Genomic DNA, 57,671 nt, shown 5'->3' with positions numbered 1-57,671 from the left:
AGCGCCAAAAGCAAATGCTGTTGGCGGATCCAGACCAAGACGTTCTAGACGTTAAACAATAATATATTAAGAGGCTATCCTAAGAAAACAGGATAGCCTCTTTGCTTTCAAATTGGCTCTAACAAGGAAAAGCGCTTGTTAATTTTTAGTCAAAATTTTTTGGATGTATCAGTAATATATCTTTAGTTTATTACTTTTATACCTTACAAAGATTGATATGAAATACCTACTTCTACTAATATGTACTTTTTTTATAACCACCTCTGTGGTCTCTCAAGAAGATGACACCAGAGTAAAAGGTATTGTAGTAAGTTCAAGTACAGGAGAAACTTTGGAAAAGGTAAACATTGTCAATCTTAACCAGGTTATTGGAACCTCTACGGATGACAAAGGGGCTTTTGAAATCAAAGCCAAAGCTAACGACACACTGCATTTCTCATATCTTGGATACAAATCCATTAAAGTAAGGGTTACCAACGACTGGATTAAATTTGGGGAAACTCAAATTGAATTGACGGAGTCCGCATTGGCATTGGAAGAAGTTGTAGTAAACCAATTAAGGCTTACCGGATATCTGGAAGTTGACGTAAAGCAGGTACCTATCAAAACCAATTACCGCTACAGTATTTCAGGATTGTCCAACAAAGGGTATGAAGCCGGAAACAACTCTCCTAATGCCGTAAACAAAGTGCTGGGAGCCATTTTTAACCCTGCAGATTTCCTGTATAATGCCTTTGGAAGAAAGCCTAATGAAATGAAAAAACTGCGCCAAATGAAAGAGGATGATGAAATCCGAAACCTTTTGGCCACCAAGTTTGACCGTGAAATGCTTACAGTTCTATTACAGGTTGACCGTTATGATTTGGATGAAATTGTAAGTCACTGCAACTACTCCAAGGACTTCATTGAAACGGCCAATGATCTTCAAATTCTGGATGCTATCAGTGAGTGTTACGAAGAATACAAAGTACTCAACAGAAATAGACCTAGTAGGTTTTAAATATTAAAGAAAAAGTCGAAACTAAGTTTCGACTTTTTTTATGCTCTAGAGTGAAGGGCAATCCTATTCCCTTCCGAATCTATGAATGCTGCCATATACCCGTGTTCCGGTGAAATTTGGGTTTTAGGTTGGTAAATCTGTCCACCAGCTTCCTCTATCCTATCCAATTCGTTTTGCACATTTTTACTTATGAAATAAATCAGGGTCCCCTCCTGACTTGGAATATAAGAATCCTGTTTGATCAAGGTGCCCTGTGCTCCTGGCACTTCCCCTCTGTCTGGAAACCACCCCATTTGCAAACCTCCAAAATCATGAAGGGCAATTTCTACTTGAAAAACAATTTCATAGAATTTTTTGGCCCGAGCCATATCAGACACGGGAATTTCAAACCAACCAACCATATTATGTGCCATAGCCAGAGAATTTATAATTTCATTTAAAGTTACAAATTCTCCTCGTTTTCATGATAATGGGCTACAATTTTATCGTAATTTTTAATGGACTTTTTAACCCAATCCATGCGCTTTTCTAAAATCTCTGCTTCGGTAAGTCTCCAGTCCAAATCACTCAATCTCATTTTTGAAGTCACATGCTGCAATATAATTGCTGCAGAAACTGAGATATTCAAGCTTTCTGTAAAGCCCACCATAGGAATCTTTAAATAGCAATCAGCTTCCTTCAAGACATCTTCAGAAAGGCCCTCGGTCTCTCTTCCAAAGAAGAAACAAGACTTTTTAGTGAAATCGAATTCATGCAATTCGCAGTCGTTGGTATGCGGCGTTGTGGCCACAATTTGATAGCCTTTCTTTTTTAAATCAGCTACACATGATTTTACACTATGATATCGATTTATATCTACCCATTTTTGGGCTCCCATGGCAATTTCCCTATCAATACGTCTGCTATTTCGTTCCTCTACAATATGCACTTCCTGTATGCCAAAAACGTCACAGCTTCTAATAACTGCACTAGTATTATGTAACTGAAAAACGTCCTCTGTAGCAACCGTAAAATGTTTGGTGCGTTGGGCCAATACTTCTTCAAATCGTTGTTTTCTGCTATCGGTAAGATAGCTCTCTAGGTATTCTAAAAGTTTGAGATCTGTCATAGGCCAAATATAATTTATAAATAGTAATTTTGACTCATGAAACACCTCGTAGTACTCACAGGAGCAGGAATGAGCGCCGAAAGCGGCATTAAAACCTTTAGGGACGCAGATGGCCTTTGGGAAGGGCACGATGTTATGGAAGTGACTTCTCCGGAAGGCTTTAGAGCCAACCCCGAATTGGTTTTGGACTTTTACAACCAAAGACGCCGACAGTTATTTGAAGTATCCCCAAATGCCGCACATTTTGCCTTGGCAGAATTGGAAAAAGAATATCAAGTAAGTATCATCACCCAAAATGTTGACGACCTTCATGAACGCGCTGGCAGCACCAACGTGCTTCATTTACATGGGGAATTATTGAAAGCCCGAAGCACCTACGACGATGCTGATATTGTTAATTGCACTACCGACATTGTAATGGGAGATAAGTGCCAAAGAGGATACCAAATGCGTCCACATATTGTATGGTTTGGGGAAGCAGTCCCCATGATAGAACCTGCCATTTCCATTTGCGACACAGCAGACATACTGCTTATAATTGGCACTTCATTACAGGTCTATCCTGCGGCTAGTTTAATGCACTATGCTCCCGAAAACACGCCCACATTTTATATTGACCCAAGACCTGCTGTTTCTAACTCTAGAAACATTACCGTAATTGCCGAAAGCGCTACCCTAGGGATGGAAATTTTCAAACAAAATTTACTTTCATTACTCTAATTCAAGTTTATTAAAATCAACACTTTCAACTTACAAACACCTAATACACAACACTTAAAGAAGTTCACCTAGAGGTTAAATTAAGGTTAATCCACACGGTTTCACAGCTTTAAAACTGAAAAGCTTCCTAATTTTAACTTTCTAGCTGATTAATGATTATGACAAAATTTTTAAGCACAAAAATTCAATTACTCTTTATTTTCATAGGCTTAAGTTACAATACTAATGCTCAAAACGCCCTGCACTTTGACGGTGTGGACGACTATATACAAACAGACTACAAAGGCATTGAAGCAGATGGTGCCAGAACCGTTGAAGCTTGGATAAAAGTGGAACCTAGTGATACCTGGCGATTTATTGTTGATATGGGTATCTCAGGAATTGGACAGCGATTTTCCTTTAAAATAAATAATAATGCCCGCTTCATAAGAGTTGAAATTGGCGGCGGTGGTATTTATGGAAAAACAACCATCACAGACAACAAATGGCATCACGTGGCCGCAACCTATGACCCTGACTTATCAGAAAATCAATTTAAACTTTACGTAGACGGAAATTTGGACGGAGAAGGAGATCTTGATTTAGAAGTTGACACCCACACCGATAAGCCTGTAAGAATAGGCTATAGCAATTACAATCTTGGTCCTTTTGAAGGTTTACTTGACGAAGTTAGGGTTTGGTCTATTGCACGAACTGAGGAGGAGATCAAAAACAATATGAATACCGAAATATGCCAAACTCCCAATTTGGAACTATATTATAAATTCAACCAAGGTATTCCAAATGGCAACAATAAAGACCAAAATATTGTCATGGACTATGCGGGAAATGCTTACAATGCCGCACTTAAAAATTTTAAATTATCAGGGACCAACTCCAACTGGACAGAAGGAAGCCCAATTTCTCAAACAGATTTAGACACTTTTGTTAGTGCTGAAGGCTCTACACTCACAGCAAATTTGCAAAGTGCCAATTACCAATGGATTGATTGTTCTGACCACAATAAAGAAATAAACGGAGCCACATCCCAATCCTTTAGCCCAAAAGTTATTGGTTCATATGCCGTAAAAGTCACCAACGCCGAAGGCTGTATGGAGTTATCAAATTGTATTACTATTTCGTCTCTGGAAACATTTGAGAGTTCTTTTACCAACACTATTGCATTTTCAAAAAATGAGCTTGAAAGAGGTGTGTCAATCGATTTGGGCACTTCATTTACAGAAGTTCAAACAAAACTTACCAATATAGAAGGCCATGTCCTTTCGGAAGACAATTTTAAGGATATTGATAAAATTGATATGGATATAGACCAAATTCCTGGATTGTATTTCCTTCATATTATAACCAATACGGGAGATTCGGGTATTCTTACCATTGTAAAACAGTAACACATAAAAAAGGCGACCATTGTTTGGTCGCCTTTTCTTTCAGATTATAAATTCAAGTTGTTTTTTACAGAGGGTTGCAAGGCATCCTTATGCACCATAATGGAAATAGTTTTCAATTTAAAGTAAGCTTCGCTCATGTATATGAATCCATCGTTAGGCACCTTTTTTGTGTGCTTCCCCCAAGAATTTTTCACTTTGTAATAAATAGTACCATTTTGATCTTCAACCATGCCTACAATATGCATTAAATGATCATCGGTGGTATTAAAATTTTCAAATTCCTGTTGGCGAAATTCTGAAGTTATCTCCTTTTCTTTTGTAATCGCTTTCAATGCTGCCTCCCCTATGTTTCTATCTTCAGGTATTACCGCAAGACCATATTTAGAAGAAAATGTAGTTTCGGTAACATCGCAATCCAATTCAATGGAAAACCCAGCTTTTAGGGCTTCATTTGTAATCTGCACCAATTCATCCAAAGCTACATTATAATAGCTTCCATTTGAGAAATTATCAGGAATCTCCAATATAAAATTGCTGTTATAAGGATGATGTGTAAACGAAGTAATGCTCACATAATCCTGAAATTGCAACCCTGTCATTTCCAAAAATGATTGAGGTGTATAAGTCTCACCTTCATAGATAAAGGTTTCAATTTGTTTTCCCAATGCTGCATCCAATTTGGCTTCAACATCCATTTTCCAATCCCCTTTATAGGCTGTTGGATTTTTAATATAAGCATCCAAAATAGGTTTTAAATCACCTACAATTTCAGAATGATCATGCGTTTTTTCAGTTTCTTGCAATCCTGTATACACCTCATTGGGAACCACTCCAAATTGTGAGATACTATTGACAACATCATGAGCCAAACCACCTTCACTAAATTGTGCCATCCCTTGGCGCATCACATAATTCCACGCCTTTCTAGGGTAGGTCTGCCTCACATTATACATTTCAGATAAATCAATATGTTTTCCTGAAAGGCGCATAATTTCACTTTCCAAAAAAGAAGAGGTAGAAAAACTCCAACAAGTTCCGGTGTTCCCTTGACTGATAACCTCGGTAGTTTCAAGATCTATAAGAGATTTAAATTGGTAGGATTGAGAAAATGCAATGGTTGAAGTTGCCATTAGCATAACATAGAAGAAGGGCTTTTTAAGGTTCATTCTTAACATTTTTAATTCTAGGCCGCTAAAATAATAAAAATGGAAAAGTTCTCTTTAGCAATTCTCATAAGACATGACTCCATGATTCCTTCAAAATCTTAAGCCGCAAAACATAACTTACTCATTGTAAGAACTATCGGAAATATTTGTATATTTAAATACAACTATTCCAATTATGAAAAACCACTTCTTTCTATTAATCTTTCTTTTGTGTATTACCCCTAATTGGGCGCAGCAGGACACCTCTTCTGAAACCAAAGATTCCATAGTCCAAAAACCGCACGAGTTTACGGTTATGCCCTATGTAAGTTACAATAGGAATCTTAAATTTATGTTTGGGGTCACCCCGATGTACATGTTCCGGATGAACAGAAATGATTTAAAATCTCCCAGATCCATGGTAGGACTAGCTGGGGTGTATACTACCAATAAATCCTACTTTATTGCGGTTTTCTCCCAAATGTACTTTAAAGAAGATTCCTGGAGGTTACAAGTTTTTGGCGTTACAGGAGATCACCTTTCTCAATTCTATGCCGGTGATATTGACGAACCTGGGTTTTATGATTATGCCACAAATACCACTATTATAAATGTAGGAATTAAAAGGAAAATTGTGGAGCATTTATACGGTGGGCTTGCCTATACTTACTCTCATTACGAAACAGATTTTTACAATTTACAGCCCGCAACAACCACCACTTCACAAGGCCTTGAAATTAACTTTATGATAGACAAGAGAAGTAACATTTACTATCCCATGAATGGTTACCAAACCAAACTCCGCTTAAAAATGTACCCTTTATGGATGGGCAATGATGAAAGGGCCAACCGCATTTTAACTTCGCACAACCATTACTTCCCATTTAGAAAAGATAAAGATGTGTTGGCTGCCCGTTATTCGGGACAATTTGGTCTTGGCAGCATTCCTTTTGAACAACAGGTTACCGTTGGTGGAAAAGATATCCGAGGATATTCTGAAGGGAAATATCGCGGCGATGGCTTGATTGCTGTACAGAGTGAATACAGATGGAATTTCCATAGAAAAATGGGCCTTGTTGGCTTTGCTGGCCTAGCCACTATTTACGGGTCTGACACCTCTAGTTTTGATTGGAAAATGTATCCAGGGGCTGGCGTCGGGTATCGCTACCAAGCCTTTAAATCCATGAAATTTAATGTAGGGCTGGATGCCGCCGTAGGGAAGGACGATTGGGGAATCTATTTCAGAATTGGTGAGGCATTTTAACAATTTTACTGCTCTTAAATTACCGGATAGCGTTTTTTGTTACAATTAAAAACAATACCTTTAAGGAAACCTTTAACTAGGTTACGCCTAAACGAATACAACACATTAATGCTTACCAAAACAGAAAAGTCCTTTAGCCTCATCTACTTCATTATTGTCCTGGCCGAATTGGTTTTTGGAAATTCTGAACGCCTACATGCATTGCACTATGTAAGCAAACCCGCCATCTTAACCACTTTGATCATTTTTTTTGTGACGCGAAGCAATCATCTCAACAAAACGTTGCGATTAATGACTTTGTTCGCCCTTTTGTTTTCACTTTTGGGAGATATAGAACTTATGTATGCCCAACGCGACGAGCTTTACTTCATCTTTGGTTTAGTGGCCTTCTTAGCCTCCCACGTGATGTACACTTTCGTGTTTTTAAAAAACAGAGATCCCGAAAAAAAACCATTTCCCTTCATTGCAATTCTACTCCTCTTTGCAGTTGGATTGTTATTTACTATTTATGAAGGATTGGGAAATTTAACGGTGGCTGTCATCACTTACATGTTGGTCATTCTAACCATGGTTACAACAGCCTACCTTAGAAAGGAGACAGGGACGCGCAATAGCTATTATTTGATATTTTCTGGCGCTCTGTTATTCATGCTTTCGGATAGTATTTTGGCCATCGACAAGTTTCACGAACCCCTGCCCTTTTCCCACATTAGCATTATGTTCACCTATGCTCTGGCTCAGTACTGCATCGTGATGGGACTTTTAAAATCAAGGGACAAAGTTGAAATTCTTCAAAAAACAACCTAACTTTTAATTCGTTAGTTTTCAGAAGCAAAAACAACACCTATGTTAAAAATTTGAAAATTTACACCATAAAACGCTCCTAAAGTGTAACATCTTCTCTGCAACCTCTACAAATAGTCAGCTAACAACTAAAAATTTGGATAAAGAACTAGAACATAGTTTTGTAAAATTACTTGAAGAGCACCAAAACATTGTGCACAAGGTGTGTAGGCTATATACCAACAACCAAGATGCCCACAATGATTTGTTTCAGGAAATTACCATACAGCTATGGAAAGCCTATCCAAAATTTAGGGGAGATGCTAAGTTTAGTACTTGGATGTACCGAGTAGGCTTAAATACAGCCATTACCCTATACCGGAAGTCTAAACGTAGAATTGACACTCAGGAGTTTGACACTGTACAGTTCAAAATAAAATCGGAAGAGTATGACGACACCGAAGAACAACAACTTAAACTCTTGTACAATGCCGTTTACCAGTTGAATGACATTGAGAAGGCCTTGGTATTTTTATTCCTTGAGGACAAAAACTATAAAGAAATCAGTGAGACCTTAGGGATATCAGAAGTGAATGCTCGAGTGAAAATGAACCGCGTGAAAACGAAATTAAAAACCATCTTAAATCCGTAGCAAATGGATGAATTAGAATTATTAAAAAAAGATTGGAATAAACGTGGGGACAGTTACCCCAAGTTGTCCTATAACGATATTTACAAGATGATTCTTAAAAAATCCTCTTCCATCGTTAAATGGATCTTTATTCTAAGTATGCTGGAATTTGTGTTCTGGCTAAGTATTTCATTTTTGCTGAAAGACTCCAAAAACCTCAAATCCTTCGACCGTTTGGATGGCAGCTACCTCCTAATTCCTTTAACTGTCATTGGGTATGTGGTGTTGGCTTACTTCTTCTTTCTGTTCTACAGAAACTACCGAAAAATATCGGTTACAGATAGTGCCAAACAACTCATGGAAAACATCCTAAAGACTAGAAGAACCGTGAAGCAATATGTAGCCTTCAACTTGTTTTACATGGTATTTTCAAGCTTGGCAGTGCTGTTTATTGAATTTGACCAAAACCAAGATTTAATTGCCAAGGTTCAGGAAGCCTCTGCAAATGGTCATCTTTTAATGTTCTATGCCAAAGTTATCCTAACCTTTACTGTAGTATTCGGTTTGGTAATCTTGATTCTTTTAGGCTTCTATTGGCTAGTCTATGGGATTTTACTCAAAAAACTCAACAGAAATTACCATGAACTTAAAAAATTGGAAATATAAAAACAGCTAGCTTACCACTCACGCTGTTTGTTGAGCTCCTCCAATTCCATAAGTTCCTTTTGGGAAATCACCTTTAAAAAAGAAGGATGTTGCTCTATGGCATATTCTATTTTCTCAACAATATCTGCAACAGAATCATTGTCGTAATCAATCTCTAAAGGCTGTTTAATTTCGAAAGATTGCAGTACGTTTTTCTTCTTTACACGAAGTCCTTTTTTGTCGAAAGAACGTCTAAACCCGTCAATCACAATAGGCACAACCACTGGTCTGTACTTTTTAATGATGTGAGCCGTTCCTTTTCTAATAGGTTTAAAAGGCGTGGTGGTTCCTTGTGGGAAGGTAATTACCCAACCATCATCCAGAGCTTTTCCAATATTGGAAATATCGCTCATTTTCACTTGACGGTTTACATCCTTCCCTTCGGCTCTCCAAGTACGCTCAATACTCACAGATCCTACGTAGGACAAAATCTTAGGCAATAAACCATCTTTCATGGTCTCTTTCGCCGCAACGTAGTACAAGTTTAATTTTGGATGCCACAGGTACCCCACATTTTTGATGGAATCTATTCTTCCACTTAAACTAGCGTTGAATACATGGAACATGGCCACGACATCCGCAAAGTAGGTTTGATGATTGGAAATGAAAAGGACATTTTTGTCCGGAAGATTCTTGATAACCTCAGAGCCTTCAATCTGAAGTTCGTTAAAACCTCTAAAACGTCTGTGGGTAATAACACCCAACACACGGATTAACCATTTCTTTATAAACAATACATGTCCAAAAGGATTTTTCTTAAACAATCCCATACCCTTTAATTTTTACGAAGCTACAAAAGTAACAATTCTATAATTTTAAGTTGCCTGTTTTAACAAGTCTTTTAACTCACTAAGCATCATAGCTGTAGCCCCCCAAACAATGTGATTATTCAATTTAAACGCCGGAACTTCAACATTCTTTTTGTAAGAAGTATTCACAAAAGCACTGGTTAAACTGCCTTCATCAACAAAGTGTCCAAAAGGAACTTCAATTAGGTCTTCTACTTCATCTTCCTGCTTGATAAAACTTGGGGTTTTGTTGGTAACCCCCAAAAATGGGTATACGGTAAAGTTGCTAGGCGGAATATATAAGCGGGTCAATGGTTTTACAATATCAATGTCTGTCATGGGCACCCCTATTTCTTCATGGGTTTCCCTTAAGGCCGTTTCCTCTAAATTTTGATCCTTGTGTTCATAGCGGCCACCAGGAAATCCAACTTGGGCAGAGTGCACTCCTTTGTAGGTTTTCCGGAGAATCAACACCAATTTCGTGTATAATTTTTCATCGGGGTAAAACAAGGCCATAACCCCTGCGTTTTTGGAATGTCTTATGGCCTGCTCCTGCTGTTTCATTAATTCCAAACGAAAAGGCGGAGACATTTTAATCTGCGAGGCTTCTCCTGGAAGTGGCAGATTTTTTATTTTTGAAACCAATTTAGTGAATGCATCAAATTCCATAACCCCATTTTTAATTGCCCAATCACTCAGGAAATTAACAAATCCCTAAATAGATACAGATGTCCAACATTATTAAGACTCTAAAAACACCCTTTCTTTTATTTCTCACCTTTTGTGTTCTAACAAACTGTGAAGGTACGCAATCCAAGAAAAAAAACACAACTTCCAAGGTAGATTCCACTACCGTACCCCAGATACAACCTAAAGAAAAGGACACTATTACTACGCCAAAACGAAAATTCCCACGACTTACAGATGACACCGTGATGGAATTCTTTTTGGAGTACGAAAAACACAACAAGGAAAACAAAGTGCGTATCACAACCGACTTTGGTGAAATTGATATTTTACTGTTTGACGAAACAAAATTTCACCGTGCCAATTTTATATACCTCACCAAGCAGCATTATTTCGATAATACCCAATTTTATAGAGTGGTTAACAATTTCATCATTCAAGGCGGTAGTTCCGATGATTACGAGATCACAAAAAAAAGAAGTAAAATTGGCAAATACCTATTACCACCAGATACAAAAAAAGGTTTTAAACATGACAGAGGCATTGTAAGCATGCCAAGTAGTGAAATTGAAAACGCCTATAAATTAGCTTCCCCTTATGAATTTTTCATTGTCCAAAAACAAGGTGGTGCTCACCATTTAGATGGCGCCTACACAGCCTTTGGAAAAGTAATCAAGGGTATGGATGTGGTGGATAAAATTGCGGCCCAAAAAACGGACAAGGCAGAATGGCCCCTTCATAACATTTATATAAGAAAAGTAGAAATTATCGACTAAAACCTAACTACAAGCTAAGGTTTTAACGAAAAATTCACGCAAAATTTAACTGAGATTTAATACCTTCGAGGCCGTTAATAAAAACTAATTCTAAATGAAACAAAAAAATATCGCTAAACACATCCAAGCCTTTGGATTATGTGCTTTAGTTGCATTTACTTCATGCAAAGATGTCCCTAACCAAACAGAAGACATTGCTATGGCAGACAATACCGAAAACATTTTGCTACAAGAATGGACAGGACCTTACGGAGGGGTTCCTGCCTTTGATAAAATGAAGGTAACCGATATCAAACAAGCCATGGAAACGGCTATGGAATCGCACCTTCTAGAAATTGAAAAAATTGCCAACAATCCAGAACCTGCTACCTTTGAAAACACCATTGTAGCTATGGAAAGCTCTGGAAAAACCTTGGATCGTGTATATGCTTATTACGGCATTATGAGTAGTAACGTATCAACTCCAGAGTTTAGAACCATTCAAGCTGAATTGGCGCCTAAATTATCTGAGTACGGTTCTAAGATTTCACAAAACGAAAAGTTGTTCCAACGTATCAAAACAGTTTACGATGCGTCTCAAACCACGCCTTTGGAAGCAGATCAACAACGTGTAGTTGACTTGACTTATAAGAGTTTTGAAATGAACGGAGCGAATCTTGATGCTGAGAAAAAAGCCCGTTATGCTGAAATCGATAAAGAATTATCAAGTCTTTACAACAAGTTTTCAGATAACTTATTACATGACGAAGAAAACTATGTAACCTACCTTAACAAAGAGCAATTAGGAGGGCTTTCCGAAGGGTTTATCAAATCTGCAGCTAAAATTGCTGCCGATAAAGGTCACGAAGGTGAATATGCTATTACTAACACCCGTTCTTCAATGGATCCGTTCCTTACCTATTCTACCGAGCGCGAATTACGCAAGCAGGTTTGGACCAACTACTACGCTAGAGGAGACAACGGCGATGAGTATGATAACAACGCTTTGATTGCCCAAATCTTGAAGCTTCGTAAAGAGCGTGTTGGATTAATGGGTTACGACAACTATGCGCAATGGCGTTTACAAGACCGTATGGCTAAAAATCCAGAAAATGCAATGGATTTAATGATGGCTGTTTGGCCAGCGGCTATTGGTAGAGTTGCAGAAGAAGTTGCAGACATGCAAGCTATTGCCGATGCTAATGGAGATAACATTACAATCGAGCCATGGGATTACAGATACTACGCAGAAAAAGTACGTCAGAAGAAATATGACTTAGACAGTGACGAAGTAAAACAATACTTGCAATTGGATAAATTAACTCAAGCATTATTCTATGTTGCGGGAGAATTGTTCAACTATGAATTTACACCTGTTAAGGAAGGAAGCGTACCTGTATTCCACGAAGATGTAAAAGTTTGGGAAGTAACCGATAAAGATTCAGGAAAATTAGTAGGACTTTGGTACTTGGATCCTTATGCCCGTGAAGGAAAACGTTCAGGTGCTTGGGCTACTACCTATAGAAGCTATACGTCTTTTGAAGGAGAGAAAACGGTATTGGCTTCTAATAACTCTAACTTTGTAAAACCTGCTCCAGGTGAAGCTGTATTGGTATCTTGGGATGACGCCAACACGTTCTTCCACGAATTTGGTCACGCACTACACTTCTACTCTGCTAATGTAAAATACCCTACTTTAAACAGTGGTGTTAGAGATTATACTGAATTCCAATCACAATTATTAGAGCGTTGGTTATCTACAGATAATGTAATCAATCAATTTTTGGTGCACTACAAAACAGGAGAGCCTATTCCTGCTGAATTGGTAGCTAAAATCAAAAAAGCTGCTACCTTCAACCAAGGATTTGCAACTACAGAATATTTGGCATCTGCGTTAATCGACATGAAATTGCACTTGGCAGATCCAACAAACATCGATATCGACAAATTTGAGCGTGAAACTTTAGCAGAATTGAACATGCCTAAGGAATTGCCAATGCGTCACAGAACACCTCAATTTGGACACGTATTTTCTGGTGAAGGATATGCCACCGCATACTACGGATATATGTGGGCCGATGTATTGACAAGTGATGCTTCTGAAGCCTTTGCTGAAGCTCCAGGAGGATTCTACGATAAAGAAGTTGCCGCTAAATTGGTAAAATACTTATTCGCTCCAAGAAACGCCATGGACCCAGCTGAAGCTTATCGCTTATTTAGAGGTCGTGATGCCAAAATTGAAGCATTGATGAGAGACCGCGGATTTCCAGTTCAATAAGTAAAAACTTCATTATAGAAAAAGAAAACCACGCTAGAAGCGTGGTTTTTTTATGTTAATAATTGAGTTTATTCTCTATATAAACTCGGTAAACTAATCTTAAACCTAACAGCCAAAAGCCTGATGACAATGACCACTACTGCTGCAATAACAAAAATGAAATTCTCAGCAATAGGCAGTTCCCTTAACACAAAATAGGTACTTCCTCCCAAAATACAGGCCGTAGCATAGATTTCTTTTCTAAAAATGACAGGAATCTCATTACACAGAATATCACGAATCACCCCTCCAAAACAAGCGGTCATTGTTCCTAAAGCAATACATATTAAAGGATGTAGAGAAGCTACTAATCCCTTCTCAATGCCAACAACCGTGTAAAGACCAATCCCAATGGTATCGAACAACAGCAAAGAAGTTCTTAGATAGTTGAGTTTACTTTTGAACAAGACAGCAAATAAAGTGGCTCCAAAAATAACATAGACATAGGTCATATTGGTCATCCAAGCAACCGGTGTTTGTCCAATCAACACATCCCGAAGGGTGCCTCCTCCTACCGCCGTTACAAAGGCAATGATAAAAACCCCAAAAGGATCCATCTTTTTGCTCAGTGCCACCAAAACCCCTGAGATGGCAAAAGCAATGGTTCCTAGTATATCAATGATTTGAAAAAACATTACATCTGTTGTGTGTAGTAATTGTAGTCCTTAATCACAGTATCCACAAAATCTATTGGCTTTTCTTTGGGCTCAATGCCAATCACTTTAACAATTTGGTCATGCAACATCACAATAACATTGTGCTGCCCATTTCTCTTGGCGTCTTGATATAAGCCTTTTATGGTTTGCATATCGCTATCCTTAAACAAGGTTACCTGGGTATATGTAGGCACATAATCAGTAGGCAAATCCTTTAGAACCATATCATTTACAGAAACCATATCCTTTTCACTTATTACTGTAGTTCCCGCCGCCATATCACCTAAACGCTGCCCATTTCCTTTGAATAAAATGGTTAATATCGCCACACCACCACTCGAAAGACTTACATCAATAATTCTTAAAATCCACCTCACAAAATAATTGGCAAAAGTTGGCTTAGACCCATCCAATTTTACCACTCTAATTTTTAATGCAGACTTCCCAATGGTTTGCCCATTCCAAAAAGCTTCCAACAATAAATAATACAAAAAAGTAGGTAGCGTAATCAACAAATACAACGCCCATTGATCTCCCATGCCCAAATCCAAAGCCCCCAAAAGCATGAACGACAAGATTAAATAACACCCTACAACCAAAGAGTCCAACAAATATGCCAATATCCTATCTCCAATACCGGCAACATTTTGATGGATGCCTACATTTTGCGCAGTTTCTATTTGAAATTTTTCCATATTTTCTTTTCTTTGAAAGCAAATAGCTACTTATGCGTGAAGCTGCTTTCGCCAAGCAAAATAAAAATAAATGGTTACAATTTGAAAACATTCTTTCAAATAAAACAACGGTAAACCCAAACGAGCTTTCCGATCTCTATATTGAAATTACCGACCATTTAAGCTACGCAAAAACTTTTTATCCCAACAGCAATACCGAACGCTATTTAAACCAACTGGCCTCTAAGGCGCATTTAACAATTTACACCACTAAAAAGGAATCCAAAAACAGACTTATTTCCTTTTTTAAAACTGAATTCCCCACGCAGTTCTATCATCATCAACGGGAATTGCTGATTGCCTTTTTGGTATTTGCCCTTTTTTGTATCGTAGGCGCTTATTCGGCGGCCCATGAAGGTGACTTTGTAAGAGCAATTATGGGCGACGGCTATGTAAATATGACGCTAGAAAACATTGAAAACAACGACCCTATGGCCGTTTACAAAAAGACGGGGGAAGTGAATATGTTTTTAGGCATTACCATCAACAATATCAAGGTAGCATTGATGGCCTTCGTCTACGGAATTCTATTTGGTGTAGGCTCCCTATTCGTGATGATGCAAAATGGCATTATGTTGGGAAGCTTTCAATATTTCTTTTACCAAAAAGGATTACTATGGGAATCGGCTAGAACTATTTGGATCCATGGAACCTTTGAAATTTCGGTCATCATCATTGCCGGCTGTGCAGGCTTGGTGGTTGGAAATGGCATCCTATTCCCCGGCACCTATACCCGTTTGGAATCCTTTAAACGAGGTATTGTCAACGGACTTAAAATTTTACTGAGTACCATTCCATTTTTTGTGGTAGCAGGGTTCCTTGAAGGTTTTGTAACCCGTCACACCGAAATGCCCGATTGGCTAGCCATTTTCATTATTGGCAGCTCTCTATTTTGCATCGTATTTTATTATATTATATATCCTATTCAATTACATAAAAAATCAACCAAAACACTAACCCCAAACTAATGAAATCACACATAGAATTTAAACAACAGCGTGAGCTTGGAGCCATCTTAACGGATACTTTTGCCTTTTTCAGAATGGAATTCAAGCCTCTTTTTAAGGCTATTTTCAAGATTGCAGGTCCTTACATCGTGTTCTTTTTGGTAGCGTTGGTATTTTACGTTTATATTGTGGGCGACAGCTTTAATTTTGATATAGCTAAAGGCTTTCCAAGTACCAGCCCAATGATGTATGCACTTGCTATGGTAATTTATTTTATAGCTGCTATTTTGGCCTACACGGCAACAACATCAACAGTGTTACACTATATCAAATCATACATAAAGCATAATGGAGACACAGATGTTTTAGAGGTCAAACAAAATGTAAAACAAACCTTTTGGGGGTTCCTAGGACTTTCCCTTTTGAAATGGCTCACCTTATTTGTTTCTATGATGCTTTGTTGTTTGCCTGTGTTCTATTTTATTGTGCCAATGGCCATAGTGTTGCCTATTTTGGTATTTAGAGAAATGAATGCTGGCGACTCCTTTGGCTATGGATTTACCTTGACTAAAGATGAATTCTGGATCACACTTGCCACAATCATTGTTTTCTACATCATTATAGCAGTTGCTGCCAGTATCTTTTCTGTACCAACGGTAATTTACACTTGGATTAAAATGGGGGTTTTCAGTGGCGCCGTAGACCCTAGCAATATGAGGTCGTTTGTAGACCCTGTATACATTTTCTTAAACGTACTTAGTTCTCTCTTCCAATACGCCCTTAACGTCTTGGTTACCATCGGGACTGCCTTTTTGTATTTCAATTTAAATGAACGCAAAAACTTTACAGGAACCATGGAACGAATTAAAGCTATTGGAAACACAGAGGACTAAATGCAGTTTCAATATTTCATAGCAACATTCCTATTTTTGATAGCTCATTTGGTCAATGCCCAACAGGATTCTTTGACGGTTCGTAACGACGATAGCCCTGTCGCTATTAAGAAGATCAGCCTTGAAGACTTAGCAAAATATAGTGAAGATAGCGATTTTAGTTATGTTGAAACTCCCGAAGGAGAGAATGCTGTTGGTGACTTTTTACAGGGTATCCAATCATTTTTTATCGACATGCTAAGAACGATCTTGGAAGCCATTTTTGGAGTAGGTCAAGCTACAGGGATTTTAAATTTTATTCTGCAGGCATTTCCTTATCTAATTTTTACCGCGCTAGTTTTTTTATTGTCGAAATTCTTTTTAAAAGTCAAGTCTAAAAACATTATTTCCGGGCAGTCCAACCCGCCTACCGTTAAGTTTTCGGATGATGAACATATCATTAAAAATGAAGATATTCAGGGCTTGATACAAAAAGCCATTTCCCAGAGCAATTATAGATTGGCGATTAGGTACCTCTATTTACAATCCTTAAAAAACCTATCAGAGGAACAAATCATTGATTGGAAACAACAAAAAACCAATGAAGATTATATCAAGGAAATCTCGCAAGACCAACTGAAAACAGAATTCACAACCATTACCCGAATCTATGACTATGTCTGGTATGGAGAATTCCCTATAGATGACATAAAGTTTGGAACCCTAAGTACCGTTTTTGAAAAACTTAACCTAAGCCTCAAAGCCAATTGAATAGAAAAGGAAAAATATATATCGCCTTAGCGGTCTTTACTTTGTTGAGTATTGTGGCGCTAGAAGCTACCAAACCCAAAGAGCTCAATTGGTTCCCATCCTATGCCAAACACCATAAAATCCCGTTGGGCACCTACGTGTTCCAAGAACAATTGGAGAGGTTATTTTCAGAATCCCAACTTATCAATGTCGATAGACCTCCATTTGAATATTTAGAAAACACTCCTGACTCCATTGGCTCCTACGTTTTTATAAACAATGAGATTAATTTTGGCCAAAGTGAGTTGGATAGACTATTGGATTGGACTTCCAAGGGCAACACGCTTTTTGTGGCAGGTTCTGTTTTGGAACAGCAATTATTAGACACCCTAAAACTAGAGACTTCCCATTTAAGCCAATTTGATGGTTTTGGATTTGACTATCAATTACAACTAAAAAATAAAGTACTTGACACGGGCAAAGTAAGCTTCAATAATAAAGACGCCAAAGGACTTTTAGCTTACTTCAGCAGTATTGATTCTATAAACTCGAAGATTGTTGGCGTTATCGAGAAATTGAATAGTTCAGATTCGCTAAACCTTGCCCACCCAAATATCATCAAAACCCCTTTTGGAGAAGGAACCGTTATTGTGAGCTTATTTCCACAGGCCTTTTCCAATTATTTTATGCTTACTCCTCCCAACCAACAATATACCGCCGGTTTGATGTCCTATCTAAATGAGGAGCAGCCCATTTACTTGGATGAATATTATAAATCTGGTAAAATATTTTACAGCTCCCCTTTGTACCTCATGCTTAACAATAAGCATTTAAAATGGGCCTATTACATCATGCTTATCGGTGTTCTATTCTATATCGTTTTTGAAGGTAAACGCAAGCAAAGAGCTATCCCTATAGTAACACCATTACGCAACCAAACCCTTGATTTTACAAGGACAATTGCCAATATGTATTTTGAAAAGGGTAACCATCATGATATTGCGTTGCATAAAATTCAGCATTTTATGGATTACATTCGCACCCAACTTTACTTGTCTACCGAAACCGTCAATACTGAATTCATCAATAACCTGGCGGCAAGAAGCAACAACAGTGTTGAAGCTACCAAAAACTTATTCAACACCATCGAAAGCATATCCAACACTCCTAACATAACCGCCACGGAATTGGAAACACTAAACAACTTAATTGAAACTTTTAAATCCAAACATGCCTAAGGTGCATGCTTAAAATATTGTAATATGGATGAACAGATAACACCACAACAGGACAATTTGGAATTCAATAACCGCATTCCCCTAGAAGACCTTAAAAATGCAGTAGAACAGATTAAAGCGGAGCTACAAAAAGTCATTGTTGGCCAAGACCAATTTGTAGAATTACTTATCGTAGCCCTTTTGGCCGATGGTCATGCCCTTATTGAAGGAGTTCCGGGAATTGCAAAAACGGTTACGGCAAAACTATTTGCCAAGGTGTTGAAAACAGATTTCAGCAGAATTCAGTTCACCCCAGATTTAATGCCGAGTGACGTGTTGGGAACTTCTGTACTCAACATGAAAACCTCCGATTTTGAATTTAAAAAAGGCCCTATTTTTTCAAACATTGTCCTGATAGACGAAATCAACAGAGCCCCAGCCAAAACACAGGCGGCCCTATTTGAAACGATGGAGGAAAGACAGGCGTCCATAGACGGTACCACTTATAAATTTGAAGCCCCTTTTATGGTTTTGGCCACACAGAACCCAATTGAGCAAGAAGGTACCTATGCCCTTCCAGAGGCTCAATTGGACCGTTTTCTATTCAAAATAAAAGTGGATTACCCATCTTTGGAGGAAGAAATTAAAATTTTGGACACCCATCACCAACGTCAGGGAAAACAACCACAAACGTTGATTTCTCCAATTTTGGATGCTGACCAATTGGCCGCCTTTAAAGAAAAAACACAAGCCATTTTGGTAGAGGAAAAAATCATAAAATACATTGCTGAATTGGTGTCTAAAACCAGAAATCATCCACATTTATATTTGGGAGGTTCTCCAAGGGCCTCCATTGCAATTTTGAATACTGCCAAAGCCTTTGCAGCGATTAGTGGTAGAGATTTTGTTATTCCTGAAGACGTTAAAAAGGCCATTGCTCCCGTATTAAACCACAGAATCATTTTAACTCCAGAACGTGAAATGGAAGGCATGACTACAGAACAGGTCATCGATATGGTTGTACAATCTGTTGAAGTGCCTAGATAAGCCATGAAGTTTATTAAATCCCTATACATTCACAGTCGCTTTTTTGTCTACATGGCAATTGTCAGTCTATGTTTCTTGGCATCCTATTGGCTTACTGCTTTATATGCTCTAGCTTGGGCCATGGTTTTGACACTTGGTATTCTGTTTGTCATGGATTTAATATTGCTATATCGCTTTAAAAATGCTATCGAAGGAAGGCGGTTGCTACCCGAAAAATTTTCAAATAGCGATGAAAATGAGGTTCCTATTACCATTTCCAACAAATATCCCTTTAAAACATTTATCCAGGTAATAGATGAACTCCCTGTGCAATTTCAAAAACGGGATTTTTCATATACATCTATTTTAGCTCCAAACGCTACCCATAATTTCAATTATTCAGTTCGTCCGGTGGAACGCGGTGAATATGTGTTTGGTCAATTGAATGTTTTTGCGTCTACGGCCCTTAAAATTGTTAAACGAAAATATCAATTTCAGAATGAGCAAATGGTAGCAGTCTACCCTTCCTTCATTCAAATGCAGAAATACGACTTTTTGGCTATTGGCAATAAATTGACTGAATTTGGTCTGAAAAAAATAAGACGTATTGGGCATACTTTGGAATTTGAACAAATAAAGGAATATGTTCCCGGTGATGATTTTAGAACCATCAACTGGAAAGCTACCGCCAAAAGGGCCCAATTGATGGCTAATCAATACCAAGACGAAAAGTCGCAGCCCATCTACTCCATCATTGATACCGGACGGGTAATGAAAATGCCTTTCAATGAACTGAAACTTTTGGATTACGCTATCAATTCTACTTTAGCTTTTAGCAATGTTGCTTTAAAGAAACACGACAAGGTAGGACTAATGACCTTTTCAAAAAACATTGAAACCCTCTTGCCGGCCAACCAAAAATTGACCTATCTCAACAGAATTTTGGAAACGCTATACAATGTCAACACTCAATTTACCGATAGTGATTATAGCCTACTTTATGCCCAAATAAAACGGAAAATCACCCATAGAAGTTTACTACTGCTATATACCAATTTTGAGCATATAAGTGCCTTGAAACGGCAATTGCCTTTTCTTCAGGCTATTTCAAAAACACATATGTTGGTGGTCATTTTCTTTGAAAACACCGAATTGGAATCGCTTATTAACACAGATGCCGAAGATTTACAAAGCATCTACCACAAGACCATTGCGGAGAAATTCTCCTATGAAAAACGTTTAATGGTTAAAGAACTGAACAAACATGGCATCCAAACCATATTGACTGCTCCAGAAAACCTAACCATAAATACCATTAACAAATACCTCGAAATAAAAGCTCGAGGGCTCCTATAAATTACTATAACCAATAATTGACCAACTATTTATGAAAAACAAGCTTCTACCATTATTAAGTCTTGTGACCCTATTAGGGTTTAGTCAGAAAAAATTTGACCCAACTCCAGAGCACATTGCGCAAGCAAAAGAATTAAGGGAACAGTTCCCTGAAGAAGATGTCATTCTTTTAAATACGAAAGATTACATAACATTCGATATTGACAAACGAAACACCTTGGTAACGGTTGATTATTCTCAAGAGCAACAAATGATGAATATTGGCGACCGTGCAGACATCCAGAAATACGACTTTTACAATGGAGAAATAGAGGTTGAGAGTTTTTACTTTAGCCACAGAAATAAAGATTATGCTCCAATACGTAACTATCGTGAGTCTTACACCAGTAATGATCTATTTCACAACGACTCCAAAGTCATCTACGCTAACGTGGACTTTCCTGTTCAAGGTTACCAGTATTTTTTTGAAGAAACGAAACACTACAAGGACATCAAATATTTTACGTCTATCCACTTTACAGATGAATACCAAATCTTGGAAAAAGAAGTGAAAATTAGGGTGCCACAATGGTTGGAAATTGAATTTAAAGAAATGAACTTTGAAGGTTTCGATATCACAAAAAAAGAAACCAAAGACGAAAAAACAGGGGATAATATTATCACCTATACCGTTAAAAACCTTGAGGGACACTATGACGAAAAAATGATGCCTGGACCAACATATATTTACCCACATATTTTGGTCTTATCAAAATCGTTCGATTATGACGATAAAAAACATAAGCTTTTTGGGGAAACGGCAGATCTTTATGCTTGGTATAGTTCACTGATAGATCAAATGAAGGACAACCCTGCTGAATTTAAAAGTAAAGTAGCGGACTTAACAGCAAATGCAACTAGCGATGAAGAAAAAATTAAAAACATCTATTATTGGGTCCAAGATAATATTAGATACATTGCCTTTGAGGACGGAATTGCAGGATTTAAACCGGACGACTCACAAAACGTTTTCAAAAAGCGCTACGGAGACTGTAAAGGAATGGCCAACCTGATCAAACAAATGCTAGTAGAAGCAGGTTTTGATGTACGCCTTACCTGGATAGGAACAAAACATATTGCCTACGATTACTCTACGCCTTCCCTTTCTGTAGACAACCACATGATTTGTACTTTGTTTAAAGACGGAAAGAAAATCTTTTTGGATGGTACCGAAAAATACAACTCCTTTGGCGAATATGCCGAGCGCATTCAAGGTAAACAAGCCTTGATTGAAGATGGAGATAATTTCATATTGGAACCAGTTCCTGTTTCTACTGCAGCAACCAATGCTTCTTCCTTTGTATACAATGCCAAAATAGTTGATGAGGAAATTACAGGAACAGCCAAACGCACTTTTAAAGGAGAAAGTAGAGCATCTTTCCTGTATCATTACCACAGCTTAATGAATGATAAAAAAGAGGAGGCCCTAACCTACTATTTGGATGATGGCGATAAAAACATCAAAGTGGAGAACATCGCGACCTCTGATTTGGAAAATAGAGAAGCTGACATGGCCATAGATTATTCCTTGACCCTTAAAAATGCTATTTCCAGTTTTGATGGGACAATATACTTAGATCTTGACCCAAACAAAGAATTTTCAAGTTACGAACTTGAAGATCGCCAAATTGATCTTATGTTCCAGTACAAAACACATTACGAATTTCAAATGAATCTAGAAGTTCCGAATGGTTATAGCATAGATAGTCTTCCTGAATCAATTGATGTCGATAACGAAGACTTTAGAATAAAAGTGGGGCTTCAATTAAATGGCAACACGTTGGAATACTACAAGCTGTTTATTATCAAAAACGCACAAATAAAGAAGAATAATTTCCAACTCTGGAACGACACCATAAAACAGCTCAAAAAAATCTATAATGAACAACTCTTATTAACCAAACCAAACAACAACTAAAAACATGACAAAAAATTTAACCTTAAGCTTATTATGCTTATTTACGGTATTCGCCCTACAGGCGCAATCTGAGGAACAACTCAAAAAGATAAAGAAAATTGAAGCCCAAATTTGGAGCAAAAGAGGTCCCTACAACGACGTTTTTGATATTCCTGAAAAATGGCAAAATGAATCAGCTGTTTATATAGTTCGCTCTGTAGACTATTACTACATACGTCCTCAAAACAGTATAGAATACACCAAATTGGTAAGAAACAGAATTAAATTATTGGATCAAGCCGCAGTAACAGAATATTCCGAATTTAAGTACAAAAATGACAACCAATACAGACGCATTGGTACCAGTGTGGTAACCAATACTTTTTATTTGGGTGTCAAGGTAATCAAACCCAACGGAGAAGAGTATATCGTAGACACCAAGGAAGAAACCATTGAAGGAGAGGAAGAAAGAAAAATTGCTATTCCAAACTTGGAAAAAGGTGACATTATAGATTACTACTTCTACACCGATATGATTCCAGGCGAAAATGACCTTTACCGTTTTAAATCTGTAGAGGGTATTGTAGAGGCTAACTACCCAATTATGAACTATGATTTCAAACTTCACACCGAAAAAGATTTCTTCATAAGTTTCAACACGTACAATGGAGCGCCAAAGTTGGAAAAATACGCAGCTACAGGTAAAAAAGGAAGAGATTGGCACTATGGCTTTAAAATGAATGATGTTGAAGAAAACACTTACCCTAGATGGTTTTACCCTTATCTAGAACTCCCTTGCTATAAATTTAATGTCACCTTTGCGCGAACCCGTGGAAACCAAGAAGATGCCTACGCCTTTATCCCTGCAGAGGACACAACCATTAAAACGAAAGTCTCTCAAGAAGAAGTATTTGAATTTTATCAAAGTAGACTTGCTCCAGATGGAAAATTAAAGGATGTAAAAGATTATATCAACGATCATGACTTTAAGTCCAATGCTGAAAAAGTAAAGTCCATTTTTTACTACATGCGCCATGCCTATCTAACCAAATACATTGAAGCCATCGTAATGGATGAAGCTAAAATCATCAATTTCTACCAACATTATGACAATCTTCCAACCTTATACCAAAGCGAAGAAAGGTTTATGCGTTATTTTACCAACGTACTTAAAGATGAAAAAATTGATTACGACATCCTAGTAGGGACCAAGCGTTACAATGGAACTATAGATGAACTCCTATTAGAACAAAACACCGATTTTGTTCTTAAAGTAAACACAGAAACACCCGTTTATATTGATTTGTTCAACGCTTACGCCATGGCCAACAATATATCTCCACTTCTGGAAAACTCAAAAGCCTATGCTCTAAAAGTTGAAAAAAGAAAGAATATTGAAGGTATTGAACAATTTACCTTTCCAAGCACAACTTACCAAGCCAACAATTCTAAAGAAGTCATGGAAGTAAGCTTTAAAGAAGATTTCATGGGCTTACAAATGAATAGAGTTTCCACACATACTGGCCACAATAAAACTGGTGAGCAAGAAAACAGGCTGGAATATTTCGACTATATTTACGAAGATCACGACAAGTATGAAACTTTGCCTATTCTAAAACATGTTAGAAACAAGAAAAATAGAGCGCGACTAGAAAAAGAGTATGATGCCTTGTTAAGAAAGCTTAAAGATAAACAACAGGAAACCTGTAAAAAATCAACCGCCAATGAATACTCCATAGAATTGGATGATTATAACTTTGAAGTAGTAAATACGGGACGATTTGACATTAGTGAACCTTTAAGTTTCAAAGAGAATTTCACTACCAAAGGTGACTTAATCAAAAAAGCTGGACCTAATTATATTTTCAATGTGGGTAAATTAATAGGTAGTCAATTTGAAATCAATGACAAAACTAGAGCCCGAACCCACAATGTGTACTTAGGTAATCCACGTTCTTTCACCAATGAAATTAGCATAGCAATTCCAGAAGGGTATGAAGTATCCGGTATTGAAAAACTCAACTTTAATGTTGAAAACCAAACCGGTGCTTTTATAAGTTCTGCAATTTTGGAAGGGAATAGCCTTATCATTAAAACAGAAAAAATTTATAAAAACTACTACGAATCAAATTCCAATTGGAGCATGATGGTAGAGTTTTTAGAAGCTGCCAACGACTTCGAAGAAGCCAAAATCCTTCTAAAGCGTAGCAATAGCTAAAAATTTGGTTAACCAATAAATAAAGCGTCGTAACTAATACTTACGGCGCTTTTTCATTAACAAAAAAACCACTGCTTTCGCAGTGGTTTCACCAATCATTATCAATTAACACTTGTTAGATGCTTTCATCTAACCAAGCCTTCATCATCCAAACGGTTTTTTCCTGTTCTGTAATAAAATCACTCATCATAGAATTGGTTCCTTCGTCACTAGCCTCACCTGCAGCCTCTAAAATCTCTCTTTCAATCTGCAACAATTCCTTTAAGGAATCTACAATCAGGCGTACCGCCTTTTCATCTTGTGAAATATTTTTTCCCACTGGTACTTTGGCACTTTTAGTGTAATCTTCAAAGGTATGCAACGGTGTCGCTCCCAAAGTCAAGATACGCTCTGCAATTTCATCCACCTTCACATTGGCATCGGTATACAATTCTTCAAATTTCACGTGTAAATCGAAGAAACGTTTTCCCTTAATGTTCCAGTGAATTCCTCTTAAGTTTTGGTAATATATCTGAAAGTTAGCCAGCAGCACATTTAGGTCTTCTGCAATGGCTTTTGTTTGTTTAGTATCTAATCCAATACTGTTAAATGTCATAACGTTTTGATTTTTAGGTTTAATACAAATTTACGGCATAATTAACACATTGCTCCATAAGTTTTATTAATAGTTTTTATATTTTTATAGCTTAAATTAATAACCCATGACCATAACCCAGCTTCACTATGTTTTAGCCATTGCGGAATACAAAAACTTTACCAAAGCCGCAGAAAAATGTTTCGTAACACAACCTACTTTAAGTACCCAAATACAGAAATTAGAGGACGAATTGGATGTGCTCATTTTCGACAGAAGTAAAAAACCAATAGAATTGACGGATGTAGGTCGGAAAATTGTGCAGCAGGCCAGAAATATTGTGAATGAATCAGACCGAATTCAAGATATTGTAGACCAACAAAAAGGCTATGTAGGGGGTGAATTTAGGTTAGGAATCATCCCAACCGTTATGCCGACTCTATTACCTATGTTCCTAAAAACCTTTATCAAAAGGCATCCAAAAGTAAAATTGATTATCGAGGAACTTACTACGGAAGAAATCATTACCCGTATTAGTGAAGGGCATTTGGACGCTGCCATTGCCGCAACCCCATTACAAAATGAGTCTATAAAAGAACGTGTATTGTATTATGAGCCTTTCGTTGCCTACATTCCGGAAAGCCATCGACTTCATGCAAAATCGAAAATTGGCACAGATGACCTTGAAATAGATGACATGCTCCTTTTGGAAGATGGACATTGTTTTAGGGACGGTGTTATCAACCTCTGTAAAGTATTTAAAAGCCACGTAGACGACAATTTTCAATTGGAAAGCGGTAGTATTGAAACCTTGGTAAAACTCTCGAATGAAGGCCTTGGAATGACTTTATTGCCATATCTGCATACTTTGGAATTAAATGATAAACTCCAATCAAATCTACGCCATTTTGAAGAGCCGTCTCCTGCCCGCGAAGTCAGTATCATTTACCACAAAAGTGAGCTAAAGATGCAAATTATCGAGGCCCTTCAAACGGTGATTTCAGGCATTATTAGAGGCGCCATTGCCTTTCAGAATGTAAAAATTATCAGTCCGCTGCCGGCTTCAAAATAAACAGACAAACCTTTATAAATCATTATATCTCAACTACAGACTGTAGTTGAGATATAATGAATACTGTTGTTGGGAATTAACATCGCCACCAAACAAATCTTGGGCAATCGGTAAGGTATATTTTAATCCCAATAAAAATTTGTTCTTTGCAACTTCAGCTCCCAAAGAACCATTAATGATATATCCATTGGTATCGGCCAATGTTTCGCCATACTGCTCTATGCTTTCGTAAACATCTCCAGACACTCCTAGAAAGGGCCTCAATGTGGTGGTTTTCAAATTCACATCATAAAACACATTTGCGGCACTGCTAAACTGGTTTCCAAACTTATAGTCATTCTTGTTTTCAGTCTTAAGGTAATACGCTAAACTAGCCCCTACTCCCAAGTTCTTCTTTTTATAACTATACAAGACGGTAGCAACCATATCCCAACTTCCAGTGCCAACCTGAAACCCTGGGTTGACTCTATCGGTAAGTTGCTCTTCAAATTCTCCTGTTGGCAATTTCATTCCCAAACCAAAATTCAAGCCATGCCCTGACAGTTCTCTATTAGCAAATACCAGGCTATCCCTTTTCTGCTTTTTATAAAAATTAAGTTGGTACCATCCCATTATATTGATATCTCCCAAACCATGGATATGCTCTGTGCGGTGATCAAAATGTCTGTACAAATCTTGATATGGTACAATCGCACTCACATAAACCTTATCCGATAAAGGAATCCTTCCCCATAATTGATACGTATGAAACGTTTCTTCACTTTTGGGTGAATTAACAAAAATACCATCCCTAGATTCAAAATCTTGATGGATATAGCGTACCCCAATAAAGTTTGAAGTACTTAAATCTCCAAAACTGGAGCTCCCACTACTTGTGGTACAGCCACATAAATCACAGGCCTGTGGAGCAGTTATAACCCCAAAACACAGTAATAAAGTGATATAAAACGTCTGTTTTTTAATATTCTGAAAAACGGTCATCAGTCAAAAATTCATTATCGGTTAAAGTTTTCAAAAAGGCAATGATACTTTCCTTTTCATAGGCATTTAAAGAGATGCCATAGGTTTGATTCTCTCTTAATAATATTGGGTCTACATTGCCATTGTCTACCATGCCATTGTCGTAAAAATCCAACACAGCCTCTAAGGTTTGGAACCTCCCATCATGCATATAAGGATAGGATTTCTCAACATTCCTTAAACTCGGCACCCTAAACTTATAAAGGTCATTTGGGTCTTCAAAAATGTCAAAACGTCCTTTATCATCCAATTGCGGATTGATGGGCAAGCCATTATCACGATAGCTTTGATCGGTAAACAAATCGGTGGCATGACAAGAAGCACATTTGTTTTCAAAAGTTTGCAAGCCATCCAATTCCATAGCAGATAAGGTAACGCCATCTTCATTGCGAACATATTTATCATATTTTGAATTGGAAGACACCATCATCACCATAAACTGCGACAATGCTTTGAGCATATTGGCAGCGTTCACGGTGCCATCTTCAAAAGCCCTTTCAAACTGCTGTTGGTAATTAGGGTCGGCCTTTAGCTTTTCAACCACATTACCTATGGTTTCCCCCATTTCCAAATGACTTGTAATTGGAATAATAGGCTGCATGTCAAGATGCGTTGCGGCACCATCCCACATAAATTCATTCAAAAAGGCCAAATTTTGAATTGGTAGAGAATTACGCAGGCCAATGGCACCATCAACACCATGACTCAAATTATGTCCATGGTGGGTAAAGGCAAAGGCCTGTTCATGGCAAAAAGCACATGGAATAGCATCATTCACCGAAAGCTTTCCTTCGTAAAACAAGGATTTCCCAAGCTCAAAACCTGCTTCGGTAAGTGGATTGTTATCTAAATTATAGGCCAATTCAGGGAAATTAGAAGGCGCTTCCAAAGTTAAGGGTACTGGTACATAACCAACTTCCTGATCTTTGGAACAAGACAACACAAACACCTGAAGAAGCATCATTACAATGATCTTTTTCATCACAACGTCATATTAAATAATAGTGCACAGGCTGGAACATCCTTTTGAATGCTCCAGACAAACACTAGCTTATTAATTAGTTATTATGAACGTGATGCACTTGGAACATGCCAGGCAGATTGTTCGCAATTACAGGCGTTGTTTCAGAACTGGTATGCACTTGACCGTAACCATCGGCAAAATTCACAGATGTTTCACCATCAAAAACCTTGGCAAAATCAGCCTTGATATGCACTTCAGGAGAAGCTGTTTCTCTTACTCTTACGGTGTTTGGAAATGATAAGGTTACTTCTCTATAATTGTCTAATGAAGTCCCCACACTTCCCATATGAATATTCAAAGGTTGGTCAACAAGCTCTCCTGTTGAAAAGGTGCCGTCAAAACGTGTAAATTTATACCCGGTTGCCCAAGACCACATCATTCCTGCCGCTTCGGCCTCTACAAGAAAATCGCCTTGTCCTTCAGCTCCCATCGCAAAACGCTCCTGATCAATCCCAATACCAAAAGTAATTTCGGTATAGTCGGCTGCCACAACATTGTCCAAAGTCACAAAAATCTCACCGGCATTGTTACCGTTGCTCTCATCAATAATAAAAGCGTTGCTTTCTAAAGGATAGGTAAATGTATTCCCTTCGGCATCCTTGACGCGAATGTTGCTTATGATATATTTAAGGGTTTCCAATTGATAGGATTCTCCGTTGGACTTATTATAGGTCACGCCAAAAATAAAATCTTGGTCACCTACACCGTTATCGAATTTTAAAGCTAGAGTTCCTGTTTGACCAGTTAAATCGTTTGTATTGTTGTCATCGTCAGATGAACATGATATAATAGAGGTGCATAGCAATACTGCAAATGCAAATTTGATAATTTTCATTTGTAAAATTTAATATTGGAGTGCTTTCAATGGCAAGCACCATAAGCCTTGTAAAAAAACTGAATATTAAATTTTAGGCCATTGGAGGCTTGTAGATGGAATGCTCCAATAAATGAGCATACTGCTTATTGTAATAGAATTTTGATTTCTTTAGAAAGCCAAAATGGTTATTTTTAAAGGTCACCTCAGACTGTTGAACCAAAAACACAGGAAAAAAAGCTTCTGCCAAAAATGTAGCATCGGTGCTATCTTCGGAAGAAGTTGAAGTAAGCTGCAATTGTTTTGCCAAATGACATTTTCCATTACACTGCAACTGCGGTTTGTCCTTATTGACACAATAAGTTTCAATAATGTAGTCGATATTCAACTCATAATAGCCTATCTGGCCCAAGTAGAATACGGGGCGTAATGAAAAGGCAACCAACAATATGAGAAGAAAAATCTTTTTCAGAATGAAATTTTCGGCAAAGATAACTCGCTAATCCTTATTATTCTAAAAAAGAGTCGTAAAAAAGGCGACCAATTGGTCGCCTTTTTCTTTATGCTTTTAAATAAATTAAACATTGATTTAGTTCAGGGTTTTGCTGTACAAGCGAATCGATAAAGATTCTAAGTTCGTCAATTTCATAAGGTAATAATCTATTGACTGCCTTTTGTACCTCTTTGCAAAACAACGTAGCATCAAAACTCACTTTTTTAAGGATTGTTTTGGTGTACTCAAACATTGCTCTTGCCATGCGTTTGTTAGGTTTTTAGGTTCAAAGTAGATTTATGTATAGGCTCTTTTTTTAATTTTTCCATGTTTTAAATGTAGTAAAAAAACCTTTATGTCTGACCAAAATCTTCAAATTTTAACACGAAAAAACAAACATTAATACAGCTTTAAGAAACTATTATTAAAGCCTTAAAAACGGTTGTCCCCATCCAACAAATCGCCCAAACCTCCAAGAATACTGCCTTCTCCTTTACTTCGTCCTCCCGCTTGAGGCGCATTGGCCAATACCCTTCCCGCAAGTCGGCTGAATGGTAAAGATTGAATGTAAACCGTTCCCGGTCCCTCTAATCTGGCAAAGAACAATCCTTCCCCTCCAAAGATGGAGTTTCTTATACCTCCAACAAATTCAACGTCATAATCTACCTCCTTGGTAAACCCAACAATACACCCTGTGTCTACCTTAAGAACCTCTCCCGGTTGTAGAACTTTTTTAGCCAAAGTTCCCCCGGCGTGAACAAATACCATTCCGTCTCCTTCCAACTTCTGCATGATAAATCCTTCACCACCAAAAAGCCCTCTCCCCAAGCGTTTACTAAATTCTATACCAACACTCACTCCTTTAGCCGCACAAAGAAAAGCATCCTTTTGGCAAATAAACTTCCCTCCAAATTCGGTTAAATCCAAAGGCACAATTTTTCCTGGATAGGGAGATGCAAAAGATACATTTCGTTTTCCTGGTAGGGTATTATAAAATGCCGTCATAAATAGGCTCTCACCTGTTAAAATACGCTTTCCGGCCCCTAAAATGGAGTCTAAAAAACCACCGCTCTTTGTAGAGCCATCTCCAAAAATAGTTTCCATCTTCACACCATCATCCATCATCATAAAACTACCGGCTTCGGCTACAACCCCTTCATTGGGATCGAGTTCAATTTCTACAAATTGCATTTCTTCCCCATAAATTCTATAGTCGATTTCGTGTGCTGTCATCTTTTCCTTTTTTAATTAAACATCTATAAGTTGTTCATTTTTACACTTTGTTACAGCCGCTCCTTTAATTTAATGGTCCATTCAAAACTAAATGAAGATACCTCTTCCCCGTCACTATTGATTCCTTTAGCATGCATTACAAAACTTTGCCCCTCCTTAGTCGCAATTGCCTTTTCTATAGCTTCATCCAATTTAAGACCATCCACACATTGGAACATAATTTTGCCCACAGCTTTTTTTGAAAAGGTAGAACTGTTGGATGCTACCAACATAGAAATAGGCTTTCCTGATGCCCGTATTTTTGAAAGCACAAGCGCACCTGTGGTTAATTCGGCAGCCATCCCCTGAACAGCCCAAAACATAGATCGAAATGGGTTTTGGTTGATCCAACGATGCCTCACCTTAACCTCGCAACGTTCATCATCGATATAGGTAGCACGGACGCCAGTAAAGTAGGCCGCTGGTAATTTGTACATTAAGAAAAGGTTGATTTTTGCTGGAGTAAGCTTCATAATAACGATTAATATTTCACTAAAAGTATTGAAAATTAAGGAATTGATTATTGTTAATATTTTGTTAATTTTAAGTACTTTGTATTGCATAATACCTTCTTTTGGATATATATTTGCATAAGAAACTATTATATGTTTTAAAACCATGCTAGACAATCACCAAAAAAATATCGCCACATTTATTCATTTATCTACCTTTTCAAGGTTTGTAATTCCCATGGGGAATTTTATCGGGCCTATTGTTTTGTGGATTGCGAACAAGGATAAATCGGAGTTTGTAGACCAACACGGCAAACAGGCCATCAATTTTCAAATTAGCATTTTATTATATGCCTTGATTATTGGAACCCTTACCGTTCCCTTTTTCGTTTTTAAATTCCTTCATGGTATAGACTTTATAGATTTTCATGGGTTGCACGATTTCCATATCAATATCGGCAAACCTTCACCACTTTTATATATAGGTGGTGGATTGGGAGTTTTGGCCTTTATAGGATTTATCCTGGAATTGGTTTTCATCATAAAAGCCAGTCTTAAGGCTAGGGATGGCGAACCGTTCCACTACCCTTTTACAATAAATTTCATCAAATAATCAATCAAAAAATGAACAGTTTAACTTTTAATTGCCCAGGACCATGACACGAACAGTATCAGGAAGTTTCCACCAAAAAATTAACCCAATGGACCTGTTGGCTCCATTGAAAAACAGCATTGACACATGAAAATAGAAAACACAAAAGCACAGATGCGCAAAGGTGTCCTTGAATACTGCATACTCTCCATTCTAAAAGATGACGATGCTTATGTTGCAGAAATTTTGGATACACTAAAAGACGCAAAAATGCTTGTGGTAGAAGGCACCATATACCCCCTACTAACAAGATTAAAGAATGCCGGGCTTCTCAATTACCGTTGGGAAGAATCCACCTCTGGACCTCCAAGAAAATATTACGGACTTACCGAAACCGGAAAGCTGTTTTTAAAAGAATTAAATACCACTTGGAGTGAATTGCAACACGCCGTAAACCTAGTAACAAGCCAAAAAAACAAACAAAATGAATAAAACAGTCAACATAAATTTAGCAGGTATATTTTTTCATATCGATGAAGATGCATACTTAAAACTGCAACGCTATCTTGAGGCTATCAAACGTTCATTTACAGACTCCCAAGGTCGCTCAGAAATCATTGCAGACATAGAAGCCCGTATTGCGGAACTGTTCAACGAACGTGTACAGCACGATAAACAAGTCATTGGCAACAAGGAAGTAGAGGAAGTCATCGCCATCATGGGGCAACCAGAGGATTATCTTGTGGATGACGAGATTTTTGAGGACGAACCAAAAACAAGCTACCAAAGCAAGTCCAGAACTTCAAAAAAACTGTATCGCGATACCGACAACTCCTATATAGGGGGTGTGTCTTCCGGTTTGGGACACTACTTAGGAGTGGATGCCATCTGGATTCGTTTGTTGTGGATTTTATTGGCTTTGGGCTCAGGAGGTACTTTCGTATTCATTTATATCCTGTTTTGGGTATTGGTCCCGGAGGCCGTGACCACTGCTGAGAAACTCACAATGACCGGAGAGCCTGTAAACATCAGTAACATTGAAAAAAAAATTAAAGACGGGTTTGAAAATGTTTCCCAAACGGTATCGGACACCGTAAAAAGTATCGATTTACCCAAACAGGGCAACAGAATCAAATCGACATCCAAATCGTTTTTTGATACCATTGGAGACATTATAATGTTCTTCCTTAAAATATTTGCCAAGTTTATTGGTATCATATTAATCATTTTTGGAGCCATTTTGCTCTTCGGGCTTATCATTAGCTTGTTCTCTCTTGGAGGCTCAAGCTTCTATAGCCCTTGGTGGATGGATTACCCTGAAGCATTAAACACCACTGGACTGCCATTATGGATAGGCTCGGTGCTATTGTTCCTGTTGTTTGGGATCCCGTTGTTTTTCATTTTCTATTTAGGATTGAAAATATTGATCAACAATCTTAAGTCTATAGGAAACGTGGCCAAATTCACCTTATTAGGATTGTGGTTATTGTCTTTGGTAAGCATCATTGTCATTGGAATCACTGAAGCATCTCATTTTGCTTTGGAAAATTCAGTCACTCAAACCGAAACCTTAGACCTTACCAAAAAGGACACCTTGTCCATTAAAATGGTATCCAGCGAATTTGACAAGTACCGATATGGCATGCACAGAGAAGGTGGCTTTGAAATCAAGTATAATAATGAAGACCAAAAGGTGATTTTCTCAAAGAATGTGATGCTCAACATTCGTTCTACCTCAGACAGTATGGCCTATTTGCAAATTGTAAAAGAAGCCAAGGGTAGCGACTATATTGAAGCTAGGGAAACGGCCGAAAAAATAGACTATGAGTTTGAGCTTAAAAACAACCAGTTATTGTTGAGCAACTATTTGCATACGGATTATAAAAACAAATTTTCAGATCAAAACGTTACCGTGATTCTGTATTTACCAGAAGGTATGGTGTTCAATTTACATGGCAATACGCGATCCTACCTAAGACACAATAGGAACAGTGACAATATTGCAACTTATGACGACACCTCTCACACTTTAAAAGTAATGGAAGACAACACCATTTGTTTGGACTGTGACGATGAAGAGTTCAAAGTAAAAGTGAATGTCAATGATGAAAATTCAGGACTTAACATTGACGAAGAAGGAGTTCGCTTTAAAAAGGACAGTGTTCAAATAGAAATTAACAACGAAGGATTGAAGGCTAAAAAAGAAGATGTAAAGGTCAACATTTCAGATGAGGGCATTGAAATTACCTCAGACGACAACTAAGCTACAGTTCATCATTAAAAATCGACAACCCATACGTTTATAAAACCATTCATCAACAACAAATCATACATTTACACAAGCAATTATCAATCAAAAAACAATCAGTTATGACAACCTTATCCAAAATTATTATTGCAGCCCTGTTGGGAGCTCTAGCAAGCTCCTGCAACCTGGATTTTAAAATTTCTGGGATAAAGGGCAATGGAAACGTAACTACTGAACAACGCCAGGTAACCGGCGAGTATACAGAAATAAAAATCAGTAGAGGACTTGATGTCTACCTAACACAAAGTGACACACCAAGCATTTCGGTGGAAGCCGATGAAAATCTTCAAGACGTTATTGTAACGGAAGTTGATGGCGATGTATTGAAGATTTACGCCAACCAAAACATTTCCAGTTCGGCCTCTAAAAAGGTGATGGTGAATTTTGACAAAGTATCCAGAATCAAGGCCACTAGCGGCAGCGATGTGCATGGCACCAATACCATTGAAGGCGAACATTTTGTATTGGAAACTTCCAGCGGTAGCGACATGGAATTGGACATACAGGCCAAATCCATCGATTGTAATTCTTCCAGCGGAAGCGAATTGGACCTATCCGGGAGTACTACCGATTTTATTGCATCCGCCAGCAGCGGTAGCGATATTGATGCAGAAAACCTAAGTACAGAATCCTCGCACGTCAAAGCATCCAGTGGTGCAGGAATCAAGGTAAACACTTCCAAGGAACTCATTGCAACGGCCACCAGTGGCGGCGATGTAACCTACTATGGCAATCCAGAAAAGATTGAAAAAAGCGATAACGTTTCTGGAAGTATCAAAAAGCACTAGATAGCACAATAAACACCAACAAGCCAATCATTTTGAAAACCATTTCAAGCTCATTTTAGAGTTTGGGATGGTTTTTGTATATATTTGCTTAACGAACCTTAAATAAACCTAATGAACAAAATCCTTTTAACGTTATGTATCGGCATAGGTTTTATTCTAACGGCCTCTGGCCAAAGCGACGATAAAATAAAAGGTGACAGGAATGTAACCATCAAGCAAACCTACATTGATGCATTCAACAAAATTATAGTTGGCGAAGACTTTTCAGTCGAAATCATCTATAACTCAAAGCCCTCCGTAGAAATTGAAACCGACGATAACCTACACGAAATCATTCTTTTCGAAGTAAAGGACAGCACCTTGGTCTTCAGCTCTTCAAAAAAAATTACCTCCTCCAAGAAAATGCACATCACGGTCAATTATAGTCACGACCTGAAATATATTGAAGTGAAGGACGATGGCGAAGTAAGGTCTCTCACTTCTTTGGAATTAAAAAATACTTCACTAAAAACCTCTGGTTCTGCCCGTGCCTATCTCAACATTAATGCAACTAATTTTGAGTTTTCAAGCCATGACAAATCCAAGGTGAAATTGAATGTTTCTGCAGATAGCTCCAAGATTATATTAAACGACAACAGCAAAACCGAAGCCTTGATCAATAGCAAATATGTAAAATTGGACATGTACCAACGTGCGGATGCCAATATTGAAGGGGCTTCAAAATCCTGCTTGATTCGCACTGATAACTCGTCAAGTTTTGAAGGAAAAGAGTTTACGGTTAAAACCTGTAATCTGGTAAGCGACCTCAGTAGTTATGTGGCCATTGGAGTTGAAGAAAATGTCACTATAGACGCCGCCGGAAATTCTGAAATATACCTGTACCACGAACCTCAAATAACTATCAACAAATTTACGGGAACGGCCAAACTTCAAAAAAAGGAAACTAATTAAATTCTATAATTATACTACACAAATGAGAAAATTAACCCCTTTAGTTTTTCTTCTGCTTGCAATGTTTGCTTGTAAAGAAGAAGACAAAAAACAAGAGGCGTCTTCCAATGTCAAAGAGGAAGCTCAAGCCTTTTTGGATGACTATTCCAAAACCTATAAAAAATTGTATTATGATTCTTCCAAAGCAGAATGGGCTGCCAATACGCACATTGTAGCAGGTGACACCACAAACGCTTACAACGTACAAAAAGCCAATGAAGCATACGCTAAATTCACTGGAAGCACGGAAGTTATTGAAAAAACAAAACAGTTTTTAGAGCATAAGGACGAATTGGACATCGTGCAGGTACGCCAATTGAACACCATTCTTTACGGTGCAGGAAACAACCCTGAAACTGTTTCGGATATTGTATCCAAAAGAATTGCTGCTCAAAATGCACAAAGTGAAACCCTTTATGGTTTCGATTTTCAAGTGGATGGGAAATCAATAACTACTGGAGATATTGATAAAGTTTTAAGAGAATCTTCCAACGAAACAGAGCGTCTTAAAAATTGGGAAGCCTCAAAAGCAGTTGGAAAAGATCTAAAAGACGGCTTGGAAAACTTACGTCAATTGCGCAACCAAACGGTACAGGCTTTAGGTTATGACGATTACTTTAGTTACCAAGTTTCTGAATACGGTATGAACCGTCAGGAAATGCTTGCCGAAATGAACAAAATGGTGAAGGAAGTTTGGCCTCTATATCGCGAATTACACACTTGGGCTCGTTACGAATTGGCTAAAAAATATAATGCCGAAGTACCTGAGTACATTCCTGCCCACTGGTTGCCTAACCGTTGGGGACAAGACTGGAGCCCGTTGGTAAATGTTGAAGGGTTAGATATCGATGCTGCCTTGGCTGACAAAGATCCTGAGTGGATTGTAAAAGAAGGAGAAAACTTTTATGTGAGCATTGGTTTTGATCCGCTTCCAGCGAGTTTCTACGAAAAATCAAGCATGTACCCACTACCGGCTGATGCTGATTACAAAAAGAACAACCACGCTTCTGCATGGCACATGGATCTTGAAAACGATTTGCGTTGTTTGATGAGTGTAGAGCCTACCGCAGATTACTATGAGACCATTCACCATGAATTAGGTCATATTTACTACTATCAAGCCTATACCAATCCAAATGTACCACCATTATTACGCGCTGGAGCCAATAGAGGGTACCATGAAGCCATTGGAAGTTTATTAGGATTGGCTGCAATGCAAAAGCCTTTCTTGGCTAGTAAAGGTCTAGTTGACGAAAACGTAAAAATTGACGAGACCCAAAACTTATTGAAAGAAGCCTTGAACTATGTGGTATTTTTACCATTCTCTGCAGGTGTGATGAGTGAGTTTGAAAACGCTTTGTATGCAGAAAACTTACCAAAAGACCAATACAATGCAAAATGGTGGGAATTGGCTAAAAAATACCAAGGTATGGTGCCTCCATCAGAAAGAGGAGAAGAATTCTGTGATGCTGCTTCAAAAACACACATCAATGATGATGCGGCTCAATATTATGACTATGCCATCTCATACATTTTATTATTCCAATTCCACGATCACATTGCTAAAAACATCTTGCATCAAGATCCACATGCTACCAACTATTTTGGAAGTAAAGACGTGGGAACCTTCTTAAAAGGAGTATTGGAAACCGGAGCTAACAATGATTGGAGAGAACTTTTAAAATCAAGCGTAGGAAGCGAAATGAGTGCAAAACCTATGTTGGATTACTTTGCGCCATTAATGGAGTATTTAAAAGCACAGAACGAAGGACGAACTTATACGTTACCTGAAACAATATAAGTTTTAAAACAAATAGATATAAAAAATCCGAAGCAGTTACGCTTCGGATTTTTTTTGTTGTAGTTTCTGTAGTTTTAGTTGTAGTATAACGTTTTTAGTTGATATCTCCTTGTATGTAAACCGATACTGGAATATATCCTTGTCCGTCAACAAATTCTGCATCTGGAACTTCAATTTTGAATGAGTGTGTTCCTTGTGACACCTCTCCTAATTCGTAAGTTCTAATTGGAATAACATCTCCAGGGCACCAGTTGTTCCAAGAAGTCCACCATGATTCTGATTTAGGTGAACTACCGTAAATTCCATTTCCTTGGGTATTGTATTGACGGTAAGGCTCGCAAGACTTTCCTCCTGGCATATACATATCCAACTCACTATTATCAAAATAAATAAAATGCTGTCTTCTTACATACTCTTCCCCTCCTGAGTTAGCTCCATGGTTAGAAGTAATCAAGTGGATTTTGGCATTACTTAAGTTTTCTTCTATGTCGAAGGTAAAGGTCTTCGTAGTTTCTCCCAATACATCAGTCCCGTTGGAATTATAGTTGTTTACACGCACACTAGATGCAATCGGCTCCAAATGTTGTGCCACATGCTCGTAAGTCTTGTCTGTAGAAACGAACTTTAAAGTACCTAAGAAAGTATCAATTCTTCCAGCACATCCCGTAACCTCTGTTTGTGCGGCGTAAGGAACCCCAAACACATACAATTCAATCCAAAAATCGTAGGTACTGCTAATCACTGGGTCGTTGAACAATAAGGCCAAGTTGTCTACTTCAAATTCATAAGGAACTTCCGTTGGAGGAACATTTTTGTTCATGAAAGGTGTGATAAAACGACCGATTTCAATACGCTCTTCAACGGCGGCTGTACTAAATTCAGTACCACTAGGCACTAAGTTTAAATACACCCCACCAATTCTATCGTAATTATCGCATAAAGCACCAAGTGTTACATGCATGGTGAGTTCATCACTAAACAAATCAATTGCTTCTGCACTTAACTTAGTTACATTTGACGCATTGTTTTTTCTTATAACGCCAGCAGGCACTGGCTCACTAACAGTGGCAGCATAGCCATCATAAAAAACTACCTCATCAAAAACAGTGACTTCCGTAGATTGATACAATACTTCCAAAGAAAGTACGTCTGTTTCTAAAAGGGTTCCTTCATGCATATACGTGGCATTTACTTCGTAAGTCCCTGTTTCTTCTGGAGTATATTCGTTAGAGACAATCTCCTCTCCATTAATATAGTAAGTAGCTTCAGAAGTCACATCCGTGCCATTATTTCCTATGACACTAAACGTAAAAGTTTCTCCTATTTCGATAGCTTCGGAAGCGGCTCCAATTTCAATAGAAGTCAAAAGCATTTCAGTTACAGTGAAAGTAACTATATTACTTGTTAAGTTGGAACCATTTAACGAATAAGTCGCCTTAACCGAGTACTGACCTTCTACCTCAGGAGTAACCACGTTGGAATTTACAATGATATTATTTACAAAATAAGTAGCACTTGCCGTCACATTCTCATTCTCGCTGGTTATCACTTCAAAAGTGATGCTTTCTCCTAAAGGAATAGTCTCGACATTGCTCGATAAGGTAATTGCTGGAGTTACTGATTGATTGCCATCATCCTCGCTACAGGAAAGTGTCATAAAAAACACCGCTAAAAAACTGGCTAAAAGTAATTTTGAGTATTGCTTCATAATAATAATTAGGGTTAATAAAGCCGCTAATTTAGAAAATAATACCTAAGCCCAAAGTTTTAACAAGTCTTTAACCTATAATTAATGTAGAATTGCAAAATTTTAAATATCACCTAATCAAATTCAAAATTCCACATAAAAAAATCCGAAGTGCCAACTTCGGATTTTATATTATTGAAGAAAAAATTTCTTTATGCTTCTACAGGTGCTTCTTTGGCTGCCAAATAACGCTCAGCATCCAAGGCCGCCATACATCCAGTACCCGCAGCCGTAATAGCTTGTCTGTACACATGATCTGCAGCATCTCCACTAACAAATACACCCTCAACATTGGTTTTTGAAGTACCAGGTTTGTTGATAATATACCCTGTTTTATCCAAATCTAAATACTCCTTAAAAATATCTGTATTTGGTTTATGACCAATGGCTACAAAGAAGCCGGTAGCAGGAATGGTTTTAACTTCTCCTGTAACGTTGTCTTTAACTTTTACACCCGTTACTACTTGTCCGTCTCCCAATACTTCCTCTGTTTCTGTATTGAATAGTATCTCTATATTCTTGGTGTTTTTAACTCTATTGGCCATGATTTTTGAAGCGCGGAATACATCTCTTCTTACCAACATCGTTACTTTTGAACACAATTTGGATAGATAGTGAGCTTCTTCACAAGCAGAATCTCCTGCGCCTACAATCACTACCTCTTGATTTCTATAGAAGAATCCATCACATACGGCACAGGCAGAAACCCCGCCGCCGAGCTTCAAATATTTTTGTTCAGAAACCAATCCCAAATATTTTGCAGAGGCTCCTGTAGAGATAATTACAGAATCACAGTGGATTTCCTTATGGTCATTTACCCAAACTCTGTGTACATCTCCAGAAAAATCAACTCTGGTAACCCAACCATCTCTAATATCGGTTCCAAAACGGCTTGCTTGCTTTTGAAGCTCCATCATCATTTCTGGTCCTGTGATTCCTTCTGGATACCCTGGAAAATTCTCTACTTCATTGGTGGTGGTTAACTGCCCCCCTGGTTGGGTTCCTTGGTACAATACCGGTGCCATGTTAGCTCTAGCTGCATATATAGCTGCAGTATATCCTGCAGGTCCCGAACCTATGATAAGGCATTTTACTTTTTCAATTGTATCTGACATAATTTCTCTGATTTAATCTTAACAAAAGTAGAACTTTTACACAAAAACTTACATGGAAGTTATTAAAAGTTATTATACATCAATAGGAGACGTTTATTGGTCACTATAAACCACAAAAAACCCCGAAACATCCTTGCTTTACAAAATGTTCGGGGTAGATTTGTTTCAGAACTATTTGAGCTGTTTAAAACAACTTTTTAAACAATAAATAAGCACCATATTTTCCTACGGAATTTAACACCAACTGCATCCAATTGGAAGGTCGCAAATCTTCTTTCAAGCCACCTTTAACGCCTTTCAGTTCTTCCAAAGCAATCTTCCGTTCCAAATCCAACCGCTTTAAGTCGTGCTCTATTTCTGCAAACGAACTATACTTTTTCATAAAAATCAATTAAAGAATTTATGTGACATGGTCTGTATCACTTTTTTGTTGATAAGATGTCTAAGCAGGTACACCAAAAGGGCCAATAGCAAAAAGAAACCACCAACTATGGTAGTGGACAAAGCATAGTCGTCCAAGACTCTCCCCAATGCGATGGCGGCGGCAATGGCAAAAAAGAAAAAACCAATCAATACAAAACTGCCTATTAAAAGGGCCTTGCCCAATAAGCTCATAGAAATGGTGAGCTGTTCAAAGACCTTTAACTTGGCATATTCCTTGGATTTGATCAAAAATACTTCGCCTGAATCTACGGCTTTGGATGATGCTTCATTTAATGACTCAAACAAATTCATACTAGGCTTTTTGATATTTCTTGTTTTGAGCTTTTAGGTCCGCCAATTTTTTCTCCAAAACAGAAATAACGTCCTCCGCTTTTACACTGGCTTCTTTCACCAAGCTTTCCAAATTAGAACCAAGGGAGTCCTTATCATGGCTCATAAAACTTGAAACCTTATCTTTTAAATCGTGTGCCTTAGAACTGGCTTTATCCTTTAAATCATGTGCGGTACTGTTAAACTTGTCTGCTGCCGACATGGCTTCATCCGCGATGCGTTGTCTTGTAACACTACCCTTTTCTGGTGCAAAAAGAATTCCTAAAGTAGCGCCAACCGCGGTTCCTACCAAAAGTCCGAAAATTGAATTACTGTTGCTCATAATACTATTTTTTTTATGGATTAATATTTTCAGTGCTTGCTACTAATCGAATGGAAACTACAAAATAAACATTTTGTAGTTCACTCACTAAAATTAACGCTAAAAGCTTAATTAACAATGACTAAACAAAATTATTTTTGTGAATTTCAAAAAAAATGGCCAATCAAAATTGATTGGCCATTTTATATTAAGGTTCAGAAAAATTAACTCGTAAAATACGATAGAATAGCGACCACAATGACAACTAAAAGTACCGAAAGTACAATGTCGATTGTAGCATAACTACCTTTTGAAGCAGCTTTGTCTTCAGCTGTCAAGGTTCCAAAAGAAAGACCACTGATTTTCTCATAATTTGGAGCCCCAGTAGCCAAACTAACAGTGACACATAAAATCACTGAGAAAATAAACATGAAGATAGCCATATGGGCAAAATTAATAGAGGCAAAACTAAACATAATGCTATCTACCGTTTCCCCGGAAGCAATTTGTGGCTGATAATAAATTTCAGATCCCAAACGCAAAATCAACAACACCAATCCCGTCATTAAAGTTGTAATGGCCGCTTGGGAGTTGACACGTTTCCAGATAATTCCCAAAAGGAATACCGCAGTTACAGGAGGCGCAATATACGATTGTACATTTTGAAGGTATTGGTACATCACACCACCTCCAATTTTTTCCATAATAGGAATCCAGATAATCCCTAATATTACAATAAAACCGGTAGCTACTTTACCAATGGTAAGCAATTCACGTTCGCTCTTCTCTGGTTTCAACTTCTTGTAAATATCAATAGTGAAAATAGTAGAGCAAGAATTGAACACCGAAGCCAACGAACTCATAAGCGCTGCCATCAATCCTCCTGCCACCAAACCTTTCAATCCAACTGGCAACAAGGTTTTCACCAACATTGGAAATGCTCTATCGGCTTTCTCTACACCAAACATTTCCGGGTTTTGAATGGTCAAAGCAAAAGCGATGATACCGGGAATCAAGAAAATCAAGATAGGCAACAACTTTAAATAGGCTCCAAAAATGGCGCCTCTTCTTCCAATTTTAATATTATGGGCTGCCAAGGTACGCTGCACGATATATTGATCGGTACACCAATACCAAACCCCTACAACGGTCCCTCCAAATAACATTCCTGTCCAAGGAAAATCAGGGTCACTAATTGGACGCCACATGTTGAAATGATCTGGGCTAACCGCCGTAACAGTTTCCCTCAATTGCGACCACCCTCCTACTTCCTGCATTCCTAAATAGGTAATGATCATCGATCCCACAATAAGGATAACCGTTTGAAGCGTTTCCGTATAAATTACGGCCTTCATCCCTCCCACTACGGTATAAATTCCGGTGAAAATGACGATGCCAATAGCGCCATACCAAAAAGGGATTCCCAATAATTCAGAAACCACAATTCCTCCGGCGTAAATAGTAACAGATACTTTAGTCAAAACATAAGCCAACAATGAAAAAACCGACAAGAACCATCTAGAGCGACTGTCAAATCGTTTTTCCAAAAATTCGGGCATGGTAAACGCACCACTTCTAATGTAAAACGGTAAAAACAACCATCCTAAAAGCAGTACAATCCAAGCATGCAATTCATAATGCGCCATTGGAGTCCCCGATTCAAAACCCGTCCCCGCTAATCCAACAACGTGCTCCGATCCAATATTAGAAGCAAAAATAGAGGCTCCAATAACGAACCAGCCCACATTACGGCCTGCCAAAAAGTAATCTTCTGTGTTTTTATTCTTTTGAAGTACAACCCATACCGCCACGGCAATAAGGGCCAAAAAATAGAGTCCCAAAACCCACCAGTCGGCGGTTTGCAAAACTGTTTCCATAAATAGTAGTTTAGTTATTAGGTATTATAATTTTTTACTGTTGTAAGGTAAGACTTATATTTAAAATTTAATTGATTTTTTAATGGCCATATGAAGTTTGGGAGCTAACCTTTTGGTTAATCCTTAAATCTTTAAAAATGAAATATATCCGATTTAAATGTATTGGCTAATAATGTTTTCAAACAGCTCCTGTTTTCCACTTTGCAATGGAATTTCACCATCTTCTGCAGCGATTTCATACAAATCTGACAAGTCCAACTTTCCTTTTTCGAACTCCTTACCTTTTCCTGAATCGAAAGAACTGTAACGCTGTTTTCTTAAGGAATCATAACCAGAATAGGAAATGATTTTGTCTGCTGTAATCAAAGCTCTGGCAAACGTATCGGCACCTCCAATATGTGCCAAAAAGATGTCTTCCATATCGGTGGAATTACGACGGATTTTAGCATCAAAATTAACACCGCCCCCCTGCAAACCACCTGCCTTTAAAAACACTAACATCGCTTCGGTGACTTCTTGTATGTTGTTAGGAAATTGATCGGTGTCCCAACCATTTTGGTAATCCCCTCTATTCGCATCGATACTGCCCAACATTCCGGCCCGCGCAGCCACTTCCAATTCATGCTGAAAGGTATGCTGTGCCAAGGTTGCATGGTTAACTTCCACATTGATTTTAAAATCGCGTTCCAAGCCATATTCCTTTAAAAACCCAATGGCCGTAGCGGTGTCAAAATCATACTGATGCTTTGTAGGTTCCATAGGTTTGGGCTCAATGAAAAAAGTGCCTTTAAAGCCTTGCTTTCTGGCATAATCGCGAGCCATAGTTAAAAACTGGGCCAAATGGTTCAACTCCCTTGCCATATCGGTATTCAACAAGGACATATAACCTTCTCGACCACCCCAAAACACATAGTTTTCACCGTTTAAGGCAATGGTCGCATCTATGGCTAATTTCACCTGTCCTCCTGCTCTTGCCAACACTTTAAAATCTGGATTGGTAGCTGCACCATTCATATACCTAGGGTGTGTGAAGCAATTGGAGGTTCCCCAAAGCAACTTTTTACCATGGAATTTCTGCTTGCTTTTGATATAATCCACAATAGTACTCAAGCGCTTTTCCGATTCTGCAAAAGTTGGAGCTTCCTGAACCAGATCAAAATCGTGCATACAGTAATAATCAAAGCCAATTTTGTCTAGAAACTCAAACGCGGCATCTGCCTTGTCTTTCGCGGCCTGAATGGGATCTGAAGACTGATCCCAGGGAAAATTTTGGGTGCCCACTCCAAAAGGATCGGCACCTTGGCCACAGAACGTATGCCAATACGCCACCGCAAACTTAAAATGCTCCCGCATGTTTTTTCCTGCCACTATCCTATTGGGGTCATAATATTTAAATGCCAATGGATTATGGGACAAATTTCCCTCATACTCGATATGTTTAATGCCCTTGAAATATTCTTTAGTTGCCATTTTAGTTATATTTAGTCAAGATTATGATGTTTAAATTTTATGAATATTAGCTTACAAATTGCTTAAATACCTTCGCCTCAAATCCAGCTCCCATAATTGAAACGCCTCTGTATATGGGCCTTTATCTTTAACAGGACCATAAGTGCAGACTTTTTCATTATCAGAAAAAACGTCTTCCAAACTTTTAAAATCACCCATACTTACTCCTGCCGCCCTTGCAGCTCCAATGGCCCCTGTAGTATCCAAAATGTCTATTTCGGAATCAATAAGGGTTGCCAAAGTGGTTGCGAATATTCCAGATCGGAATAGGTTGTCGTTGCCTGCCCTAATATTGGACACCTTTACACCATCTCCTTTCATAATATTGACTCCGTACACAAACGAAAAGGCAATGCCCTCCAAAGCAGCCCTAAAAAGATGCTCAGAATGATGTTTATTAAAATTTAGGTTGAATATGGCCGCGCCGTCATTACTGTTGTTCATCATGCGCTCTACACCATTTCCAAATGGAATAACCCGCAAACCATCAGATCCAATAGGAACGTTTGCCGCCATGGCGTTCATCTGTTCATAGTTTTCACCTTTCAGCACATGTTCCTTCATCCAACTGTATTGAATCCCTGCGCCATTTATATTGAGAAGTTTGCCAATAATAGATTGTTCCTTGGTATAATTTACATGAGCAAAATTGTTGATACGAAGACTTTCTTGAGTGCTTTTATTGTCAGTTACAGCATACACGACTCCCGAAGTGCCTCCGGTAGCGGCAATTTCACCAGGTCTCAAGACATTTAAAGACAAAGCATTGTTGGGTTGGTCGCCTGCACGATATAGCACTGGAATGCCACTAGGCAACCCTGTAAGCTTTGCCGCCGATTTGGTCACGGATCCCTGAACAGAAAAAGTAGGCACCATGTTAGGAATCAAACCAGTATCAATTCCCATATAATCAAACAACCAATTCGCAGGGGTATTGGTCTTGAAATCCCACATAATCCCTTCGGAAAGTCCAGAAATGGTGGTAGTAGCTTCTCCTGTTAATTTGAGGGCAATAAAATCGCCGGGCAATAAAAACTTATGAACTTTTTCATAAAGCGAAGGTTCATTGTCCTTCACCCATTTGAGTTTGGATAAGGTGAAATTCCCTGGAGAATTCAAAAGATGCGTCATGCACTTTTCTTCTCCCAGATCTTGAAACACCTTATTTCCAATCACAGCAGCCCTACTATCACACCAAATAATGGAAGGTCGTAAAACCTCGAAATCCTTATCCACCAAAACCAAACCGTGCATTTGATAAGCAATGCCCACTCCCTTTATTCTAGCTTTGGCAACACCTGTGTCCTTGATTAATTTTTGTGTCAAGATACCCAGATATTCCCACCAAAGATTAGGGTCCTGTTCAGCCCACCCCGCTCTGGAAGACATGATTTCCATCTCCTTGTCTGGGTATTGAGCTAGTCCCAAAACCTTGCCAGAAGCGGCATTCACCAATGCGGCTTTTATTGATGAATTACCTAAATCGTATCCTATATAATACATCTTGTGATTAGTTAATAACAGTGGTTTTCAAAAATGATTGCTGGAAGCGTACATTGCCAACATGCTCCCTACAAATCCCTTGGCTACTTTAGTACTCAATAATGAGGCATCCACATTTGCTTTCAGCAAGCGCCAATCCTCATCTTTATGTTGTTTATAATAGAAATCATAATATTTAGTTCGTCCTACAATTTTCACCCAAAGATTTTGACTGTGTTCCTCCAAAGCTTTGGAAACCAAAATCTCTAACGAATCGCCAAAACTTTGCTCTAAGAATACCTCTGAGTTTCCCTGATCAGTCAAACGTTTACCTATAAATAAATAATGCTTTTCATTTTGAAAGGCCACCAATCCAGCAGCACCTGTTGATTGAGAAGGCACAAAGGAAAATTTGGTAGCCACCTCAAAACTGGCATGCTGTTGCCGTCTCCCAATAAAGGAAAACTTGGTTTCCTCATGCATGTTTTCATCTTGTGGCGTTACCAGTAATTGACCATTTTCCAAAGTGTACCATTGCGAATTGGGTGTTCTAAGGAAATTCCAAATCCCCCCTAATGTCTTTGACGTAAAGTCATCTCTAGACACAAAGTTTCCGGTGGTTGGAGGAATCTGTTCTGTATTTAACGCTAATTCGGGTCTTCTATGTATTAGTGGATGCGGTTCATTGCCCTGTTCAAAAACAGGCCAACTGTTGGCCTTCCATTTCAAGGGTAGCATAAAGGTTTCCCTTCCTGTGTTATAAAAGTCGTCACCGTAAGGCCGACATCCCAGATATACGCCCCACCAATCTCCATTGGGCAATTCCACAAAATCGGCATGACCTGTTGTGGTAATTTGGTTGGAACGCTCTTTAGACAAATGCCTTTGGGTCAATATCGGGTTGTTTTGATTACTGGTATATGGCCCGTAAATATGCTTGCTTCTAAACACCACTTCGGAATGGTTATAGCCCGTTCCCCCTTCTGCACAAAACAAATAATAGTAGTCATCCTTTTTGAAAATATGTGGAGCCTCAATCCAGACTGGCTCCTTGGCCATGTCAGTACCTCCATCAACCAATAATTTTTGATCAGAAATTACCTTCTGCCTTTTCAAATCGTATTCCCAGGTATAAATGGCTCTATGCCCTTTGTGTTTGGAAATATTCCCTGGAGGTGGACCATTATGGGTAATGTAGACTTTACCATCGTCGTCAAAAAACAGGTCTGGATCTATACCGTCTATTTCGGGCAACCAAATGGGTTCGGACCAACCTTCTTCCGGGTTTGTACTGGTCACGATAAAATTCCCTTTGGAACTTACATTAGTGCATATCACAAAAAAAGTTTCTTGGTGGTATCTAATAGTAGGTGCAAAAAGCCCTCTGGACGCTCCCCCGTTAAAATCTGCTTGTGATTTTCTAGTAATGACATGGCCAATATGCTTCCAATTAACCAAATCACTACTCTTAAAAATGGGCAATCCAGGAAAATAGGAAAATGACGAAGTCACTAAATAATAAGCGTTTTCTGCCCTACAAATACTAGGGTCTGGATAAAACCCTGCCAATATTGGATTTACATATTCATTTTGTGTTGGAATGTTACTATCAAACATGGCATCCTGTCCTTGATATTCAAACCAATCAAAGGCGACTTCTTCATTATACGCAATCGGTTGCTTTAAATTGGAAAAAAATTTGGCATTGGAAACCAATACCAAACCCAAACTTATTAGCGCCACAAAAAGAATAAATTGATTTTTTAAAACTTTCATAACCCGAATCAAGGATGTGAGCAAAAATTATTTCTTGACAATTTACAAAAGTTTTACATAAAAATTAACAATTAAATAATTTTTATCCATCTAATTTTAGTATTACTAATTTTTAAGCCAAAAAAATTCAACAATCGGTAATTTGTTAAAAAAGATTATTTTTGTAGATACGCACAAACCTCACCCATGACACAAAAAAAGGACATTACCATCTATGATATTGCCAAGGCCCTCAATTTATCAACTTCCACGATTTCCAGAGCCTTAAAAAACCATCATAGCATTAGTAAAAAAACCATTGCAAAAGTAAAACAAGCGGCTCAGGAAATGGGCTATTCCCCCAACATCATTGCAGCCAGTTTACGAAACAACAAGACCTATACTATCGGTGTTCTTATTTCAAGAATCAACCGTCCTTTTATTTCAGCCCTGATTAGTGGTATTGAAGAACGAGCCCAAAAGTCTGGATTCAATGTGATTATCACCCAGTCCAACGATTCCTATGAAAATGAAATCAACATGGCCCAGGCCCTATATAACAGTAGGGTAAGTGGAGTCATTTGTTCCTTGGCCATGGAAACTAGGGATACCTCCCATTTTAAACAGTTTTTGGATAAAAATATCCCCATCGTGTTTGTGGATCGTGTGCCTAAGGACATTGAAACCTACAGAGTGATGATTGACAATTACTCGGCAGCCTACAAGGCCACAAAACACTTAATTGAACAAGGTTGTAAACGTATTGCCCACTTTGCGGGGTCACAATACATGAATATTTATAGCGAGCGAAAACGAGGCTACATGGATGCTCTCAAGGATTATAATTTAGAAGTGAATGAAGACCTTATCATCCCATTCAGCACTTTAAGTTATGAGGAAGGGGAAAAGGCCACAAAAAAATTGCTTACAATGGATAATCCGCCAGATGGCATCTTCTCTTCAAACGATACTACAGGGGTGAGCGCCATTCAAATAGCCAAACGACTTAATGTGAAGGTTCCTGAAGAATTGGCGGTAATAGGGTTTAATGACGACCCTATTGCATCCATCATCGATCCTGGATTGTCAACCGTAACGCATCCCGCATTTAAAATGGGACAAACCTCAGCAGAAAAAATAGTGAAACATCTCAAAAATGCTTTGGACGATGACATTACAGAAATCACCTTCCTAAATACCGAAGTAGTGGTTAGACAATCATCCAAACGTCATTAAAAAAAGTCATTTTTCCGTTTTTGGATTATCGAACTTCTACAGTGGTTTCTGCCATTTTGGGAGCACCCAAAACAGTACTCCTCTTCATAGGGCTTGAACCTCCAATATAGATTTTAAAGGTCCCCGGTTCTATAAGGCGTTCCCCTTTGTCGTTTACCATTTCAAAGGCTTTGGGTTCTAGTTCAAAAGTTATTGTTTTGCTTTCTCCTGCCTTAAAATGACTTCTCTTTACCCCTTGTAACTGAAAATTGGGTACTTCAAAGCTCGCTTCCATATCGGCCAAATATAATTGTACGACTTCATCGGAATCTACCTTACCTGAATTAGTAACCTCAACCGACACAGTTACGGTATCATTGGAAGTAATGATTTTTGAAGACAACTTTGGACTGCCATAAGTAAATGAAGTATAGGACAACCCAAAACCGAAGGGATACAAAGGTTCTTTTTCCATGTATTTATAGGTGCGCCCTTTCATGGTATAATCTTCATAGGCAGGCAGCTGTTCGTACGATTTCGGGAAAGTAATTGGTAAACGTCCCGAAGGCGACACCTTTCCGAAGATAATATCCGTAATGGCATTGCCGCCTTCTTCCCCCGGATACCATACAAACAACACCGCATCCGACAAAGCTTCTACTTCAGCCAAGTCAATGGGACTACCGCCGGTAACCACCGTGATGATAGGGCGCTCTCCTGCTTCCTTTCGTAATTTTCTCAAAAACTCCAATTGGTTTTCCGGCAAACCATATTCAAAACGGTCGCCAAGAGTGGCTGAAGCTATAGACTCTCCTTCCTCTCCTTCCAAAAGTCCTGAAATCCCTAAAACCGCAATGGTAGCATCACTTTTCCCAGCATTTGGAGTAGTCCAATCTTGTGGATTGGAATTGGGCCGATCCAACATAATTCCCATTCTGTACTGCAACTGGCTGGCATGATCCACTGCTCCCGCAATGCCTTCCAAAACGGTGACCAATTTTGGATTCACACCAAAGTAATTCCCTAATAAAATATCAGAATTGGCAGCATTGGGCCCCGTTACAAAATAACGCGCCAAGTCATTCTTTAAGGGCAAAGCGCCATTGTTCTTCAGCATGACAATCCCCTTTTGGGCCACTTCCCTCGCCAAAGCACGATGCTCATCACTATCCACAACATCTATTGGAATATCATCATAATGATGACTCCCTAGCGGATCAAAAAGCCCCAATTTAAATCGAGTTTTCAACAAAGTAGCCAATTCCCTGTCTACTTCAGCTTCCGTTAAAAGCCCTTGTTTTACTGCTTCAGGAATACCTTCCAAATAGGTACTGCCACAATTTAAACTCACTCTATTTTTTACTGCCAAAGCTGAAGCTTGAGCAGCTGTTTCCACAGTGCCATGACCTCCTTTATCAGATGGTGTGTAAAAATCAACGATGGCCCAACAATCACTCAACACATGCCCCTTAAATCCCCATTTGTTTAAAAGCACATCCGAGATCAAGTAGGTATTGGCACAGCAAGGAGCTCCATTGGTACTGTTATAGGCACACATCACAGATTCCACATCGGCCTGTACCAAGGCCTCAAAAGCAGGCAAATAAGTTTCCCACAAATCCTTTGGATTGGCTTCTGCATCAAACTCATGACGCAACTTTTCCGGTCCACTATGTACAGCATAATGTTTGGCACATGCAGCCGTTTTTAAATAATTGGGATCTTCTCCTTGAAGTCCCTTTACAAAAGCAGTCCCTAAACGAGACGTCAAATAAGGATCTTCTCCATAGGTCTCCTGCCCCCTGCCCCATCTAGGGTCTCTGAAAATATTGATATTGGGCGTCCAAAAGGTCAATCCGCTGTAACGCTTATAATACCCTTTAGCTTTAGCTGCGTTATGCATGGCTCTGGCTTCATCGGAAATGGCCGAGGAAACCCTTAAGGCCAGTTCCTCATCAAAGGTTGCTCCCAACCCGATAGCCTGCGGAAATACTGTGGCTACTCCAGAACGTCCCACGCCATGCAATGCCTCATTCCACCAACTGTATGGCGGTATGCCCAATCGTTCGATGGCATTGGTGTTGTGCATCATTTGGTCGGCCTTCTCTTCCAATGTCAATCTCGAAATCAAATCCTGTACCCGCTCTTCCAAAGATAAAGACGGATTATAAAACGGAAAATCAAATTCTTGGTGGGATTCTGCTAAAGCAATATCTTCTGAAGAATTTGAGGAGTCTTTTGAACTTGCATTCTTTTGGCACGCAACAACTAGTAAGAGAACCATTGCAAAACCTAATAAAGTAGAAAGGGATTTCTGCCTATGAAATGAAAACCACATAATATTATGAAATTGATAATAAAATCAAATATCATTTAAAAAAACAATAAATGCAAACGATTGCATTTATTGTTTTGACAATAGAATTATTTTTGTTTATTTTACACTTAATTCCATTTTTAAAGGTTTTAGGGTCTTAAAAATGGGGTGTAAAATAATTCTTGTTCCTATGCCTAGATGCTTAAAATGGCTTTTCTCTTTTAGTCTCATTTTGCTCTTCCAAAGTGCGACCTACGCAACCGATGGCTATAAACTGTGGTTGGACTATAAGACGATTTCAGATAGCGCGCTTTTAAAAGAATACCAATCATTACTTGGAGGGATTCAATTTTACGGAAACTCTGAAACCATGGAGAAAGCCAGCAGGGAAATCCAACAGGGAATTTCTGGCTTATTGGGAATGGATTCCGAAAAACTAAATGGAAAATATAGGCTTGTTATTGGCTCCTATAGCAACTTACCAAAAGACATAGCCCATCAGCTTTCAAAAGAGTTGGAATACCTCAACAAAGAAGGCTATGTGATAAAATCAATTTCCAATTCCATCGTAATAACGGCAAAAACCGATATAGGCGTTTTATATGGAACCTTTAACTTTTTAAAAAGGCTCCAAACCCATCAATCAGTTGAAAACCTAAATATAACTGACAGTCCTAAAATAGACATCCGGATTTTAAACCATTGGGATAATTTGGACCGAACTGTTGAACGTGGTTATGCTGGGTTTTCACTTTGGAACTGGCACCAATTGCCAGAATATAAAGATCCTCGATACGAAGATTACGCAAGGGCCAATGCCTCTATAGGTATCAATGGCACAGTGCTCACCAATGTCAATTCCAATGCCTTGGTGCTTACACCTACATATCTGGAAAAAGTGAAAGCCTTGGCGGATATTTTCCGTCCATACGGCCTAAAGGTATATTTGACGGCGAGATTCTCTGCCCCCATTGAAATAGGAGGACTTAAAACTGCTGATCCTCTCGATGCAAATGTCAAAACTTGGTGGAAAAATAAGGTAGAAGAAATTTACACCTATATCCCCGATTTTGGAGGCTTCTTAGTGAAAGCCAATTCCGAAGGACAACCAGGTCCTCAAAACTATGGTCGGAACCATGTGGATGGTGCAAACATGATGGCAGAAGCTTTAGCGCCTTTCAATGGTGTTGTGATGTGGCGTGCCTTTGTGTATTCGGAACACGATGCTACCGACAGGGCCAAACAAGCTTATAATGAGTTTGTACCCCATGATGGGCAATTCAAGGAAAATGTTATCATTCAGGTGAAAAATGGCCCTATCGACTTTCAGCCTAGGGAGCCCTTCCACCCCATGTTTGGTGCCATGCCCAATACCAATCTGATGATTGAATTTCAAATCACCCAAGAATATATGGGTGGCGCTACCCATCTAGTCTATCAACCCAAATTATTTGAAGAGGTCTTTGAAGCAGACACCTACCGAAAAGGAAAGGGGTCTACCGTTGCAAAAGTGATTGATGGCAGCCTGCACAACAAAAAAATTACCGGGGTTGCCGGAGTTTCCAATATTGGAACCGACCGTAACTGGACCGGTCACCATTTTCTACAGGCCAATTGGTATGGTTTTGGCCGCTTGGCATGGGATCCGTATTTAAATTCTGAAGACATTGCCAAGGAATGGGTAAAAATGACCTTTTCGAACAAAGAACCATTCGTAGAAAAGGTATCAAACATGATGATAGAATCACGCAAAGCTGTGGTAGATTATATGACGCCTTTAGGCCTTCATCATATCATGGCTACCGGTCATCACTATGGACCCGGACCATGGGTAAGCGACCTCTCCAGACCTGAATGGAACCCCGTTTATTACCATAAGGCGGACAGCAATGGTGTTGGTTTTGACCGCACACCTACTGGAAGCAATGCTACAGCACAGTATGCACCTGAGGTGGCGGCCATGTTCAATAATTTAGAAACCTGCCCCGAAGAGGATTTGCTATGGTTCCACCATGTACCATGGACCTACAAACTAAAAAACGGTCATACCCTTTGGGATGGTTTAGCCCTTAAATACCAGGAAGGCGTCAACGAAGTAGCGCAAATGCAAACCACTTGGAACCTATTCGAAAACGAGGTTGACACACAACGCTTCAACGAAGTAAAAATGCTATTGAACATACAATACAAGGAAGCCAGATGGTGGCGGGATGCCTGCCTGTTGTATTTTCAACAATTTTCAAAAATGGAGTTTCCAAAAGGAGTTGAAGCTCCAACACACACATTACAATATTATCAAAATTTACAATTTCCATATGCCCCGGGCATACGGCCACAATGGTAACGTTTAAACGTTTAAATGACAAGAAGAACACATGAGTAAAATAGCAATTGTAACAGGAGGAAATTCAGGTTTGGGTTATGCCACCGCAAAAAAACTATGCGACAACGGGATTGTTACCTACATCATAGGACGCTCGGAAGACAAAACCAACAATGCCTGTAAGGAAATAGGACCCAATGCCGTACCAGTCATCTTTGACTTGAATAATTTGGAGGGTATTCCAGACATGATTCAGGATATAGCGGGTGATGAAAATATAGACATTTTGGTCAATAATGCAGGAATCAACCTCAAAAAACCTTTTGAAGACGTCTCGGATGAAGAATTTGCAAACATCATTCACACCAATGTATTGAGTGCATTTGCCGTGAGCAGAGAGGTGGTTAAAATTATGAAACAGCACCAAGGCGGAAGCATTATCAATATCAGCTCCATGGCATCTCAATATGGGATTCCAAAAGTAATTGCCTATACGGCCAGTAAAGGAGCCATAGAAGCCATGACCAGATCCATGGCTGTGGATTTGGCCCAATATGGCATTCGGGTTAACTGTATTGCCCCTGGTTTTATTAAAACCAAAATGTCAGCCAAAGCTTTTGACGATGATCCAGAACGCAAAAACAAGGTATTGGGTAGAACACCTATGGGAATTTTGGGAGAACCTTCCAACATTGCGGATGCCGTGTACTTTTTAGCCTTAAATGAAGCCAGCTTTGTTACAGGAACAGTACTTCCTGTAGATGGTGGTAACAGTATTGGATTTTAATTGGAAAGGCCATGATACAAATGCAACAAACAATGCGATGGTTTGGACCTAATGATACCATTAGCCTTAAGGATCTTAAGGAATGTGGCATCACAGGGATTGTAAGTGCTCTGCACCATATTCCAGTGGGGGACGTTTGGGAAATTGAGGACATCCAAAAACACCAACAAATCATTGCGAACGCAGGACTGGAATGGACCGTCATAGAGAGTCTTCCCGTACACGAGGACATCAAACGTCGTGCGGGCAACTATCAAACCTATATTGAAAACTATAAAGAAAGTCTTAAAAATATTGCACAGTGCGGCATTAAAGTTATCACCTACAATTTCATGCCAATTTTAGATTGGGTGAGAACACATCACAGCTTTACAAATCCCGATGGCACAAAAGCTTTATTGTACAATCCCAAAGCTTTCATCTATTTTGATGTGTTTCTATTGAAACGCCCTGGAGCAAAAGACGACTATACCGAAGTACAAAAAGCCGATGCCTTAGCCTACGGGGAACAGCTTTCACAAGAAGACAAAGCAACCTTGTTCAGAAACGTGCTTTTGGGGCTTCCAGGAAGCAAAAAGAATTTTACAGCAGAAGAAATCCTGTCCCTTCTGGATAATTACAAAGGGATTGATGACGATGCATTACGAAATAACCTCATCCATTTCCTTAAAGAAGTAGCTCCCGTGGCTGAGTCCTTGGATTTGAAACTAGCCATCCATCCAGACGACCCGCCATTTTCAGTTTTGGGATTGCCAAGGGTGATGTGTACTTCCAAAGATGTGCAAGCCATTTTTGAGGCGGTGCCTCTTAAAGCGAATGGTCTTTGTTATTGCACGGGGTCCTTTGGAGCCCATCCAGACAACGATTTGCTTCAAATGATAGACGATTTTGGAGATCGCATCCATTTCTTGCATTTGCGCAATGTTACCAGGGAAAAAGAAGGTATCTTTAGGGAATCCGAACACCTTTACGGAAACAATCCAATTGCACAAATTATGGAACGTCTCATAATTCTAATGCAAGAACGACAAACCAGTCTCCCCATGCGGCCAGACCATGGCTTTTTACATTCTATTGAAGAAGGAAAAGAACAATACCCCGGCTATTCATTAGTAGGCAGGTTAAAAGGATTAGCAGAATTGCGTGGCTTGGAACTTGGTATCATCCATAAAATGTTTAATACTTAAAATATAACAGAAGTGCGTTACTGTTACAAAAAAGCACAATGGGAATATGCCGAACCACCATTTAAATTTTGAAGTAGGCAAAACTTAAAAAAAAATATAGATGAAGAAGATTTTCAAACTCCTTATCTGTGTGCTCATCGTTTCCTGTAGTAGCGATGATGGTGGGAACAGTCCTATTGTAGGCGGTCCTTCCACCCCCAACCCAAACCCTAGTACTCCGGACTATTTAAAAGACCAGGTAAATTTTCCAATAGGAAATACAGTATCAGCGGCCGAACTTGCTTCTAGTTCAGCAACCAATACCGCCTTTAAGGAGGTATTGCTTAACGATTATAACAGCATCACGGCAGGCAATGACATGAAGATGTACAATATGTATATGGGTCCCAACAGCTACGATTGGAGTGATGGAGACGCTATTGTAGCCTATGCGAAAGAAAACGATTTACGGGTTCATGGTCATACCTTGCTTTGGCATCCAGAATATGCCATCCCCAATTGGTTGGAAAATTTCTCTGGAACCGATGCCGAATTTGAAACTCTTGTAAAAGATTACATTCAGGCCGCCGTAGCCCATTTTGCCGATGCTTTGGATGATGATGGCAATCCTATCGTACAAAGTTGGGATGTGGTAAACGAAGGTTACGATGGCGGTGCTTTACGCTCCACCCTATTTCAACAGCGTATTGGAGATGATTATATAGCCAAAGCCTTCCAATGGGCTAGAGAAGCCGACCCTGATGTAAAATTGTTTTACAACGATTATAACATTGCTGGAACTCCTGCCAAAAGAGCAGCCATCCTGAACATGGTGAGCGAATTCCAAAACAACGGCACTCCTATTGATGGTATTGGGATGCAAATGCACCTCAACCACGATTGGCCTACCAGCGACCTGCCATTGGCTATTCAGGAAATTGCCAACACTGGGCTTTTAGTTCATGTTTCGGAATTGGATGTTAAAGTGAATTATGCCGATGACCTTACAGAATTAACAGCGGAAAGAGCAGCTCTTCAATCTGATCAATACCAACGCGTGTCCTATTACTATAAGACTATAGTTCCTACCAACCAGCAAT

Annotated in this window: 55 protein-coding genes (2 of these 55 cut by a window edge); 30 read left to right on the top strand and 25 right to left on the bottom strand. The window is 38.7% G+C overall.

What is annotated here, in order from left to right; translation table 11 throughout:
- Both AC6I5C_RS10920 and AC6I5C_RS10915 read left to right on the top strand, forming a co-directional pair.
- A protein-coding gene (locus AC6I5C_RS10920; RefSeq protein ID WP_497905184.1) for a DEAD/DEAH box helicase crosses the window boundary here: on the top strand, window positions 1-55 show its 3' end. It extends 1,751 nt beyond the left edge of the window; 55 of the gene's 1,806 nt are visible here — the last part of the coding sequence; its start codon lies off the left edge, out of view; its stop codon occupies window positions 53-55.
- 162 nt (window positions 56-217) lie between these two features.
- A complete protein-coding gene (locus tag AC6I5C_RS10915; RefSeq protein ID WP_053975417.1) occupies window positions 218-1,000 on the top strand; it encodes a carboxypeptidase-like regulatory domain-containing protein in 783 nt (260 codons plus the stop codon).
- 38 nt (window positions 1,001-1,038) lie between these two features.
- Here the strand turns inward: AC6I5C_RS10915 and AC6I5C_RS10910 are convergent, their stop codons facing one another.
- Window positions 1,039-1,413, bottom strand: a complete 375-nt coding sequence (locus tag AC6I5C_RS10910) for a VOC family protein (protein WP_497905183.1) — start codon at window positions 1,411-1,413, stop codon at window positions 1,039-1,041.
- A 29-nt stretch (window positions 1,414-1,442) separates the two neighbouring features.
- Entirely contained in the window at window positions 1,443-2,108 is a 666-nt protein-coding gene (locus AC6I5C_RS10905; protein ID WP_497905182.1) for a TrmH family RNA methyltransferase, read from the bottom strand.
- A gap of 36 nt (window positions 2,109-2,144) precedes the next feature.
- Between AC6I5C_RS10905 and AC6I5C_RS10900 the strand changes: the two genes are divergently transcribed.
- Both AC6I5C_RS10900 and AC6I5C_RS10895 read left to right on the top strand, forming a co-directional pair.
- Complete coding sequence (locus AC6I5C_RS10900) at window positions 2,145-2,828, top strand: SIR2 family NAD-dependent protein deacylase (protein ID WP_497905181.1); 684 nt, start codon at window positions 2,145-2,147, stop codon at window positions 2,826-2,828.
- Between the two features lie 158 nt (window positions 2,829-2,986).
- On the top strand, window positions 2,987-4,216 hold the full coding sequence (locus AC6I5C_RS10895) for a LamG domain-containing protein (protein WP_497905180.1): 1,230 nt from the start codon (window positions 2,987-2,989) through the stop codon (window positions 4,214-4,216).
- Between the two features lie 44 nt (window positions 4,217-4,260).
- On the opposite strand, the gene AC6I5C_RS10890 is transcribed toward AC6I5C_RS10895, so the two are convergent.
- Window positions 4,261-5,382, bottom strand: a complete 1,122-nt coding sequence (locus AC6I5C_RS10890; RefSeq protein WP_497905179.1) for a C1 family peptidase — start codon at window positions 5,380-5,382, stop codon at window positions 4,261-4,263.
- Between the two features lie 175 nt (window positions 5,383-5,557).
- Here AC6I5C_RS10890 and AC6I5C_RS10885 point away from each other — a divergent pair, with 175 nt between their 5' ends.
- The 4 genes from AC6I5C_RS10885 to AC6I5C_RS10870 all read left to right on the top strand — a co-directional run bounded on the left by AC6I5C_RS10885 (window position 5,558) and on the right by AC6I5C_RS10870 (window position 8,705).
- Window positions 5,558-6,625 (top strand): BamA/TamA family outer membrane protein, encoded by a 1,068-nt coding sequence (locus tag AC6I5C_RS10885; RefSeq protein WP_497905178.1) that lies wholly within the window; start codon window positions 5,558-5,560, stop codon window positions 6,623-6,625.
- A 108-nt stretch (window positions 6,626-6,733) separates the two neighbouring features.
- Window positions 6,734-7,432, top strand: a complete 699-nt coding sequence (locus tag AC6I5C_RS10880; protein WP_497905177.1) for a lysoplasmalogenase — start codon at window positions 6,734-6,736, stop codon at window positions 7,430-7,432.
- Between the two features lie 133 nt (window positions 7,433-7,565).
- Entirely contained in the window at window positions 7,566-8,060 is a 495-nt protein-coding gene (locus AC6I5C_RS10875) for an RNA polymerase sigma factor (protein ID WP_076661950.1), read from the top strand.
- Window positions 8,061-8,063: 3 nt separating this feature from the next.
- Entirely contained in the window at window positions 8,064-8,705 is a 642-nt protein-coding gene (locus AC6I5C_RS10870; RefSeq protein WP_497905176.1) for a DUF8845 family protein, read from the top strand.
- 11 nt (window positions 8,706-8,716) lie between these two features.
- Here the strand turns inward: AC6I5C_RS10870 and AC6I5C_RS10865 are convergent, their stop codons facing one another.
- Complete coding sequence (locus AC6I5C_RS10865) at window positions 8,717-9,514, bottom strand: lysophospholipid acyltransferase family protein (RefSeq protein WP_497905175.1); 798 nt, start codon at window positions 9,512-9,514, stop codon at window positions 8,717-8,719.
- Between the two features lie 45 nt (window positions 9,515-9,559).
- Window positions 9,560-10,201, bottom strand: a complete 642-nt coding sequence (locus AC6I5C_RS10860; RefSeq protein ID WP_497905174.1) for an NUDIX hydrolase — start codon at window positions 10,199-10,201, stop codon at window positions 9,560-9,562.
- Between the two features lie 59 nt (window positions 10,202-10,260).
- Here AC6I5C_RS10860 and AC6I5C_RS10855 point away from each other — a divergent pair, with 59 nt between their 5' ends.
- Complete coding sequence (locus AC6I5C_RS10855) at window positions 10,261-10,995, top strand: peptidylprolyl isomerase (protein WP_053975428.1); 735 nt, start codon at window positions 10,261-10,263, stop codon at window positions 10,993-10,995.
- Between the two features lie 94 nt (window positions 10,996-11,089).
- The gene (locus AC6I5C_RS10850) at window positions 11,090-13,252 is read left to right on the top strand and encodes a M3 family metallopeptidase (RefSeq protein WP_497905173.1); all 2,163 of its coding nucleotides are present in this window, start codon (window positions 11,090-11,092) and stop codon (window positions 13,250-13,252) included.
- A 68-nt stretch (window positions 13,253-13,320) separates the two neighbouring features.
- On the opposite strand, the gene AC6I5C_RS10845 is transcribed toward AC6I5C_RS10850, so the two are convergent.
- Both AC6I5C_RS10845 and AC6I5C_RS10840 read right to left on the bottom strand, forming a co-directional pair.
- Window positions 13,321-13,926 (bottom strand): trimeric intracellular cation channel family protein, encoded by a 606-nt coding sequence (locus tag AC6I5C_RS10845; RefSeq protein WP_053992321.1) that lies wholly within the window; start codon window positions 13,924-13,926, stop codon window positions 13,321-13,323.
- Window positions 13,926-14,642 carry an RDD family protein gene (locus AC6I5C_RS10840; protein ID WP_497905172.1) on the bottom strand — a complete coding sequence of 239 codons (717 nt, stop codon included), beginning with the start codon at window positions 14,640-14,642 and terminating at the stop codon, window positions 13,926-13,928. Before AC6I5C_RS10840 ends, AC6I5C_RS10845 begins: the two co-directional genes overlap by 1 nt.
- 32 nt (window positions 14,643-14,674) lie before the next feature.
- Here AC6I5C_RS10840 and AC6I5C_RS10835 point away from each other — a divergent pair, with 32 nt between their 5' ends.
- Genes AC6I5C_RS10835 through AC6I5C_RS10800 form a run of 8 tightly spaced genes read left to right on the top strand, consistent with a single transcriptional unit; the run spans window position 14,675 to window position 25,003 of the window.
- Complete coding sequence (locus tag AC6I5C_RS10835) at window positions 14,675-15,649, top strand: stage II sporulation protein M (RefSeq protein ID WP_497905171.1); 975 nt, start codon at window positions 14,675-14,677, stop codon at window positions 15,647-15,649.
- Window positions 15,649-16,521, top strand: a complete 873-nt coding sequence (locus AC6I5C_RS10830) for a hypothetical protein (RefSeq protein WP_497905170.1) — start codon at window positions 15,649-15,651, stop codon at window positions 16,519-16,521. Before AC6I5C_RS10835 ends, AC6I5C_RS10830 begins: the two co-directional genes overlap by 1 nt.
- Window positions 16,522-17,271 (top strand): DUF4129 domain-containing protein, encoded by a 750-nt coding sequence (locus AC6I5C_RS10825; RefSeq protein ID WP_497905169.1) that lies wholly within the window; start codon window positions 16,522-16,524, stop codon window positions 17,269-17,271.
- Complete coding sequence (locus AC6I5C_RS10820) at window positions 17,268-18,488, top strand: DUF4350 domain-containing protein (RefSeq protein WP_497905168.1); 1,221 nt, start codon at window positions 17,268-17,270, stop codon at window positions 18,486-18,488. The genes AC6I5C_RS10825 and AC6I5C_RS10820 overlap by 4 nt, the downstream gene beginning before the upstream one ends.
- A 24-nt stretch (window positions 18,489-18,512) precedes the next feature.
- On the top strand, window positions 18,513-19,514 hold the full coding sequence (locus AC6I5C_RS10815) for an AAA family ATPase (protein WP_497905167.1): 1,002 nt from the start codon (window positions 18,513-18,515) through the stop codon (window positions 19,512-19,514).
- Between the two features lie 3 nt (window positions 19,515-19,517).
- Window positions 19,518-20,849, top strand: coding sequence for a DUF58 domain-containing protein (locus AC6I5C_RS10810; RefSeq protein ID WP_497905166.1), 1,332 nt, complete (start codon window positions 19,518-19,520; stop codon window positions 20,847-20,849).
- A 31-nt stretch (window positions 20,850-20,880) separates the two neighbouring features.
- On the top strand, window positions 20,881-22,806 hold the full coding sequence (locus tag AC6I5C_RS10805) for a transglutaminase-like domain-containing protein (RefSeq protein ID WP_497905165.1): 1,926 nt from the start codon (window positions 20,881-20,883) through the stop codon (window positions 22,804-22,806).
- 4 nt (window positions 22,807-22,810) lie between these two features.
- Entirely contained in the window at window positions 22,811-25,003 is a 2,193-nt protein-coding gene (locus AC6I5C_RS10800; RefSeq protein ID WP_497905164.1) for a DUF3858 domain-containing protein, read from the top strand.
- Between the two features lie 115 nt (window positions 25,004-25,118).
- Here AC6I5C_RS10800 and AC6I5C_RS10795 read toward each other — a convergent pair whose 3' ends face one another.
- Window positions 25,119-25,598 (bottom strand): Dps family protein, encoded by a 480-nt coding sequence (locus AC6I5C_RS10795; protein ID WP_053975438.1) that lies wholly within the window; start codon window positions 25,596-25,598, stop codon window positions 25,119-25,121.
- A gap of 106 nt (window positions 25,599-25,704) precedes the next feature.
- Here AC6I5C_RS10795 and AC6I5C_RS10790 point away from each other — a divergent pair, with 106 nt between their 5' ends.
- Complete coding sequence (locus AC6I5C_RS10790) at window positions 25,705-26,649, top strand: hydrogen peroxide-inducible genes activator (RefSeq protein ID WP_053975439.1); 945 nt, start codon at window positions 25,705-25,707, stop codon at window positions 26,647-26,649.
- Window positions 26,650-26,682: 33 nt separating this feature from the next.
- On the opposite strand, the gene AC6I5C_RS10785 is transcribed toward AC6I5C_RS10790, so the two are convergent.
- The 7 genes from AC6I5C_RS10785 to AC6I5C_RS10755 form a co-directional block, all read right to left on the bottom strand.
- Complete coding sequence (locus AC6I5C_RS10785) at window positions 26,683-27,630, bottom strand: transporter family protein (protein ID WP_497905163.1); 948 nt, start codon at window positions 27,628-27,630, stop codon at window positions 26,683-26,685.
- Window positions 27,608-28,651 carry a cytochrome-c peroxidase gene (locus AC6I5C_RS10780; RefSeq protein WP_497905162.1) on the bottom strand — a complete coding sequence of 348 codons (1,044 nt, stop codon included), beginning with the start codon at window positions 28,649-28,651 and terminating at the stop codon, window positions 27,608-27,610. The genes AC6I5C_RS10785 and AC6I5C_RS10780 overlap by 23 nt, the downstream gene beginning before the upstream one ends.
- Window positions 28,652-28,727: 76 nt before the next feature.
- Window positions 28,728-29,528 (bottom strand): MbnP family protein, encoded by an 801-nt coding sequence (locus tag AC6I5C_RS10775; RefSeq protein WP_497905161.1) that lies wholly within the window; start codon window positions 29,526-29,528, stop codon window positions 28,728-28,730.
- A 73-nt stretch (window positions 29,529-29,601) separates the two neighbouring features.
- Entirely contained in the window at window positions 29,602-29,955 is a 354-nt protein-coding gene (locus AC6I5C_RS10770) for a hypothetical protein (protein WP_497905160.1), read from the bottom strand.
- Window positions 29,956-30,067: 112 nt separating this feature from the next.
- Complete coding sequence (locus tag AC6I5C_RS10765) at window positions 30,068-30,265, bottom strand: hypothetical protein (protein WP_053975444.1); 198 nt, start codon at window positions 30,263-30,265, stop codon at window positions 30,068-30,070.
- A 167-nt stretch (window positions 30,266-30,432) separates the two neighbouring features.
- Window positions 30,433-31,233 (bottom strand): TIGR00266 family protein, encoded by an 801-nt coding sequence (locus tag AC6I5C_RS10760; protein ID WP_497905159.1) that lies wholly within the window; start codon window positions 31,231-31,233, stop codon window positions 30,433-30,435.
- A gap of 50 nt (window positions 31,234-31,283) precedes the next feature.
- Window positions 31,284-31,745 carry a DUF4442 domain-containing protein gene (locus AC6I5C_RS10755; RefSeq protein WP_497905208.1) on the bottom strand — a complete coding sequence of 154 codons (462 nt, stop codon included), beginning with the start codon at window positions 31,743-31,745 and terminating at the stop codon, window positions 31,284-31,286.
- A 145-nt stretch (window positions 31,746-31,890) separates the two neighbouring features.
- Here AC6I5C_RS10755 and AC6I5C_RS10750 point away from each other — a divergent pair, with 145 nt between their 5' ends.
- From AC6I5C_RS10750 to AC6I5C_RS10725, 6 genes are all read left to right on the top strand, one after another.
- Window positions 31,891-32,337, top strand: coding sequence for a DUF4870 domain-containing protein (locus AC6I5C_RS10750; RefSeq protein ID WP_053992306.1), 447 nt, complete (start codon window positions 31,891-31,893; stop codon window positions 32,335-32,337).
- Window positions 32,338-32,463: 126 nt separating this feature from the next.
- Window positions 32,464-32,808 (top strand): PadR family transcriptional regulator, encoded by a 345-nt coding sequence (locus AC6I5C_RS10745; RefSeq protein WP_053975447.1) that lies wholly within the window; start codon window positions 32,464-32,466, stop codon window positions 32,806-32,808.
- Window positions 32,801-34,579 carry a PspC domain-containing protein gene (locus tag AC6I5C_RS10740; protein WP_497905158.1) on the top strand — a complete coding sequence of 593 codons (1,779 nt, stop codon included), beginning with the start codon at window positions 32,801-32,803 and terminating at the stop codon, window positions 34,577-34,579. Before AC6I5C_RS10745 ends, AC6I5C_RS10740 begins: the two co-directional genes overlap by 8 nt.
- 107 nt (window positions 34,580-34,686) lie before the next feature.
- Window positions 34,687-35,412: a head GIN domain-containing protein gene (locus tag AC6I5C_RS10735; protein ID WP_497905157.1), complete on the top strand. Its 726-nt coding sequence runs from the start codon at window positions 34,687-34,689 to the stop codon at window positions 35,410-35,412.
- 111 nt (window positions 35,413-35,523) lie between these two features.
- Complete coding sequence (locus AC6I5C_RS10730) at window positions 35,524-36,363, top strand: GIN domain-containing protein (protein WP_497905156.1); 840 nt, start codon at window positions 35,524-35,526, stop codon at window positions 36,361-36,363.
- 22 nt (window positions 36,364-36,385) lie between these two features.
- Entirely contained in the window at window positions 36,386-38,203 is a 1,818-nt protein-coding gene (locus AC6I5C_RS10725) for a M2 family metallopeptidase (RefSeq protein WP_497905155.1), read from the top strand.
- A gap of 94 nt (window positions 38,204-38,297) precedes the next feature.
- On the opposite strand, the gene AC6I5C_RS10720 is transcribed toward AC6I5C_RS10725, so the two are convergent.
- The 9 genes from AC6I5C_RS10720 to AC6I5C_RS10680 all read right to left on the bottom strand — a co-directional run bounded on the left by AC6I5C_RS10720 (window position 38,298) and on the right by AC6I5C_RS10680 (window position 48,784).
- Complete coding sequence (locus tag AC6I5C_RS10720) at window positions 38,298-39,911, bottom strand: peptide-N-glycosidase F-related protein (RefSeq protein WP_497905154.1); 1,614 nt, start codon at window positions 39,909-39,911, stop codon at window positions 38,298-38,300.
- 191 nt (window positions 39,912-40,102) lie between these two features.
- Window positions 40,103-41,065 carry a thioredoxin-disulfide reductase gene (trxB, locus tag AC6I5C_RS10715; RefSeq protein WP_076661993.1) on the bottom strand — a complete coding sequence of 321 codons (963 nt, stop codon included), beginning with the start codon at window positions 41,063-41,065 and terminating at the stop codon, window positions 40,103-40,105.
- A 184-nt stretch (window positions 41,066-41,249) separates the two neighbouring features.
- The gene (locus AC6I5C_RS10710) at window positions 41,250-41,447 is read right to left on the bottom strand and encodes a DUF6327 family protein (protein WP_053975453.1); all 198 of its coding nucleotides are present in this window, start codon (window positions 41,445-41,447) and stop codon (window positions 41,250-41,252) included.
- 5 nt (window positions 41,448-41,452) lie between these two features.
- Window positions 41,453-41,800: a hypothetical protein gene (locus AC6I5C_RS10705; protein ID WP_497905153.1), complete on the bottom strand. Its 348-nt coding sequence runs from the start codon at window positions 41,798-41,800 to the stop codon at window positions 41,453-41,455.
- A gap of 1 nt (window position 41,801) precedes the next feature.
- Window positions 41,802-42,161 (bottom strand): YtxH domain-containing protein, encoded by a 360-nt coding sequence (locus tag AC6I5C_RS10700; protein WP_053975455.1) that lies wholly within the window; start codon window positions 42,159-42,161, stop codon window positions 41,802-41,804.
- A gap of 203 nt (window positions 42,162-42,364) precedes the next feature.
- A complete protein-coding gene (locus tag AC6I5C_RS10695) occupies window positions 42,365-44,017 on the bottom strand; it encodes a sodium:solute symporter (protein WP_497905152.1) in 1,653 nt (550 codons plus the stop codon).
- A gap of 153 nt (window positions 44,018-44,170) precedes the next feature.
- Complete coding sequence (gene xylA, locus AC6I5C_RS10690) at window positions 44,171-45,487, bottom strand: xylose isomerase (RefSeq protein ID WP_497905151.1); 1,317 nt, start codon at window positions 45,485-45,487, stop codon at window positions 44,171-44,173.
- 51 nt (window positions 45,488-45,538) lie between these two features.
- Entirely contained in the window at window positions 45,539-47,029 is a 1,491-nt protein-coding gene (locus AC6I5C_RS10685; protein ID WP_497905150.1) for a xylulokinase, read from the bottom strand.
- 27 nt (window positions 47,030-47,056) lie between these two features.
- The gene (locus tag AC6I5C_RS10680; RefSeq protein WP_497905149.1) at window positions 47,057-48,784 is read right to left on the bottom strand and encodes a glycoside hydrolase family 43 protein; all 1,728 of its coding nucleotides are present in this window, start codon (window positions 48,782-48,784) and stop codon (window positions 47,057-47,059) included.
- A gap of 186 nt (window positions 48,785-48,970) precedes the next feature.
- On the opposite strand from AC6I5C_RS10680, the gene AC6I5C_RS10675 reads away from it, so the two are divergent.
- The gene (locus tag AC6I5C_RS10675; protein WP_053975459.1) at window positions 48,971-49,999 is read left to right on the top strand and encodes a LacI family DNA-binding transcriptional regulator; all 1,029 of its coding nucleotides are present in this window, start codon (window positions 48,971-48,973) and stop codon (window positions 49,997-49,999) included.
- Between the two features lie 25 nt (window positions 50,000-50,024).
- Here the strand turns inward: AC6I5C_RS10675 and AC6I5C_RS10670 are convergent, their stop codons facing one another.
- The gene (locus AC6I5C_RS10670; RefSeq protein ID WP_497905148.1) at window positions 50,025-52,262 is read right to left on the bottom strand and encodes a glycoside hydrolase family 3 C-terminal domain-containing protein; all 2,238 of its coding nucleotides are present in this window, start codon (window positions 52,260-52,262) and stop codon (window positions 50,025-50,027) included.
- A 223-nt stretch (window positions 52,263-52,485) separates the two neighbouring features.
- On the opposite strand from AC6I5C_RS10670, the gene AC6I5C_RS10665 reads away from it, so the two are divergent.
- The 4 genes from AC6I5C_RS10665 to AC6I5C_RS10650 all read left to right on the top strand — a co-directional run.
- Complete coding sequence (locus AC6I5C_RS10665) at window positions 52,486-54,639, top strand: alpha-glucuronidase family glycosyl hydrolase (RefSeq protein ID WP_497905147.1); 2,154 nt, start codon at window positions 52,486-52,488, stop codon at window positions 54,637-54,639.
- Between the two features lie 31 nt (window positions 54,640-54,670).
- Window positions 54,671-55,405: an SDR family NAD(P)-dependent oxidoreductase gene (locus AC6I5C_RS10660; protein WP_497905146.1), complete on the top strand. Its 735-nt coding sequence runs from the start codon at window positions 54,671-54,673 to the stop codon at window positions 55,403-55,405.
- 20 nt (window positions 55,406-55,425) lie between these two features.
- Entirely contained in the window at window positions 55,426-56,592 is a 1,167-nt protein-coding gene (uxuA, locus tag AC6I5C_RS10655; RefSeq protein WP_497905207.1) for a mannonate dehydratase, read from the top strand.
- Window positions 56,593-56,692: 100 nt separating this feature from the next.
- Window positions 56,693-57,671: the 5' portion of an endo-1,4-beta-xylanase gene (locus AC6I5C_RS10650; protein WP_497905145.1), read on the top strand. The gene runs 149 nt beyond the window's last position; the window shows 979 of its 1,128 coding nt (coding positions 1-979); the start codon lies at window positions 56,693-56,695; the stop codon falls past the right edge of the window.

Source organism: Mangrovimonas sp. sgz306409, assembly GCF_059735265.1.
The sequence above is the reverse complement of the archived record's forward strand: the minus strand, read 5'-3'. Positions and strand labels throughout refer to the sequence as shown.

What these genes read in the sequence shown, in the direction of transcription:
- AC6I5C_RS10915 (WP_053975417.1), top strand. Translation starts at nt 218, where the DNA reads ATGAAATACCTACTTCTACTAATATGTACTTTTTTTATAACCACCTCT.
- AC6I5C_RS10910 (WP_497905183.1), bottom strand. Translation starts at nt 1,413, where the DNA reads ATGGCACATAATATGGTTGGTTGGTTTGAAATTCCCGTGTCTGATATG.
- AC6I5C_RS10905 (WP_497905182.1), bottom strand. Translation starts at nt 2,108, where the DNA reads ATGACAGATCTCAAACTTTTAGAATACCTAGAGAGCTATCTTACCGAT.
- AC6I5C_RS10900 (WP_497905181.1), top strand. Translation starts at nt 2,145, where the DNA reads ATGAAACACCTCGTAGTACTCACAGGAGCAGGAATGAGCGCCGAAAGC.
- AC6I5C_RS10895 (WP_497905180.1), top strand. Translation starts at nt 2,987, where the DNA reads ATGACAAAATTTTTAAGCACAAAAATTCAATTACTCTTTATTTTCATA.
- AC6I5C_RS10890 (WP_497905179.1), bottom strand. Translation starts at nt 5,382, where the DNA reads ATGAACCTTAAAAAGCCCTTCTTCTATGTTATGCTAATGGCAACTTCA.
- AC6I5C_RS10885 (WP_497905178.1), top strand. Translation starts at nt 5,558, where the DNA reads ATGAAAAACCACTTCTTTCTATTAATCTTTCTTTTGTGTATTACCCCT.
- AC6I5C_RS10880 (WP_497905177.1), top strand. Translation starts at nt 6,734, where the DNA reads ATGCTTACCAAAACAGAAAAGTCCTTTAGCCTCATCTACTTCATTATT.
- AC6I5C_RS10870 (WP_497905176.1), top strand. Translation starts at nt 8,064, where the DNA reads ATGGATGAATTAGAATTATTAAAAAAAGATTGGAATAAACGTGGGGAC.
- AC6I5C_RS10865 (WP_497905175.1), bottom strand. Translation starts at nt 9,514, where the DNA reads ATGGGATTGTTTAAGAAAAATCCTTTTGGACATGTATTGTTTATAAAG.
- AC6I5C_RS10860 (WP_497905174.1), bottom strand. Translation starts at nt 10,201, where the DNA reads ATGGAATTTGATGCATTCACTAAATTGGTTTCAAAAATAAAAAATCTG.
- AC6I5C_RS10855 (WP_053975428.1), top strand. Translation starts at nt 10,261, where the DNA reads ATGTCCAACATTATTAAGACTCTAAAAACACCCTTTCTTTTATTTCTC.
- AC6I5C_RS10850 (WP_497905173.1), top strand. Translation starts at nt 11,090, where the DNA reads ATGAAACAAAAAAATATCGCTAAACACATCCAAGCCTTTGGATTATGT.
- AC6I5C_RS10845 (WP_053992321.1), bottom strand. Translation starts at nt 13,926, where the DNA reads ATGTTTTTTCAAATCATTGATATACTAGGAACCATTGCTTTTGCCATC.
- AC6I5C_RS10840 (WP_497905172.1), bottom strand. Translation starts at nt 14,642, where the DNA reads ATGGAAAAATTTCAAATAGAAACTGCGCAAAATGTAGGCATCCATCAA.
- AC6I5C_RS10835 (WP_497905171.1), top strand. Translation starts at nt 14,675, where the DNA reads ATGCGTGAAGCTGCTTTCGCCAAGCAAAATAAAAATAAATGGTTACAA.
- AC6I5C_RS10830 (WP_497905170.1), top strand. Translation starts at nt 15,649, where the DNA reads ATGAAATCACACATAGAATTTAAACAACAGCGTGAGCTTGGAGCCATC.
- AC6I5C_RS10825 (WP_497905169.1), top strand. Translation starts at nt 16,522, where the DNA reads ATGCAGTTTCAATATTTCATAGCAACATTCCTATTTTTGATAGCTCAT.
- AC6I5C_RS10815 (WP_497905167.1), top strand. Translation starts at nt 18,513, where the DNA reads ATGGATGAACAGATAACACCACAACAGGACAATTTGGAATTCAATAAC.
- AC6I5C_RS10810 (WP_497905166.1), top strand. Translation starts at nt 19,518, where the DNA reads ATGAAGTTTATTAAATCCCTATACATTCACAGTCGCTTTTTTGTCTAC.
- AC6I5C_RS10805 (WP_497905165.1), top strand. Translation starts at nt 20,881, where the DNA reads ATGAAAAACAAGCTTCTACCATTATTAAGTCTTGTGACCCTATTAGGG.
- AC6I5C_RS10800 (WP_497905164.1), top strand. Translation starts at nt 22,811, where the DNA reads ATGACAAAAAATTTAACCTTAAGCTTATTATGCTTATTTACGGTATTC.
- AC6I5C_RS10795 (WP_053975438.1), bottom strand. Translation starts at nt 25,598, where the DNA reads ATGACATTTAACAGTATTGGATTAGATACTAAACAAACAAAAGCCATT.
- AC6I5C_RS10790 (WP_053975439.1), top strand. Translation starts at nt 25,705, where the DNA reads ATGACCATAACCCAGCTTCACTATGTTTTAGCCATTGCGGAATACAAA.
- AC6I5C_RS10785 (WP_497905163.1), bottom strand. Translation starts at nt 27,630, where the DNA reads ATGACCGTTTTTCAGAATATTAAAAAACAGACGTTTTATATCACTTTA.
- AC6I5C_RS10780 (WP_497905162.1), bottom strand. Translation starts at nt 28,651, where the DNA reads ATGAAAAAGATCATTGTAATGATGCTTCTTCAGGTGTTTGTGTTGTCT.
- AC6I5C_RS10775 (WP_497905161.1), bottom strand. Translation starts at nt 29,528, where the DNA reads ATGAAAATTATCAAATTTGCATTTGCAGTATTGCTATGCACCTCTATT.
- AC6I5C_RS10765 (WP_053975444.1), bottom strand. Translation starts at nt 30,265, where the DNA reads ATGGCAAGAGCAATGTTTGAGTACACCAAAACAATCCTTAAAAAAGTG.
- AC6I5C_RS10760 (WP_497905159.1), bottom strand. Translation starts at nt 31,233, where the DNA reads ATGACAGCACACGAAATCGACTATAGAATTTATGGGGAAGAAATGCAA.
- AC6I5C_RS10755 (WP_497905208.1), bottom strand. Translation starts at nt 31,745, where the DNA reads ATGAAGCTTACTCCAGCAAAAATCAACCTTTTCTTAATGTACAAATTA.
- AC6I5C_RS10750 (WP_053992306.1), top strand. Translation starts at nt 31,891, where the DNA reads ATGCTAGACAATCACCAAAAAAATATCGCCACATTTATTCATTTATCT.
- AC6I5C_RS10745 (WP_053975447.1), top strand. Translation starts at nt 32,464, where the DNA reads ATGAAAATAGAAAACACAAAAGCACAGATGCGCAAAGGTGTCCTTGAA.
- AC6I5C_RS10740 (WP_497905158.1), top strand. Translation starts at nt 32,801, where the DNA reads ATGAATAAAACAGTCAACATAAATTTAGCAGGTATATTTTTTCATATC.
- AC6I5C_RS10735 (WP_497905157.1), top strand. Translation starts at nt 34,687, where the DNA reads ATGACAACCTTATCCAAAATTATTATTGCAGCCCTGTTGGGAGCTCTA.
- AC6I5C_RS10730 (WP_497905156.1), top strand. Translation starts at nt 35,524, where the DNA reads ATGAACAAAATCCTTTTAACGTTATGTATCGGCATAGGTTTTATTCTA.
- AC6I5C_RS10725 (WP_497905155.1), top strand. Translation starts at nt 36,386, where the DNA reads ATGAGAAAATTAACCCCTTTAGTTTTTCTTCTGCTTGCAATGTTTGCT.
- AC6I5C_RS10720 (WP_497905154.1), bottom strand. Translation starts at nt 39,911, where the DNA reads ATGAAGCAATACTCAAAATTACTTTTAGCCAGTTTTTTAGCGGTGTTT.
- trxB (WP_076661993.1), bottom strand. Translation starts at nt 41,065, where the DNA reads ATGTCAGATACAATTGAAAAAGTAAAATGCCTTATCATAGGTTCGGGA.
- AC6I5C_RS10710 (WP_053975453.1), bottom strand. Translation starts at nt 41,447, where the DNA reads ATGAAAAAGTATAGTTCGTTTGCAGAAATAGAGCACGACTTAAAGCGG.
- AC6I5C_RS10705 (WP_497905153.1), bottom strand. Translation starts at nt 41,800, where the DNA reads ATGAATTTGTTTGAGTCATTAAATGAAGCATCATCCAAAGCCGTAGAT.
- AC6I5C_RS10700 (WP_053975455.1), bottom strand. Translation starts at nt 42,161, where the DNA reads ATGAGCAACAGTAATTCAATTTTCGGACTTTTGGTAGGAACCGCGGTT.
- AC6I5C_RS10695 (WP_497905152.1), bottom strand. Translation starts at nt 44,017, where the DNA reads ATGGAAACAGTTTTGCAAACCGCCGACTGGTGGGTTTTGGGACTCTAT.
- xylA (WP_497905151.1), bottom strand. Translation starts at nt 45,487, where the DNA reads ATGGCAACTAAAGAATATTTCAAGGGCATTAAACATATCGAGTATGAG.
- AC6I5C_RS10685 (WP_497905150.1), bottom strand. Translation starts at nt 47,029, where the DNA reads ATGTATTATATAGGATACGATTTAGGTAATTCATCAATAAAAGCCGCA.
- AC6I5C_RS10680 (WP_497905149.1), bottom strand. Translation starts at nt 48,784, where the DNA reads ATGAAAGTTTTAAAAAATCAATTTATTCTTTTTGTGGCGCTAATAAGT.
- AC6I5C_RS10675 (WP_053975459.1), top strand. Translation starts at nt 48,971, where the DNA reads ATGACACAAAAAAAGGACATTACCATCTATGATATTGCCAAGGCCCTC.
- AC6I5C_RS10670 (WP_497905148.1), bottom strand. Translation starts at nt 52,262, where the DNA reads ATGGTTCTCTTACTAGTTGTTGCGTGCCAAAAGAATGCAAGTTCAAAA.
- AC6I5C_RS10665 (WP_497905147.1), top strand. Translation starts at nt 52,486, where the DNA reads ATGCCTAGATGCTTAAAATGGCTTTTCTCTTTTAGTCTCATTTTGCTC.
- AC6I5C_RS10660 (WP_497905146.1), top strand. Translation starts at nt 54,671, where the DNA reads ATGAGTAAAATAGCAATTGTAACAGGAGGAAATTCAGGTTTGGGTTAT.
- uxuA (WP_497905207.1), top strand. Translation starts at nt 55,426, where the DNA reads ATGCAACAAACAATGCGATGGTTTGGACCTAATGATACCATTAGCCTT.